At 43.2% G+C, this 57671-nt stretch carries 54 protein-coding genes and 1 riboswitch (2 of these 55 running past the window's edge); of the genes, 29 read left to right on the forward strand and 25 right to left on the reverse strand.

The genetic code is table 11. The features are described 5' to 3' along the window. A protein-coding gene (gene hemA, locus A391_RS0101645) for a glutamyl-tRNA reductase (protein WP_019896890.1) crosses the window boundary here: on the reverse strand, positions 1 to 608 show its 5' portion. The gene continues 637 nt to the left of window position 1, outside the view; the window shows 608 of its 1245 coding nt (coding positions 1-608); the start codon lies at positions 606 to 608; its stop codon lies off the left edge, out of view. Between the two features lie 117 nt (positions 609 to 725). Between hemA and rpe the strand changes: the two genes are divergently transcribed. The 4 genes from rpe to A391_RS0101665 all read left to right on the forward strand — a co-directional run bounded on the left by rpe (position 726) and on the right by A391_RS0101665 (position 6494). Beyond that, a complete protein-coding gene (rpe, locus tag A391_RS0101650; RefSeq protein ID WP_019896891.1) occupies positions 726 to 1436 on the forward strand; it encodes a ribulose-phosphate 3-epimerase in 711 nt (236 codons plus the stop codon). Between the two features lie 109 nt (positions 1437 to 1545). Next, positions 1546 to 2211: a phosphoglycolate phosphatase gene (locus A391_RS0101655; RefSeq protein ID WP_019896892.1), complete on the forward strand. Its 666-nt coding sequence runs from the start codon at positions 1546 to 1548 to the stop codon at positions 2209 to 2211. Between the two features lie 194 nt (positions 2212 to 2405). Next, the gene (gene trpE / locus A391_RS0101660) at positions 2406 to 3887 is read left to right on the forward strand and encodes an anthranilate synthase component I (protein WP_019896893.1); all 1482 of its coding nucleotides are present in this window, start codon (positions 2406 to 2408) and stop codon (positions 3885 to 3887) included. A gap of 9 nt (positions 3888 to 3896) precedes the next feature. Next, positions 3897 to 6494: a bifunctional diguanylate cyclase/phosphodiesterase gene (locus A391_RS0101665; protein WP_019896894.1), complete on the forward strand. Its 2598-nt coding sequence runs from the start codon at positions 3897 to 3899 to the stop codon at positions 6492 to 6494. Positions 6495 to 6566: 72 nt separating this feature from the next. Here the strand turns inward: A391_RS0101665 and moaC are convergent, their stop codons facing one another. Beyond that, entirely contained in the window at positions 6567 to 7049 is a 483-nt protein-coding gene (gene moaC, locus A391_RS0101670; protein WP_019896895.1) for a cyclic pyranopterin monophosphate synthase MoaC, read from the reverse strand. A 110-nt stretch (positions 7050 to 7159) separates the two neighbouring features. On the opposite strand from moaC, the gene A391_RS0101675 reads away from it, so the two are divergent. The 5 genes from A391_RS0101675 to ahpF all read left to right on the forward strand — a co-directional run bounded on the left by A391_RS0101675 (position 7160) and on the right by ahpF (position 12014). Continuing rightward, positions 7160 to 8662: a M48 family metalloprotease gene (locus tag A391_RS0101675; RefSeq protein ID WP_157261317.1), complete on the forward strand. Its 1503-nt coding sequence runs from the start codon at positions 7160 to 7162 to the stop codon at positions 8660 to 8662. Between the two features lie 8 nt (positions 8663 to 8670). Further along, positions 8671 to 9105 (forward strand): thiosulfate oxidation carrier protein SoxY, encoded by a 435-nt coding sequence (locus A391_RS0101680; RefSeq protein ID WP_019896897.1) that lies wholly within the window; start codon positions 8671 to 8673, stop codon positions 9103 to 9105. 86 nt (positions 9106 to 9191) lie between these two features. Further along, positions 9192 to 9509 (forward strand): thiosulfate oxidation carrier complex protein SoxZ, encoded by a 318-nt coding sequence (soxZ, locus tag A391_RS0101685; protein ID WP_019896898.1) that lies wholly within the window; start codon positions 9192 to 9194, stop codon positions 9507 to 9509. A 200-nt stretch (positions 9510 to 9709) separates the two neighbouring features. Then, on the forward strand, positions 9710 to 10273 hold the full coding sequence (gene ahpC / locus A391_RS0101690; protein WP_019896899.1) for an alkyl hydroperoxide reductase subunit C: 564 nt from the start codon (positions 9710 to 9712) through the stop codon (positions 10271 to 10273). Between the two features lie 157 nt (positions 10274 to 10430). Continuing rightward, positions 10431 to 12014: an alkyl hydroperoxide reductase subunit F gene (gene ahpF, locus A391_RS0101695; protein WP_019896900.1), complete on the forward strand. Its 1584-nt coding sequence runs from the start codon at positions 10431 to 10433 to the stop codon at positions 12012 to 12014. A 43-nt stretch (positions 12015 to 12057) separates the two neighbouring features. On the opposite strand, the gene A391_RS0101700 is transcribed toward ahpF, so the two are convergent. From A391_RS0101700 to A391_RS0101715, 4 genes are all read right to left on the reverse strand, one after another. Next, a complete protein-coding gene (locus A391_RS0101700; RefSeq protein ID WP_371133432.1) occupies positions 12058 to 12252 on the reverse strand; it encodes a YgaP family membrane protein in 195 nt (64 codons plus the stop codon). 134 nt (positions 12253 to 12386) lie between these two features. Further along, positions 12387 to 14027, reverse strand: coding sequence for an NAD(P)/FAD-dependent oxidoreductase (locus A391_RS0101705; protein WP_019896902.1), 1641 nt, complete (start codon positions 14025 to 14027; stop codon positions 12387 to 12389). A gap of 112 nt (positions 14028 to 14139) precedes the next feature. Further along, positions 14140 to 14796 carry an HdaA/DnaA family protein gene (locus A391_RS0101710; RefSeq protein ID WP_019896903.1) on the reverse strand — a complete coding sequence of 219 codons (657 nt, stop codon included), beginning with the start codon at positions 14794 to 14796 and terminating at the stop codon, positions 14140 to 14142. 4 nt (positions 14797 to 14800) lie between these two features. Beyond that, positions 14801 to 15883: an AI-2E family transporter gene (locus A391_RS0101715; protein WP_019896904.1), complete on the reverse strand. Its 1083-nt coding sequence runs from the start codon at positions 15881 to 15883 to the stop codon at positions 14801 to 14803. 137 nt (positions 15884 to 16020) lie between these two features. On the opposite strand from A391_RS0101715, the gene purM reads away from it, so the two are divergent. From purM to A391_RS0101735, 4 genes are all read left to right on the forward strand, one after another. Continuing rightward, positions 16021 to 17070: a phosphoribosylformylglycinamidine cyclo-ligase gene (purM, locus tag A391_RS0101720; protein WP_019896905.1), complete on the forward strand. Its 1050-nt coding sequence runs from the start codon at positions 16021 to 16023 to the stop codon at positions 17068 to 17070. A 120-nt stretch (positions 17071 to 17190) separates the two neighbouring features. After that, positions 17191 to 17946, forward strand: a complete 756-nt coding sequence (locus A391_RS0101725; RefSeq protein ID WP_019896906.1) for a DUF3108 domain-containing protein — start codon at positions 17191 to 17193, stop codon at positions 17944 to 17946. Between the two features lie 186 nt (positions 17947 to 18132). After that, a complete protein-coding gene (locus tag A391_RS13590; RefSeq protein WP_019896907.1) occupies positions 18133 to 19674 on the forward strand; it encodes an RsmB/NOP family class I SAM-dependent RNA methyltransferase in 1542 nt (513 codons plus the stop codon). Between the two features lie 339 nt (positions 19675 to 20013). Next, the gene (locus A391_RS0101735; protein ID WP_019896908.1) at positions 20014 to 21273 is read left to right on the forward strand and encodes a dicarboxylate/amino acid:cation symporter; all 1260 of its coding nucleotides are present in this window, start codon (positions 20014 to 20016) and stop codon (positions 21271 to 21273) included. Between the two features lie 101 nt (positions 21274 to 21374). Here the strand turns inward: A391_RS0101735 and A391_RS0101740 are convergent, their stop codons facing one another. The 3 genes from A391_RS0101740 to ampD are packed head-to-tail and all read right to left on the reverse strand — an operon-like array spanning position 21375 to position 26191. Further along, entirely contained in the window at positions 21375 to 24518 is a 3144-nt protein-coding gene (locus A391_RS0101740) for an efflux RND transporter permease subunit (RefSeq protein WP_019896909.1), read from the reverse strand. A gap of 19 nt (positions 24519 to 24537) precedes the next feature. Continuing rightward, positions 24538 to 25635, reverse strand: a complete 1098-nt coding sequence (locus tag A391_RS0101745) for an efflux RND transporter periplasmic adaptor subunit (RefSeq protein WP_019896910.1) — start codon at positions 25633 to 25635, stop codon at positions 24538 to 24540. Between the two features lie 13 nt (positions 25636 to 25648). After that, positions 25649 to 26191 (reverse strand): 1,6-anhydro-N-acetylmuramyl-L-alanine amidase AmpD, encoded by a 543-nt coding sequence (gene ampD / locus A391_RS0101750; protein WP_019896911.1) that lies wholly within the window; start codon positions 26189 to 26191, stop codon positions 25649 to 25651. A gap of 77 nt (positions 26192 to 26268) precedes the next feature. Here ampD and A391_RS0101755 point away from each other — a divergent pair, with 77 nt between their 5' ends. Continuing rightward, a complete protein-coding gene (locus tag A391_RS0101755) occupies positions 26269 to 27270 on the forward strand; it encodes a sodium:calcium antiporter (RefSeq protein WP_019896912.1) in 1002 nt (333 codons plus the stop codon). 68 nt (positions 27271 to 27338) lie between these two features. On the opposite strand, the gene A391_RS0101760 is transcribed toward A391_RS0101755, so the two are convergent. From A391_RS0101760 to A391_RS0101770, 3 genes are read right to left on the reverse strand one after another with little or no spacing between them, the layout of a single operon-like run. Then, positions 27339 to 28736, reverse strand: a complete 1398-nt coding sequence (locus A391_RS0101760) for a sigma-54-dependent transcriptional regulator (protein WP_019896913.1) — start codon at positions 28734 to 28736, stop codon at positions 27339 to 27341. Between the two features lie 32 nt (positions 28737 to 28768). Then, positions 28769 to 30373, reverse strand: a complete 1605-nt coding sequence (locus A391_RS0101765) for a two-component system sensor histidine kinase NtrB (RefSeq protein ID WP_019896914.1) — start codon at positions 30371 to 30373, stop codon at positions 28769 to 28771. A 49-nt stretch (positions 30374 to 30422) separates the two neighbouring features. Further along, positions 30423 to 30656 (reverse strand): PP0621 family protein, encoded by a 234-nt coding sequence (locus tag A391_RS0101770; RefSeq protein WP_019896915.1) that lies wholly within the window; start codon positions 30654 to 30656, stop codon positions 30423 to 30425. A gap of 312 nt (positions 30657 to 30968) precedes the next feature. Here A391_RS0101770 and A391_RS0101775 point away from each other — a divergent pair, with 312 nt between their 5' ends. The 4 genes from A391_RS0101775 to A391_RS0101790 all read left to right on the forward strand — a co-directional run bounded on the left by A391_RS0101775 (position 30969) and on the right by A391_RS0101790 (position 32972). After that, positions 30969 to 31565 carry an RNA polymerase sigma factor gene (locus tag A391_RS0101775; RefSeq protein WP_019896916.1) on the forward strand — a complete coding sequence of 199 codons (597 nt, stop codon included), beginning with the start codon at positions 30969 to 30971 and terminating at the stop codon, positions 31563 to 31565. 24 nt (positions 31566 to 31589) lie between these two features. Next, positions 31590 to 32036 carry a DUF3619 family protein gene (locus A391_RS0101780; protein WP_019896917.1) on the forward strand — a complete coding sequence of 149 codons (447 nt, stop codon included), beginning with the start codon at positions 31590 to 31592 and terminating at the stop codon, positions 32034 to 32036. Beyond that, the gene (locus tag A391_RS0101785) at positions 32018 to 32461 is read left to right on the forward strand and encodes a DUF3106 domain-containing protein (RefSeq protein ID WP_019896918.1); all 444 of its coding nucleotides are present in this window, start codon (positions 32018 to 32020) and stop codon (positions 32459 to 32461) included. Before A391_RS0101780 ends, A391_RS0101785 begins: the two co-directional genes overlap by 19 nt. Before the next feature lie 70 nt (positions 32462 to 32531). Then, the gene (locus tag A391_RS0101790; protein WP_019896919.1) at positions 32532 to 32972 is read left to right on the forward strand and encodes an RDD family protein; all 441 of its coding nucleotides are present in this window, start codon (positions 32532 to 32534) and stop codon (positions 32970 to 32972) included. A 52-nt stretch (positions 32973 to 33024) separates the two neighbouring features. Here A391_RS0101790 and lptG read toward each other — a convergent pair whose 3' ends face one another. Next, positions 33025 to 34095, reverse strand: a complete 1071-nt coding sequence (gene lptG, locus A391_RS0101795; protein WP_019896920.1) for an LPS export ABC transporter permease LptG — start codon at positions 34093 to 34095, stop codon at positions 33025 to 33027. Positions 34096 to 34117: 22 nt separating this feature from the next. Beyond that, positions 34118 to 35242, reverse strand: a complete 1125-nt coding sequence (lptF, locus tag A391_RS0101800) for an LPS export ABC transporter permease LptF (protein ID WP_019896921.1) — start codon at positions 35240 to 35242, stop codon at positions 34118 to 34120. A 243-nt stretch (positions 35243 to 35485) separates the two neighbouring features. Here lptF and A391_RS0101805 point away from each other — a divergent pair, with 243 nt between their 5' ends. Genes A391_RS0101805 through A391_RS0101815 form a run of 3 tightly spaced genes read left to right on the forward strand, consistent with a single transcriptional unit; the run spans position 35486 to position 38572 of the window. After that, the gene (locus A391_RS0101805) at positions 35486 to 36997 is read left to right on the forward strand and encodes a leucyl aminopeptidase (protein ID WP_019896922.1); all 1512 of its coding nucleotides are present in this window, start codon (positions 35486 to 35488) and stop codon (positions 36995 to 36997) included. A 40-nt stretch (positions 36998 to 37037) separates the two neighbouring features. After that, positions 37038 to 37460, forward strand: coding sequence for a DNA polymerase III subunit chi (locus tag A391_RS0101810; protein WP_019896923.1), 423 nt, complete (start codon positions 37038 to 37040; stop codon positions 37458 to 37460). A 41-nt stretch (positions 37461 to 37501) separates the two neighbouring features. Further along, on the forward strand, positions 37502 to 38572 hold the full coding sequence (locus tag A391_RS0101815; RefSeq protein ID WP_019896924.1) for a hypothetical protein: 1071 nt from the start codon (positions 37502 to 37504) through the stop codon (positions 38570 to 38572). A 97-nt stretch (positions 38573 to 38669) separates the two neighbouring features. On the opposite strand, the gene gcvH is transcribed toward A391_RS0101815, so the two are convergent. After that, positions 38670 to 39050, reverse strand: coding sequence for a glycine cleavage system protein GcvH (gcvH, locus tag A391_RS0101820; protein WP_029143924.1), 381 nt, complete (start codon positions 39048 to 39050; stop codon positions 38670 to 38672). Between the two features lie 176 nt (positions 39051 to 39226). On the opposite strand from gcvH, the gene pbpG reads away from it, so the two are divergent. Next, positions 39227 to 40231: a D-alanyl-D-alanine endopeptidase gene (pbpG, locus tag A391_RS0101825; RefSeq protein WP_019896926.1), complete on the forward strand. Its 1005-nt coding sequence runs from the start codon at positions 39227 to 39229 to the stop codon at positions 40229 to 40231. A 125-nt stretch (positions 40232 to 40356) separates the two neighbouring features. On the opposite strand, the gene A391_RS0101830 is transcribed toward pbpG, so the two are convergent. Further along, positions 40357 to 40629 (reverse strand): oxidative damage protection protein, encoded by a 273-nt coding sequence (locus A391_RS0101830; RefSeq protein WP_019896927.1) that lies wholly within the window; start codon positions 40627 to 40629, stop codon positions 40357 to 40359. Positions 40630 to 40751: 122 nt separating this feature from the next. Here A391_RS0101830 and A391_RS0101835 point away from each other — a divergent pair, with 122 nt between their 5' ends. Next, a complete protein-coding gene (locus A391_RS0101835; protein WP_081621941.1) occupies positions 40752 to 41174 on the forward strand; it encodes a diacylglycerol kinase in 423 nt (140 codons plus the stop codon). A gap of 82 nt (positions 41175 to 41256) precedes the next feature. Here the strand turns inward: A391_RS0101835 and A391_RS0101840 are convergent, their stop codons facing one another. Together A391_RS0101840 and A391_RS0101845 are read right to left on the reverse strand one after the other, a co-directional pair. Beyond that, positions 41257 to 43290 (reverse strand): TonB-dependent receptor, encoded by a 2034-nt coding sequence (locus tag A391_RS0101840; protein ID WP_019896929.1) that lies wholly within the window; start codon positions 43288 to 43290, stop codon positions 41257 to 41259. A 65-nt stretch (positions 43291 to 43355) separates the two neighbouring features. Then, positions 43356 to 43685, reverse strand: coding sequence for a hypothetical protein (locus tag A391_RS0101845; protein WP_019896930.1), 330 nt, complete (start codon positions 43683 to 43685; stop codon positions 43356 to 43358). Between the two features lie 259 nt (positions 43686 to 43944). Between A391_RS0101845 and pepN the strand changes: the two genes are divergently transcribed. Then, positions 43945 to 46551: an aminopeptidase N gene (gene pepN, locus A391_RS0101850; RefSeq protein ID WP_019896931.1), complete on the forward strand. Its 2607-nt coding sequence runs from the start codon at positions 43945 to 43947 to the stop codon at positions 46549 to 46551. A 275-nt stretch (positions 46552 to 46826) separates the two neighbouring features. Here the strand turns inward: pepN and A391_RS0101855 are convergent, their stop codons facing one another. The 4 genes from A391_RS0101855 to dapF form a co-directional block, all read right to left on the reverse strand. Further along, positions 46827 to 47408 carry a superoxide dismutase gene (locus A391_RS0101855; protein ID WP_019896932.1) on the reverse strand — a complete coding sequence of 194 codons (582 nt, stop codon included), beginning with the start codon at positions 47406 to 47408 and terminating at the stop codon, positions 46827 to 46829. 83 nt (positions 47409 to 47491) lie between these two features. Then, on the reverse strand, positions 47492 to 48373 hold the full coding sequence (gene xerC, locus A391_RS0101860) for a tyrosine recombinase XerC (protein WP_019896933.1): 882 nt from the start codon (positions 48371 to 48373) through the stop codon (positions 47492 to 47494). A gap of 19 nt (positions 48374 to 48392) precedes the next feature. After that, positions 48393 to 49088 carry a DUF484 family protein gene (locus tag A391_RS0101865; RefSeq protein WP_232416125.1) on the reverse strand — a complete coding sequence of 232 codons (696 nt, stop codon included), beginning with the start codon at positions 49086 to 49088 and terminating at the stop codon, positions 48393 to 48395. A gap of 24 nt (positions 49089 to 49112) precedes the next feature. Then, positions 49113 to 49952, reverse strand: a complete 840-nt coding sequence (dapF, locus tag A391_RS0101870) for a diaminopimelate epimerase (RefSeq protein WP_019896935.1) — start codon at positions 49950 to 49952, stop codon at positions 49113 to 49115. 320 nt (positions 49953 to 50272) lie between these two features. Between dapF and metK the strand changes: the two genes are divergently transcribed. From metK to metF, 5 genes are all read left to right on the forward strand, one after another. Then, complete coding sequence (metK, locus tag A391_RS0101875; RefSeq protein ID WP_019896936.1) at positions 50273 to 51436, forward strand: methionine adenosyltransferase; 1164 nt, start codon at positions 50273 to 50275, stop codon at positions 51434 to 51436. Between the two features lie 181 nt (positions 51437 to 51617). Continuing rightward, positions 51618 to 52841 carry an HD-GYP domain-containing protein gene (locus A391_RS0101880; protein ID WP_019896937.1) on the forward strand — a complete coding sequence of 408 codons (1224 nt, stop codon included), beginning with the start codon at positions 51618 to 51620 and terminating at the stop codon, positions 52839 to 52841. A gap of 95 nt (positions 52842 to 52936) precedes the next feature. Then, a riboswitch (S-adenosyl-L-homocysteine riboswitch) is annotated at positions 52937 to 53017 on the forward strand. A gap of 87 nt (positions 53018 to 53104) precedes the next feature. After that, entirely contained in the window at positions 53105 to 54514 is a 1410-nt protein-coding gene (ahcY, locus tag A391_RS0101885) for an adenosylhomocysteinase (protein ID WP_019896938.1), read from the forward strand. A 43-nt stretch (positions 54515 to 54557) separates the two neighbouring features. Next, positions 54558 to 54902: a phage holin family protein gene (locus tag A391_RS0101890; RefSeq protein ID WP_019896939.1), complete on the forward strand. Its 345-nt coding sequence runs from the start codon at positions 54558 to 54560 to the stop codon at positions 54900 to 54902. 19 nt (positions 54903 to 54921) lie between these two features. Continuing rightward, complete coding sequence (gene metF / locus A391_RS0101895) at positions 54922 to 55764, forward strand: methylenetetrahydrofolate reductase [NAD(P)H] (RefSeq protein ID WP_019896940.1); 843 nt, start codon at positions 54922 to 54924, stop codon at positions 55762 to 55764. Between the two features lie 139 nt (positions 55765 to 55903). On the opposite strand, the gene A391_RS0101900 is transcribed toward metF, so the two are convergent. From A391_RS0101900 to A391_RS0101910, 3 genes are all read right to left on the reverse strand, one after another. Beyond that, complete coding sequence (locus tag A391_RS0101900; protein ID WP_019896941.1) at positions 55904 to 56377, reverse strand: DUF494 domain-containing protein; 474 nt, start codon at positions 56375 to 56377, stop codon at positions 55904 to 55906. Positions 56378 to 56442: 65 nt separating this feature from the next. Further along, positions 56443 to 57579: a DNA-processing protein DprA gene (gene dprA / locus A391_RS0101905; protein ID WP_019896942.1), complete on the reverse strand. Its 1137-nt coding sequence runs from the start codon at positions 57577 to 57579 to the stop codon at positions 56443 to 56445. A 6-nt stretch (positions 57580 to 57585) separates the two neighbouring features. After that, positions 57586 to 57671 carry the final stretch of a LysM peptidoglycan-binding domain-containing protein gene (locus A391_RS0101910; RefSeq protein ID WP_019896943.1) on the reverse strand. Its footprint extends 1084 nt past the window's final position, so 86 of the gene's 1170 nt are visible here — the last part of the coding sequence; the start codon falls outside the window, past its right edge; its stop codon occupies positions 57586 to 57588.

Genomic DNA, 57671 nt, shown 5'->3' on the forward strand with positions numbered 1-57671 from the left:
CTCTTCGGCTTTTGCGCAGCGAAATGGTCAGCACAAAGCTCAATCATTTCACCCGCGCCGATAAATAGTACTTTCTGTTCGCTGATGTCACCAAAAATCCGCTGAGAGAGTTTTACAGCGGCGGCTGCCATAGAGATAGAGTTGGCCCCAATGTCTGTGTTGGTGCGTACTTCTTTCGCCACTTCAAACGTGCGCTGAAATAGCTTATGCAATAGTGTGCCTAATGTACCGGCATCTTGTGCAATTTTAACCGATTGTTTAAATTGACCAAGAATTTGTGGTTCACCTAACACCATGCTATCTAAGCCGGATGCTACTCTAAACGCATGTTTAACAGCTTCATCATCTGGCAGAGTGTAAATGTAGGGGGCAATTTCATTTGCTTCAATTTTGTGATATTGCGATAACCAAGCCAGTGCTTTTTGCGGATCATCGGTGCTGCAATAGAGTTCTGTGCGGTTGCAGGTAGACAAAATCGCAGCTTCGGAAGCGTCATGCATGGTGAGGTCGCGCAGGGCGCTACCAAGATGATCGCTGTTAAAAGCAACATGCTCGCGGATTTGGATGGGGGCGGTTGTGTGGTTCACGCCTATAACATATAACTGCATAAGTGTAATTTTGAGGGATTGGCCTATCTTAAGCAAGAAGCATCATCTTATTAGTGTGAAATAAGGTTAAAATAACGCTTTAAACTGATTAATAAATTTAATTTGACGGATATTGCCATGGATAAAACTTTTAGAATTGCCCCAAGTATTCTTTCTGCGAACTTTGCCAAACTTGGTCAAGAGATTGAAGATGTGATTACTTCAGGCACAGACATCGTGCATTTTGATGTTATGGACAACCACTATGTGCCTAACTTAACTATTGGCCCATTGGTTTGTGATGCCATTCGCGAAACTGCAAAAAAAGTAGGCGCGTTGATTGATGTGCATTTAATGGTTAAACCTGTTGACCGTATTATTCCTGACTTTGCAAAAGCTGGTGCAAACATCATTACTTTTCACCCAGAGGCTTCAGAGCACATTGACCGTAGCTTGGCGATGGTACGTGATTTAGGCTGCAAATCAGGCCTGGTGTTTAACCCTGCTACTTCATTAAGCTACTTAGATCACGTGATGGACAAAGTAGATATGATTTTATTGATGTCAGTGAACCCTGGTTTTGGTGGTCAGAAATTTATTCCTGAAACATTAGAAAAACTAAAATTAGCACGCGCTAGAATCGACGCATACTACGAAAAAACAGGCCGTCAAATCTGGCTTGAAGTAGATGGTGGCGTAAACGCACAAAACATTGCAGAAATTGCACGTGCTGGCGCAGATACATTTGTTGCTGGCTCAGCAATTTTTGGCTCACCTAAAGACACGGATGCAAATCGTTACAACACTGTTGTATCTGAAATGCGCGCATCTTTGGCGACTGTAAAATAAATACAGCCCATTGAATCGCCTAGCGAGAGTGCTAGTCACATGATATTGGGCTAGGCGATTTGATGACTGTGTTTTAATCCAGCGTAAAGATGAAGTAAAGTAAATCACCATGGGGTTTAATGTCAAAGCCGTCATGTTTGATCTTGATGGCACATTAGTGAATACTGCGCCCGAAATCGCGTTTGCGGCGAATCAAATGCTTAGCTCGTTAGATTTGCCAAGTAAATCACCAATACAAATAGAGCGTTATATTGGTGAAGGTGCGCAAATGCTGATTAAGCGATGTGTGATGAGTGAATCAGGTGTTGAACCTGATGATGATTTGCTTAACGATGCACAAGCTTTATTTTTTGAGCATTATGCCAATAACGTCACGCGCAGCCAGCCCTATGAAGGCGTGCTGGAAACCTTAAGGCATCTAAAAGATAAGGGCTTTAAGCTAGCATGTGTGACGAATAAACCAGAAAGATTCACGCATCCCTTGCTTGATGCGACAGGGTTGGCGGAGTTTTTTGAGGTGGTTGTTTCTGGTGATACTCTGCCAAAAAAGAAACCCAGCCCGATGCAATTGCATCATATCTGCAAAAAATTTAACGTGCTGGAAGCTGAGACTATGCTGGTTGGCGATTCAGAGACGGATGTTGTAGCAGCACACGCCGCGGGGTGTTATATTGTCACTGTGCCGTATGGATATAATCAAGGTAGGGCAATTGACGAGCGTTTGGTAGATGCAACCATTGCGGATTTACCGGATTTACTTAATTTATTAACCTAGTATCTCTTATTAATACATAACTTCAAATATGATGAACGTAACCGACGATCATTTTTACAATCAGATTCTTAGTGGCTTTTTCTGTTGGCGATGCTCTTGGCAAAGCTAATTTTATAGTTATACAGCAGCGTCAATCATAAGTGATTAAGCTGCTCCACTTTAAAAGAACATGATGATAAAGTCTTAGGAAGTTTATGTTAAACACGATTAATCAAGATGAATTTAATGCCTTGGCAGCACAAGGCTACAATCGAATCCCTTTAGTACTCGAGACCTTTGCCGATCTCGATACACCGCTATCCCTTTATTTAAAACTGGCAAATCAGCCGTTTTCATACTTGCTTGAGTCTGTGCAAGGCGGTGAACGTTTTGGCCGCTATTCAATCATTGGCTTGCCTGCAAAAACACGCATTGTTGCCTATGGCAGAAAAGTACAAGTGCTTGAGGGCAACGCGGTGGTGGAGTCGGTAGAGGATGCAAATCCGTTAGACTTTGTAAAAAGTTACCAATCACGCTTTAAAACGCCACCTTATGAAGGGTTGCCCCGATTCACTGGCGGTTTGGCTGGTTATTTTGGCTACGAAACCGTACGCTATATTGAGAAGCGCTTAGCCGATAAGGTAAAGCCAGATGCGATCAATGTCCCTGATGTTTTATTGATGGTCTCTGAGCAGTTGGCGGTGGTAGATAATTTAAGCGGTAAACTTTACTTTATTGTTTATGCTGATTCAGCGGAACCTAGCGCTTACGAGCAAGCTAAGCAGCGCTTGAGTGAGTTAGTGCAAAAATTAAGAAATACTGTCACGATTCCAAAATCAATTGCTACAGATAAAACTGAGGCGACTTCAGAATTTGGTGAAGATAATTTTAAAACAGCGGTTAAGCGTGCTCAGCAGTACATTCTAGATGGCGATATTATGCAGGTGGTGTTATCGCAGCGTATGTCACAGCAGTTTTCTGCCCCGCCATTGTCACTTTACCGCGCACTACGTAGTTTAAATCCATCACCATATATGTTCTATTACGATATGGGGGATCACCATGTAGTGGGTGCGTCACCTGAGATTCTAGTGCGCCTTGAAAACGGCACGGTGACAGCTCGTCCAATTGCTGGCACAAGACCACGTGGCAAAACTCGTGAACAGGATATTGCTCTGGCTGAAGAGTTGTTGGCTGATCCTAAAGAACGTGCAGAACATGTACAGTTGATGGATTTAGGACGTAATGACGTTGGCCGAGTCGCCGTGACTGGCTCTGTGAAAGTGACTGACAATATGATGATTGAGCGTTATTCTCACGTCATGCATATTGTGAGTAATGTGGAAGGTAAATTGAAACCGGGAATGGACGCGATTGATGTGATTAAAGCAACGTTCCCTGCAGGTACGGTGAGTGGCGCGCCTAAAGTGCGTGCGATGGAAATCATTGATGAGTTAGAGCCAAGCAAGCGTGGTATTTATGCAGGTGCTGTAGGGTACTTGGGCTTTAATGGTGACATGGATGTGGCGATTGCTATCCGCACTGGCGTCATTAAAAATAATATGCTTTATGTGCAGGCGGGTGCCGGCATCGTGGCTGATTCTGTTCCAGAAAGCGAATGGATGGAAACCCAGAATAAAGCGCGTGCAGTGTTGCGTGCTGCAGAGTTGGTACAAGATGGACTTGATGTCAGCTAAGAACATGTGATGAAAAACGTTGCCACTCAATATCGGTCATCAACTTTTAATACAAAGTTGACGATCTTTATTTTAGTGGCAATTGCTTACTTTGTAACGGCTTGGTTTGGTTTGATGGTGCCTTACAAAGAGTCTGTGGCAACTTTGATTTGGCTTCCAACTGGCATCGCTGTCGGTGCTATCATGCGCTGGGGAAAAGTTAACATTCTCGCTGTTTTCATTGCTTCATTTCTGGTTGAATTAACGGTTTTACCACTCTCTACCAGCATTTTGGTTGCTATTACAAATACGCTCGGCCCCGTTCTCACAGCATACCTTCTACCCAAATTTCATTTTAATCATCACTTATATAAACAAAAAGATATTCTGCTGATGATTCTCGTGGCGCTGCTTGGCATGTCGATATGTGCCACAGGTGGTGTATTCAGCTTATATATCACTGGGCTAGCGACTGCTGATCATCTGTTAAATATTGGATTTATCTGGTGGCTAGGTGACAGTTTGGGCGTTTTATTGGCACTGCCCTTGGTGCTCAATATCGGTAGAAAAGGCACATTCTCTTGCGACAATAAATGCTACCAGTTGCTGGCTTGGATTATTCTGTTTGTCTGTGTTGAGCTCATTATCGTGAGTTCGGTTCCTGATTTAAATAAGCAATTTATTTTATCCATGTTCGTGATTTTGCCCATGCTGATCTGGGCATCGATGAGTTTTGGGATTGTCGGTGGCTCTTTCTTTGTGATTGTTTTATCGAGCATTGCTGTGTGGCTTACTTCACAAGGTGCAGGTAATTTTTATAGCCACAACATTAGTGAAGGCGTGTTTTCACTTTGGACATTTATGGTTGCCTTAGTGGTGACCATGTTGTTAATTTCTGCCTTACAGTCCGAACGTAATTTAGCACTTAAAACCATACAAAAGCATGACAAAAAACTACGTGCAGTGATTGATGGGGCGTTCGATGCTATTCTCACTATAGATACTGCTGGGTTATTAGTTGAGTTTAACCCAGCGGCTGAACGTATATTTGGATACAAAAAAGACGAGGTTATCGGTAAGTTGATGTCGGAATTAATTATTCCCGCAAGATACCGTACGGCACATCATGCCGGACATCAACAATATGTGATGTCCGGTGTGAAGCATATCTTTAATCAGCGTATAGAGTTGGTGGCGATGCGTGCGGATGGTAGTGAGTTCCCGATAGAGTTAACGCTCACTGCCTTAAAAGATGCCGACTTGTCTTTAGTGACAGGGTTTGTGCGCGACATTTCTGAGCAGAAAAAAGCTAGGCAGGAAATCGAGAATTTTGCTTATTATGATGCGCTGACAGCTCTGCCAAATAGGCGTTTGTTGATTGATAGGTACCAGCACGCAATACTAATTGCGCAACGAGCAAGCACTTACTGTGGCTTGTTATTTATTGATTTAGATAAGTTTAAAACACTTAATGATACAAAAGGTCATGATGTAGGCGACCAGTTGCTGATTGAAGTCGCAAAAAGAATACAAAATACCGTCAGGGCTGGCGACACTGTTGCGCGACTTAGCGGTGATGAGTTTGTGGTGATTATTGAGAATTTAGATGCTAGTGCTGCAGTGGCCTACCAGCAGGTGAGCGAAGTTGCACAAAAGCTATTGGCTGAACTTAATAAACCCTACTATCTAAGTTTTTTTGAATTTGTTACCAGTGCAAGTATTGGCATCACGCTGTTTAATGACAATCAACTAACCTTTGAAGATCATTTAAGGCATGCAGATACTGCGATGTATTTATCTAAAGATAGTGGTGGTAATACTTATCGTTTCTATGATCAGTTGACGCAAGAAAGCATAGAAAAAAGCTTTGCATTAGAGTCTGCCCTTTCATTAGCGCTTACAAATCAGGAGTTATATTTTAACTACCAGCCTATTGTGAACGTGGATAAGCAGGTGGTTGCGGCTGAGGTGTTATTAAGATGGACTCATCCAACGCTTGGTAATGTAAGTCCTGTCGAGTTTATACCGATTGCAGAAAAAACGAATCAAATCATTAAGATTGGGCACTGGGTTTTAGCTCAAGCATGCCAGCAATTAAAAATATGGGAGTCAGACCCAGTTTTAAGCCAAATCAAGTTGTCAGTAAATATCAGTGCTAAACAGTTTTTATATATTAATTTTGTGCAAGAGTTGCGCGAAATTTTAGCGAAAACCGACATCAACCCTGACCAGCTTAAGTTGGAGCTTACAGAGACGGCGGTGATAGATAATATTGATGATGTGATCAATAAGATGAAAGTATTGAAGCAGATGGGCGTCAGAATCTCTTTGGACGATTTTGGGATTGGGCATTCATCTTTGGTGTATCTCAAAAAACTGCCAGTCACACAAATTAAGATCGATCAATCATTTGTGCATGATGTGCTGACTGATTCTAATGATGCTGCGATTATTCAAATGGTATTGGCTGTTGGTAAAACCATCCATTGCGATATTGTGGCTGAGGGTGTTGAGCAGATTGAGCAGTACGACTTGTTAAGAAGTTTTGGCTGCGATTATTTCCAAGGCTATTACTTCAGCAGGCCTACTGACGTAGCTAGCTTCGAGAGGCTAGTGATTAACGGCTAAGTATTTTGATTGCATACCGGCGTGATCCCGATATGCAATCTTGTGTGTAGTCAATATTTGGCAATATTGCGGCTAGCGATTTGCTACCCAATCACCAGATTTCCCACCATGTTTTTCTAGTAACTTAATATCTGCAATCGTCATCCCCCGATCCACCGCTTTACACATATCGTAAATGGTGAGTAGGCAAGCGCTTACTGCGGTCAACGCCTCCATTTCTACGCCAGTTTTACCATAGGTTTCTGTGGTGACTTCGCAACGGATACTTGATAATGTTTCGTTGACATCAAAACTCACGGCAATGCGCGTGAGTGAAATAGGATGGCACAGCGGGATGAGGTCAGATGTTTTTTTGGCGGCCTGAATCGCGGCGATTCTGGCGATACCAAGTACATCCCCTTTTTTACTGTTTCCAGTTTGGATAAGTGCTAGCGTTGAAGGCAGCATGTTAATGTGACCTGTTGCAATCGCGATGCGATGAGTTTCGGCTTTTTCGCCAATATCAACCATATGGGCTTGGCCATTTTGATCAAAGTGGGTAAGTGGGTTTGTCATATTGTCAGTCTCGGCGAGTGAATATTTGGTGTAAGAAACAGGTTAGATTGATACGATATAATTTACGCAGCATTATGAAACATTCGACTACAAACGTTATCATAGTAATAATGAAATTAAATTTATCACCCATTATATTATTAGTTGCTTCAATTGTTCCGACTTCACTGGTTTCGGCTCCGGTAGTTACCGCTTCGTTAGCTGTTGCTTCACTCGCATATACACACCAAGTTCTTGCCAATGAGTTGCCAGATTTAGGTGATGTGTCAGCAACAGTGCTGTCGCCGTTACAGGAGCAGGAAATCGCTGAGCAGATTATGCGTCAGGTGGCCGTCAGTGATGATGTGCTCAGTGATATAGAAGTGTCAGATTATTTGCAAAGTTTAGGCGCACGTTTGGTGGCCAATGGACCAGATAAACGACAAAAATTTAATTTCTTTGTGGTACAGGATCCCTCCATTAATGCGTTCGCGATGCCTGGCGGTGTCGTAGGTGTGCATACTGGATTGATTCTGGCCTCTAACACGGAGTCTGAGCTTGCGAGTGTGCTTGGGCATGAAATTGGTCATGTAACGCAGCGACATTTGGCGCGGATGCTAGCCTCGCAAAAATATGACACCTTTAAAAACTTAGCAGGTATTGCATTGGCGCTATTGGTGGCAAGATCAAATCCACAGTTAGCCTCTGGTGCAATGACCACCGCATCTGCAATTGGTGTACAAAATCAGCTGGATTACACACGAGATTATGAACGTGAAGCTGATCGTATTGGTTTGCAAATTTTAGATTCAGGTGGTTTTGATGTCAGAGCAATGCCACAGTTTTTTAAAACTTTGCAACGTGGCTCTCGATTTGCTGAGGGTGGTGCACCTAGTTTTTTAAGAACACACCCACTGACCTCAGAGCGTATCGCTGATGTGGCGAATCGGGTTGAGCAAATGCCATATAGGCAAGTTGCAGATGGCCTTGAGTTTCAATATGTTAAAGCTAAGTTGCGCGCGATGCTGGGCACGACACAGACTGCTATTGATTTGTTTGAGCAAAATATTAGTGAGCAGCGTTATGCAAGTGCCGCTGCAGAGCATTATGGGTTGGCAGTTGCTTTGTTGCGCAAGAGTGCGTGGGCAGCGGTTGAAAAAGAGCTGGCTTGGCTTAAAAAAAATGCTACGCCACATCCGATGATAGAGAGTCTGGCGGCACGTCTTGAAGTGGCCAGAAACAAGCCTGCAGCGGCAGCTGAGAAATATGCATCTGGATTGCGTGCTTTTCCAGATAATCGCGCTTTAATTTATGGATATGCAGAACATTACCTTGCAACAAAGCAAGCCACACAAGCAATTCAGCTGGTTAAATCGAAACAGGATTTGTATGTGGATGATGCTTATCTATATGATTTACTAGCTAAAGCTTACAGCATGCAAAACAAGGTGCTACTTAGCCATCAAGCACAGAGTGAGGCTTATTATAGAAAATATGACCTTGTGCGCGCTATAGAGCAGATGGACTTAGCCGCGAAAGCCAATGATGGTGATTTTTATCAGCAATCTATAGTTGAGGCGCGTTTAAGACAGCTAAGACAAATGATGGGTGATGAGAAAAAGCCAAAACTTTAGGAGTCATGATGCAACGTAGAAGTTTCTTACTTGGTATGTTAACTATGATTGCATTGGCGCCTATTAAAGTGTGGGCAGCGCTATGGAATCGCCCTGCTTTTGAAGCTTTGAAAATTAAAGATGCAACTCAATACTTGAATGTTAGTGAGGAAATACCAAGTGGCGATATTGTAATTGTTGCGCCAGAACGTGCTGAGAATGGTGCGGTAGTGCAGATTGAGATCAGAAGCAATATTCAGAATACGGAGGCGATTGCTATTTTTGTTGAGAATAATCCAACACCGTTGATTGCTAACTTCATGTTTGGTGATGGTGCAGAGCCATTTGTGGTGACTCGTATCAAAATGGCAGAGACTTCTGATTTAAAAATAGTGGTTAAAGCAGGTAGTCAGTATTTTACAAACGCTAAAAACATTACGGTGCTAGAAAATGGTTGTGGCTAGCTTGCTGATGTCAGCAAGACGTCAACTTTTAATGCCTGTGTATAAAGTTCTGTGTGCAAAACTTGGTCAAGTGAAAAGGAGTTGGCATGGATAAAAGTATGAAGATGCGTGCTCAGCTTAAAGGAAACTTTACTGAAGTTAAGGTGCTAATGAGCCACCCGATGGAAACTGGACGACGAAGAAATGATGCTGATGAGCTAGTGCCTGCCCATTTTGTGCAATTATTAACGGCGACCCTGAACGGTAAGCCTGTATTACAAGCGCAATGGGGCACAGGGATTGCCAAAAACCCATACCTGACTTTTAGATTAAAAGGGGCAAAATTGGGTGATGTTGTTGAGGTGACGTGGCATGATAACTTAGGTGAAACCGCGACACATAGTATTGCTGTTACTCAAGCTTGAGCTAGTAAACTCGCTCATTTCAGTTTAGGATATTTGACATAAATCTCTGTATCAAGTTTTATGCTCTATTATTTTGATAAATAATACTTATCATTATCATTTGTATGATATATTGGATTTATTAAAATAACGCTCTATAATTCGAATCTTGAATTTATAGCTTTTTATAACCACTTTTAACTACTAGATAGGAAAAAACGATGTCATTAATTAATACACAAGTACAACCATTTAAAGCGCAGGCTTTTCATAACGGTAAATTCATTGAGGTAAGTGACGAAAGCATGAAAGGCAAATGGTCTGTTGTGATTTTCATGCCAGCAGCGTTTACTTTTAACTGCCCTACAGAAGTTGAAGATGCTGCGGACAACTACGCAGAGTTCCAAAAAGCGGGTGCAGAAGTTTATATCGTTACAACTGATACACAGTTCTCACACAAAGTATGGCACGAAACATCACCAGCAGTTGGTAAAGCTAAGTTTCCATTAGTAGGTGATCCAACACACCAATTGACACGCGCATTTGACGTGCATATCGATGAAGAAGGTCTAGCATTGCGCGGTACTTTCGTGATCAATCCAGAAGGTGTGATTAAAACTGTTGAAGTACATAGCAACGAGATTGCACGTGATGTAAAAGAAACACTACGTAAATTGAAAGCTGCACAATTCACAGCGGCTAACCCAGGCCAAGTTTGCCCAGCTAAATGGCAAGAAGGCGCTAAAACATTAACACCATCATTAGACCTAGTAGGTAAGATCTAATTATTGGCTTAAGCAAGGCAATGCTGCGCTAACGAGCAAACATCTCTTAGCGCAGTGAAATAACAAGGGCATTATTCAAAAGATAATGCCTTTATTTTAGGTAAAAGTTGGTTGTGCAGAATCATGACCAAATGAGAATTTAAAAAAGAGAGCAATCATGGCATTAGAAACTGGTATTAAAACCCAATTGCAAACCTACTTACAGATGTTGCGTGAGCCTATTGTATTGGCTGCATCATTAGATGAAACAGCAGGAGCGCAAGAGATGCGTGAACTGTTGGAAGAAATCGCGAGCATGTCGGATAAGATTACACTGACAATGGAAGATGACGCGCGTAAGCCTTCATTTGCTGTCAAGCGTGGTCCTACACATACCGAAGCGAGTAAAGCAGTAGGGGTGCGTTTTGCTGGTATACCAATGGGCCATGAGTTTACCTCTTTAGTGTTGGCGCTACTTCACACGGGTGGTCACCCGATGAAGCTAGAGGCTGAAAAGATTGCACAAATCGCGGCAATTGAAGGCAGCTTCCACTTTGAAACTTATATTTCACTGAGTTGCCATAACTGCCCAGATGTCGTGCAGGCAATGAATATGATGGCGGTGATTAATCCAAATATTACCCATGTAATGATTGATGGCGCGCTATATCAAGATGAAGTAAAAGCTAGGGACATTATGTCTGTACCAACCACTTACTTAAATGGTGAGGTGTTTGGTGCGGGTCGTATGGAGCTGGACGAGATTTTGCCAAAAATTGATGTTGGTGCAGTTGCGCGTGAGGCGAAAAAATTAGATGCCCAAGCCCCTTTTGATGTGTTGGTGGTAGGTGGTGGCCCAGCAGGTGCGTCAGCAGCCATTTACGCGGCACGTAAAGGCATACGCACAGGTATAGTGGCAGAGCGTTTTGGTGGTCAAGTAATGGATACGCTTGGTATTGAAAACTTTATTTCAGTGAAAGAAACCGAAGGGCCAAAACTAGTGATGGCATTGGAGGAGCATGTCAAAAGTTATGATGTGGATATCATGAATCTGCAGCGTGCTGTTTCGTTAACCGAGCCTGGTAAACACGGTAACAAAAACGAAGACTTAATCGAGTTGAAGTTGGAAAGTGGTGCAACCTTAAGAAGCAAATCGGTGATTCTTGCCACTGGTGCGCGTTGGCGTGAGCTAAACGTACCAGGTGAAAAAGAGTATCGGGGTAAAGGGGTCGCTTACTGTCCACATTGCGATGGTCCATTGTTTAAAGGCAAGCCTGTTGCGGTGGTCGGTGGTGGCAACTCAGGTGTAGAGGCTGCTATTGATTTAGCTAATTTCGTCGGCCATGTGACATTATTGCAATTTGATACTGAGTTAAAAGCAGATGCAGTGTTGCAGAAAAAACTACGTACATTGAGTAACGTCACCATTATTACAAGCGCGCAAACCACAGAAGTCACTGGTGATGGTAATAAAATGAATGGGTTGACCTATACAGACCGTGTCACTGGTGAGTCTAAACATTTAGCGCTAGATGGTGTGTTTGTGCAAATTGGTTTAGTGCCTAATAGTGATTGGTTAAAAGGTACTTTGAACTTGAGTAAATATGGTGAAATTGAAGTGAATCATCACAATGCAACATCGCTACCAGGTGTGTTCGCAGCTGGCGATGTGACGACTACACCATACAAACAAATCATTATTGCAATGGGTGAAGGTGCAAAAGCTTCACTTGGCGCATTTGATTATTTGATTAGGCAATAAAGTTAAACATTAGTAAAAAGGCGGCTCTAAGCCGCCTTTTTTATTAGTTTTTGGTTTTGCAGGTACTAATGCCAAGTAAGCCATAAGCAGGGCAAAAGTTAAAGAGAGCAGTGGCTAGCGGTACTATACCAATCCAAGCCCAGACAGGCCCATTTGCGAATAATACCCATGCGATTAATGCTAGCCCTGCAATAATTCGTACTATACGATCGACTCCACCAATGTTTGCTTTCATCATTCAGCTCCTATAAAGGGACCTTAACTGAAAAGTCAGGAAATCCAGTGTACGCTCAAATTGTTGTGTATGAAAGTGGCTAGGTTAATATGAAAATGTACTCCAATATTCATTGGTGAGTAGGTCTGGAGTTTGGATTAGCTAGAACTATCAGAGATGCTAAGCGCTACTGCTTCAGCTACTTTAATACCATCAACCCCCGCTGACAAAATCCCGCCTGCATAGCCAGCACCTTCGCCACAAGGGTATAAACCCTTGGTGTTAATGCTTTGCAGTGAGTCATCGTCACGCTTAATGCGGATAGGGCTAGAGGTGCGTGTTTCTACCCCTGTCAGCACGCCATCAGCTAGGTCAAAGCCTTTTACTTGCTTAGCAAACTCAGGAATGGCCTCACGGATAGCGGTAATTGCAAACTCTGGCAGTACAGATGCCAAATTGGTGAGATGTACACCTGGTTTGTATGAAGGTGTCACTTCACCAAGCTGGGTAGAGGGTTGGTTCAATAAAAAGTCACCAATTAACTGCCCAGGCGCATTGTAATTACTACCACCTGCGATAAAGGCCTGACTTTCTAATTGACGCTGTAGCTCCATGCCAGCCAGCGGATGGTCTGGATAGTCTTGCTCAGGCGTAATGCCAACCACAATCCCTGCATTGGCATTACGCTCATTGCGGCTGTACTGGCTCATACCATTGGTCACTACGCGGTTAGGCTCAGATGCTGCGGCAACTACCGTGCCGCCGGGGCACATGCAGAAACTGTAAACGGAGCGGCCATTTTTTGCATGATGCACGAGTTTGTAATCGGCTGCGCCAAGCTTAGTGAGTAAGTCCTCACTGTAGCTCTTACCGTATCGTGCCTTGTCGATGAGTGACTGTGGATGTTCGATACGAAAGCCAATTGAAAATGGTTTGGCTTCAATATAAATGCCACGTTTATATACCATTTCAAACGTGTCACGCGCGCTATGGCCTACCGCTAACACCAAGTGATTCGTTGCAAGACGTTCACCAGTTTGCAATACGACTGCTTTCACTTCGTTATTTTCAATTTCAATGTCGTCAACACGACTCTCGAATCGAATTTCACCGCCTAATTCAGTAATCGTTTTGCGCATTTCTTCAACCATCCCCACTAAACGGAATGTGCCGATATGCGGGTGGCTTACATACATAATTTCTTCTGGTGCGCCTGCTTTTACAAACTCCTGAATCACTTTGCGGCCATAATGTTTAGGGTCTTTGATTTGGCTATAAAGCTTACCGTCTGAGAAAGTGCCCGCACCACCCTCACCAAATTGCACGTTGGATTCTGGGTTAAGTGTACTTTTACGCCATAGGCCCCATGTGTCCTGCGTGCGTTTACGCACTTCTTTTCCACGCTCTAATACAATCGGTTTAAATCCAGATTGCGCTAAAATTAGTGCTGCAAAAATACCTGCGGGGCCAAACCCCACAATCACTGGCCTTAATTCAGGTGGAGATGAGGTCGTTGCAACATATTGATAACTGGTGTCAGGCGCAGTTTTAATGTGCGCATCTTTGCGAAACTTCGCTAATATTTTTTCTTCATTTTTGACTTCTACATCAAGACTGTACACATATAAAATAGCATGCGATTTGCGTGCGTCTACGCCGCGCTTAAATATATCAAAGTGAATCAAATCATTTTCTGGAATTTCTAAACGCTTAAGCAATGCTGCTTTAATTTCATCGGCTTGATGGATGAGCGATTGTGCGTTTTCAATCGGGAGTTTTACTTCAGTAATGCGTAACATAGGTGGTCACTTTAATAAGGGGAGTGTTTATCTGCCAATAGTGAGATTTTACAGGAGATTGAATCAAGCGATAAAGCGCTGATAATCGCCTGCTATATCATGTCCATGAGACTTAAGTTTCAAGATTCAATTGTAATAATTTTTTTAGCATAGGTACGGTCACAGGCTTCTTTTCAGTCAGCGACCAAACATCCAGCGCATCCAATACAGCCATCAGTGTTGGTAAATCACGACGCAGATAGCGCAGGCAGTAATCAACCACCTCATCTGGCAATTTTATGCCACGCTCTTTTGCATGTGTTTTAAGCGCTTGGGCTTTTTCTTCATCGGTCAGCGGATGCAGCTGGTAAACCAACCCCCATGCTAGTCTAGTGGCTAAGTCATCACGTAGATTCATTTGTGTGGGCGCTGCAATACCGCTGGAAATAAGAATGCCGCCTGACGCGCGTAGTTGATTGAATTGATCAAATAGTGCGATTTGCGCATCCTCATTTAATAAATGGGTATCGTCTGCAATAAAAAGCGGTAATTCGGACTGTGCCGCAATGCGTTGGCAGGCTTGCAAAAGGTGAGACTTCCCACTGCCTTGTGCACCCCATAAGTAAATAAAACGCGCTTCTTCTGCGTAAGTAAGTGCTCGCTTCAAGCTGTGAAGTGCTTCAGCATTTTGACCCACAATAAAGTTATCCAACGTTGGCGGTGCCAAAGGCTGAATATCGAGCAATAATTGCTTGGTCGGAGATTGGTAATGATGATCCGTACTGTTCATGCGGCTAACCTAAGTAAAAGCGACTGCTAAGATATTGTTGTTTTGCGTGTCTGAAGCCAACGGCAATCGCGGCTGATACAGGTAGTGCTAGTAGCACGCCTGCAAAACCAAATAGCTGGCCACCTGCCATGAGTGCAAAAATGACAACAAGCGGGTGAAGGCCGATACGATCCCCTACTAGCCATGGCGTAAGTGCCATGCTCTCAACGAGTTGGCCCAAACCAAATACCACTAACATTGGAATAAGGTCGGCGAAATTGCCAAATTGTAATACACCGGAAATCAGCGCTAATGTTAAGCCTAACCCAAAGCCCAAATAGGGAATAAAACCCAGTAAGCCAGATAATATGCCGATAGGCAGTGCAAACTCGAGTCCTGCCATCCATAAACCAGTGGCGTAAAATATACTCATCAATACCATGACGGTGAGTTGTCCACGTAAAAACTCAGCCAGCACAGCGTCAATTTCAGAGGCAATTTCTTGTGTTTTGGCAATCAGTTGGCGTGGCAGTAATGCACTAATTTTCTGCATGAAGATATTCCAATCCAGTAGCAAATAAAACAGTACCAGTGGAATGAGTATCAAGTTGCCGAGCCAGCCAATTACTGCCATGCCATGATTGCTTAAGCTAAGCGCTATGTTTTTGGCAAAGTTACCTGTTGTTTTCCAGTTTTCAGTAAGAATAGCTTGAATCTGTGCAGGGTCAATTTCCGTACTGACGCCAAAATTCTTTTGTAACCAAGGTTCAAGATTGGCTTTTGCTGCATTTAAATACACGGGAATTTTTTGAGAAATTTGTACAAACTCATGCTGCAATAACGGAATCATGATTAATACAATCATGGTTAAAACAGCTAGCAACAACAAAAGCACCAGTAATGTGGCAATGCTGCGGCTTGGTTTAAACGAAAATTTTCTTTGATGCCCCCCTAATTGAAGGGCTTCAATTTTGTTAACTAAAGGGTTAGCAATGTACGCCAATATTGCCGCAATTAAAAAAGGCGTAAGTATTGGACCTAGCAAATAAATAAGGCCGAAAACCGATAAAACAGCCACCAGCCAAACGGTATTTGTGTGTTTGTTCATTCTGCGCTTTCAGTAAAGTGTGGCTGATTTGGAAAAGCCTGCGTTTTCAGGCTTTCAACATTTCAGATAACTAAGCATTTCGGTTAAAATAACATTATAACGATAGAACATACTTTTTGTAGAAAGCGAGAACCCCCTTGAGCGCCAATAATTCAGATAAAACTTCAATTAGCTACCGCGATGCTGGTGTTGATATTGAAGCGGGCGATGCGTTAGTTGAACAGATTAAACCGTTTGCCAAACGTACGATGCGCCCAGAAGTGTTGGGCGGTATTGGTGGTTTTGGCTCATTGTTTGCCGTGCCGAAAAAATTTAACGAGCCAATTTTAGTATCAGGCACTGATGGCGTAGGCACAAAGCTTAAGTTAGCGTTTGAGCTAAACAAGCACGATACCGTAGGTATCGATTTGGTGGCCATGAGCGTGAATGATATTTTGGTACAAGGCGCTGAGCCACTTTTCTTCTTGGATTATTTCGCATGCGGTAAATTAGAAGTTGGTGTTGCGGCACAAGTGATTAAAGGTATTGCTGAAGGCTGTGAGCAATCTGGTTGCGCATTGGTTGGCGGTGAAACCGCAGAAATGCCAGGCATGTACCCAGCAGGTGAATATGATTTGGCAGGTTTTGCAGTAGGCTGTGTAGATAAAGCTAATTTGATTAATGGTACGACCATTGCCGCAGGCGATGTAGTGTTAGGCTTGGCTTCAAGTGGTGCACATTCAAACGGTTACTCACTGATTCGCAAATTGATTGAAAAATCAGGCATTGATTTTGAGTCTGATTTTCACGGTAGAAAATTCAAAGATGTGGTCATGGCACCAACACGTATTTATGTGAAATCTTTGTTGAAGCTGATTGAAGCAATGCCAGTAAAGGGCATGGCGCACATTACAGGTGGCGGCATTACTGAGAATATCCCACGTGTATTGCCAGAAGGTTTAACCGCTGAAATCAAAGCATCTGGTTGGGAATTACCACCGTTGTTCCAATGGTTGCAAGCACAGGGCAATATCGTCCCGAGCGAAATGTATAAAACGTTCAACTGCGGTATTGGCATGGCGATTATCATGGCGAAAGAAGACGCGGCTGCGGCTAAAGCATTGCTAGAAGCGGCGGGTGAGACAGTGTTTGAAATTGGTCACATTCGTACACAAAATGCAGGTGAAGCGCCAACCATTGTAGTTTAGTCTATATGTTGATTTAAACCATTTTAGAAAAAGCGGCTTGTTGTATAACAAAAACTTGTATAGCAAAATTAGGTCTGATGCGTTGAGCGTGATGTGTCTTAAAATTAAGGAATTTTAGTGATGAATCGAATCAAAGCATGGAACTTGTTATTTTGTTTGTTAATTGGTGTAGTAGCACTAGCGCCACAAGTTGCTTTATCTAAAACGAAGGCTGCTAAAGAAAATATTTCAAGCAGCCCTTTGCCTAAACGTATTCAGGCCACTTATGAAGTGACTAAAAATGGTGAGCCGTTTGCAAATGTGCACGAGCTATTTGTGGTTACTAAAAATGCTTATACGGTAGAAAGTACAACCAAAGGGTTGGGTGTTTATGCCTTACTTGGTGAGCGTAAGTTAAGTAGCGTTGGTGTGATCACTGCAAAAGGTTTGCAACCAACGCATTTCGAATTACACCAAGGCAACCATAAAAAGAAATCATTATTCACAGACTTTGATTGGGCAAAGCGCAGTCTGGTGATGACAATTAAGGGTAAGCAGGAAACGGCCGAACTTAAAGCTGGTACTCAAGATTTAGCGAGCTACGCATACCAGTTTATGTTTATGCGGGCATCGTTAAAAAATACGATTACCGTGCCACTGACCACCGGCAAGAAACTCAAGCAGTATCAGTATAAAGTGAACCCCGAGCAGAAAATCATTGATGGTGCGGGTGTGCAGTATAAAACCCTGCATTTGACACCAGCAGAGAAGGACGCATCAGAAACCAAAGAGCTTTGGTTGGCAACAGAACATTATTACGTGCCAGCGCGCATACTGATGATTGATGATGACGGCCATAAGTTAGAGCAAACCTTAACTGAATTGCGTATCGAATAGTGAGCCTAATGGCTGGGCTGTTTAACTAGTGACTAAACGATAAGACACTAATCTAATTAACCAAGCAACTAAATCTAATCGTAATTAAGCCTTTAGTCACTACCATTAGTCACTAGAGTTTAAGTAACAACAATTTAAGTAACAACAATTTAAGTAACAACAGAAAACAATACAAAGAGAATCAATATGACGCCTAATTTAATTCGGCAAGCTGCAATCGTTTTATCTAATCTACTAACCTTTAGTAGCCCTGCTGATGCGAAGTTAAGTGAATTTTTCCGTAACAATCGTGATTTAGGTACCAAAGAGCGTGCATTTGTGGCGGAAAGCGTTTATGGGGTTTTACGTCGCTTGCGTTTTCTAAGCACAGTCACGGCTAACGATGAAAATGACCCTGATGATGCGCGTAAATTGATTTTAGCTTGGCTATTGCGCGTACAAGGCATGAGCATTCGTGAGCTAGAGCCAATGTTGAGCGAGCAGCAAAAAGAATGGGCACATCTCATCAAAGCCAAGTCTACAGATAATTTACCATTAGCTGTGCAAGCTGACGTGCGTGACTGGCTGTGGGACAAGCTAGTTGCACAATATGGTGAGGCTGAGGCGTTAACCATTGCGCGTAGCATGCATGAGCAAGCAACGCTGGATTTGCGTGTGAATACGATTAAAGGCACGCGTGACGAAGTGATGGCAAAATTTATTGCTGAAAATACCTCAGGCGAAATGAACGTGACTAAAACCCCTTACTCACCGATTGGCCTTCGTATGCCCAATCGCTTGAATATTGGCCGTCACGTTTTGTTTACTGAAGGCAAGATTGAAGTGCAAGATGAAGGTAGCCAGTTATTGGCACATTTGGTTGCTGCTAAGCGCGGCATGATGGTGGCTGATTTCTGTGCTGGTGCTGGCGGCAAGACTTTGGCCATTGGCGCGTTAATGCGGAATACAGGCCGTTTGTACGCATTTGATGTATCAGAAAAGCGCCTACATAATTTAGGGCAGCGTTTAAAACGTTCAGGATTAAGCAACTTGAACGCACAAGTCATTAGCAGTGAAACTGATCCTAAACTAAAACGCTTAAATGGAAAATTTGACCGCGTGCTGGTGGATGCACCTTGCAGTGGTCTAGGCACTTTGCGTCGGAATCCTGATCTTAAATGGCGCCAAACGCCACAAGATGTTGCCGAGCTTAATGTTAAACAAACCAATATTTTAGCGCGTGCCGCTAAGTTAACTAAAGTGGGCGGGCGTTTGATTTACGCAACTTGTAGTTTGTTGCGCGACGAGAATGAGCAAATTGCGGAGCAGTTCTTAGCAACACACCCTGACTTTAAGCTGATGAATGCGGCAGAGATTTTAGCGCAACATCAGATTCAGCTTGATACTGGCGATTACTTGAAGTTATTACCGCACTTACATAATACGGATGGTTTTTTTGCAGCGGTTTTTGAGAAGCTAGATGCCGCAAGTGTTGCAAACACTGATATCCCAGCTGAGAAAAGTACATCAGAAGAAGCACCTGATTTGGCGGTAGCGCCAGAAAGTGTGGAGGATGTAAGCGCAACAGAGGGTGAGCCAGTGAAAGCTAAGGTAAAAAAAACTGCCGTTAAAAAGACTACAGATAAAGACGCAGCAGTTAAAAAGTCAGCAGTGAAGAAAGAGCCGAAAGAGGTTAAGCCAAAATCTGTAAAGGCCAGTGCGGCAAAAACAAAAGCGGTAAAAGCGTAAGTCATCAAGGGTAAGATTTAATCTTACCCTTTTTTATTTTGTAAAAAATTATTGGTGGGCTGTACCCCATCGCACTAATCCTCATACCGACGAGACCGTGAAGGTCTTCACCGTGGAATATACCAGCTTCAGCTGGTTATTCACACGCGAAAGCACGGAATGGCTAGGCGGTAGGATTATTTAGTGGAATAGCTATACATCGTACGTAGCTATTGAAGTAGTTATCAGCGTCAGTGAGACATCACTAAGTAAGAGATTAGAGTTGTCAGCCTGTTTTCACTTATTTTTGAATACGATGTAGCTGAATTTCTCACAATTATTGATAAAGGCTTTTGTTGTATGAAATTACCCAGCCTCAACCTCCAGATATTACTTGCGGCAATCATAGGTGTTTTAGTGGGGATGTATTTCCACACATTAGGTACTGAACATCAACTGGTAAAAGTTGGCCTCTATACTGCTGGATTAGCCGGTACGCTCTTTATTGATTTACTCAAGATGATTCTGATACCACTCGTGTTTTGCTCAATCTCAGTGGGAATCGCTAATTTGCGCGCGCATCAGCAAATGCATCGTGTTTGGGTCACAACGCTTATTTACTTTACAGCAACCATGATGATTGCGATTAGCTTAGGATTATTGGCAGCCAATTACTTTAAGCCAGGTAGTGGTTTACATATCACGATGTTTGCAGACGCCATGCAGGGATTTGAAGCAAAGCAATTGCCTCTGCCTGAGTTCTTTGCACAGTTCTTACATGGCTTGTTTATGAATCCATTTGAGGCCTTAGCGAAAGGTAATGTGCTCGCTGTAGTGATGTTTGCACTTATTTTGGGAGTAGCTCTGGTAGTAGGTGGTGACCGCTTCAAACACTTACATCGACTATTACAAGAAGCGCTAGACATTACAATGCTGATTGTGCGATGGGTCATGTATCTAGCACCTCTCGGTATTATGGCACTTCTGATTCGGTTAATCGCAGTGCAGGATGTGATGATGCTGAGCATGTTAGGTAAGTTTGTTGCGGTCGTTGTCGGCGTTACCTTATTGCATGGTGTGGTGGTGTTACCTCTTGTGCTATATGTAGTCACACGAAAGTCACCATGGTGGTTATTTCACGGCTCACGTGAGGCTTTGTTGACAGCATTTGCGACGAGTTCAAGCTCTGCCACTTTACCTGTGACGATGCGTTGCGTCACACAACGCTTACATGTAAAGCCAGAAATTGCTGGCTTTGTGGTGCCTTTGGGAGCGACCATTAATATGGATGGCACTGCGTTGTATGAAGCGATTGCCGCGCTGTTTATTGCTAATCTGGTTGGTGTGGAGCTAAGCTTTGTGCAACAGTTAATCGTATTTCTTACTGCAATGATTGCTGCAATGGGTGCGCCAGGGATTCCTAGTGCAGGGATGGTGACCATGGTGATGGTATTGCAATCAGTAGGTTTGCCAGCTGAAGCCATCGCGATTTTACTTCCTATTGACCGCTTATTAGATACTTTGCGTACTACAGTGAATGTGCAGGGTGATATTGTGGGTAGTTTAGTTGTGCAAAAACTTACCCTGGATGCGCCGAGTAAAGTGGTTGTTGCTAGCTAATAAAGTCACCAAACGTTTCTCCATACATTGCGTGTGAGTCATAGCTCAATTAAGTGATTAGGCGATAGGATGGGATGCGCGCGCTGATATAGTTAAATACTTTACGAGGAATGGTGGCTCGTATTGCGTTGACTAATCCAGCCGATGAGCAAGGAGTAAGCCGCAGGGACCACCACTAAAGTAAGTAGCGTGGATGAAATCATGCCACCTATGATAGCAACTGATAGCGGCTTGTTTGTTTCAGAGCCTGCGCCTAAACCCATTGCCGCTGGTAGTAGCGCTAAAATGATGGTGAGCGAGGTCATTAGTACGGGACGCAGGCGCACTGGGCAAGCCTCGCTCAACGCTGCATTAATATGCACTTTGTTAATTATTTCACCAGTATCCCTTACCTTATCTAATAGTTGATTGGTTAAATCTACCAATAAAATAGAATTTTTAGCCACTAAACCTATTAATAAGACAAGACCAATCATTGAGTACATGTTGAGACTGTCACCTGAAATAAGCAACGCAATCAAGCCGCCGATAATTGCTAGCGGTTGCGCTAGCATCACCAGTAAAGGCTGAACAAACGAATTGAACTGGCTAGCTAACACCATATAGAGTAAAACAAAGGCAAGAATAAATACAAATTGGATATTTTTAAACGTCTTGCCGAACTCTTCAGCTTGGCCTGTGAGTTTCAAGGTGTATTCTGGCGGGACGATGGTGGCGGCAGTCTCTTTAACTAAATCTACCGCTTCACCCAACGGCATGTTTGGGTTTGCATAAAAATTTACAGCGTATTGTAGATCATAGCGACCAATGACAGCTGGGCCGAGTTCTTGATTGAACTTAGCGACAGCATCAAGACGTACCAGCTCTCCACTCTCACTTCTCAGGTAAATTTTACTTAAGTCTGTGACGTTGGTTAAATCTCCTTCAGTGGCTTTGATGCGAACATCATAACGTTGCCCATCACCTGCAGCTTCATTAAACTTGGCCACATTAATACCACCAGCATAAAGGCTGACTGCAGTCGCAATCTCCTGGGCATTAAGTCCTAATGTGGCCGCACGTGCTCGGTCTATTTGTACGTCTAATTGTGGTAAATCTAGCTGCACATCTAAATCCACTCGTCCAATTTCTGCGTTGTTGCTTAACGATTGCTGTAATAGTTTAGAAATTCGACCAAGTTCTTGTAGGTTGTTACCTGTTAAATTGAATTGGAGTTTTTCAGAACGTTGCCCACGCACCACTGATGCAGGTGCTGCTAGTGCGCGTGCGCCTGGCACTTGTTCCAGTTCCACTTTAAGTTCTTTGATTAAGGTTTGCTGACTTTTTTCCCTTAACTCTTTAGGCTTAAGGCGCACGTTGATTCGCCCTTCATTAACTTGCCCACGAGAGCCAGTGCCTATTGATGAAAAGTAGCTATCCACCTCATCGGGATAATTCTTTAATATAGTTTCAACGATCTTGAGTCTGGAGTCAGTGTAGTCAAGGCTGGAGCCTAAGGGTGTTTTAATGCTGATACCAAAACTGCTTTCGTCAGACTCTGGCACAAAGTCTTTTTCTACATATTTAAGCGTTAGATAGCCAGATGCTGCCACAAAAATTGCGGTGAATATCAGCACAAATCCTCGATGTCTGAGCGTCACGTTTAGTAGCTTTTTATATTGGGCATCTAAATAATCTAAGCCACGTCCTGTTAGGCGGTATGCAGCATTTTCCTTATGCGTAACGCTTAAATAACGAGAGCAGAGCATCGGTGTCAGGGTGAGTGAGACAAATAGAGACACGAGCACACCGAATGTGACGACGACGGCGAAAGATTTAAAAAACATCCCAATGACGCCATTCATGAATATCACGGGCGCGAATATACAAACCAGCGATAGAGACGAAGCCAATACGGCAAACACCACTTCATTACTACCGTTTTTAGTGGCTTGTGAGCGGAATAAAGCCACTTTGCCAGGGTTTTTCATATCTTCAGGGCTGAGCGCCTCACCTACTTCCCCAGACATGTGTCGAAGAATACTTTCACGCACGACAATTGCATCGTCCACCACTACACCAATAAGCAGCAGTAGTGCCAGTAGTGTCATGCTATTGAAGGTATAGCCGGCAAAGTACATCACCGCGATTGCACCCAATAGTGAAACTGGAATTTCTAGGCAAATCATCACGGTGGAGCTAAACGAACGCATAAAAATCAGCACGATTAATGCGGCAAATAAAGTGCCTTCCACTAAGTGCTCTTTGAGTGATGCCACCATTTGATTAATGAAGATGGAGTCATTAGTTGAGATTTCCAGGCTGAGACCAGGCGGTAGGTTTGGTCGAATATCTTGCTCAAGTCTACGCTCAACTTCTTTAATAATTTCTACCGTATTGGCATTGGCAACTTTCACCATACCTAGGCCTACCGTTGGCTTCCCATTGTATCGGGCAATTTGGCGATTATCGGTGAGGCCATCTTCAACATCGGCTACATCTTTTAGCCGAATTGGGACGCCATCTTTAGTGGTAATAATTAAATTGGATAAGTCGTTGATATCATGAAACTCAAGGTCGAGTTTTAGTAGCTGCTCAGCTTGTGAGCTGACCAAAAATCCACCCGGCAATTGAATATGCTCACGGTTAAATGCACTGATGAGGTCAGTCGCAGCAAGCTTATAAGCAGCCATGCGCTCAGGATTTACATTGACGCGAATCACGCGGTCGCGGCGCCCACCAATAGAGACTTCACCCACGCCGTTAATGGTTTCAAACTTCTTCTTTAATACATTGTTGGCATAAAGATTGAGTTGCTGGATTGTACGGTCACCACTTAAAGCTAACCAAATGACAGCAGATGCATTGGTATCTACCTTCTGCACAGATGGTGGATCGGTATCATTAGGCAGGCGGCGCAGTACTTGGTTTACTTTAGACTGTACCTCGTTATAGGCAACATCGATATCTTTATCCAGAGAAAAAGTAATACTGATGCTGGAAACCCCAGGTGACGATGATGATTGAATATGCTCAATACCTGGTGTAGTGTTGATAGCAGATTCAATGATGCTGGTGATGCTGGTGTCAACTACATCGGGATTAGCACCACGCAGTGTAGTTGTGACCATGATGATTGGGAAATCAATCGCTGGTAGGCGATCTACACCGATACGGTTATACGAAATGATGCCGAACAGCACGATGACGCCAGATAGCATCCAAGCAAGCACATGGCGTTTAATAGAAAGTTCAGGTAGCGTCATGGGGTATAAGTATCAATGATTATGATGTTGCTGCGGTTTTATTGGCAATTTTGACCTGTGCCTTGTCTGTTAAAAAGCCGGCACCATCTACGGCAACGACATCATTCACATTCACCCCGTCTGTAATTTCAATCAAGCCGCTTTTACGTAAACCGGTTGTGACGATAGCTTGATGAGCGATGTTGTCTTTAATGATGTAGACGACCTGTCCAGCTGGACGCAACACTACGCTTTGTTCTGGCACCATCATCGCAGAAGCGCGCTCACCTAAAATTACACTTGCATTTACGCTGGCACCAGCTTGCCATCCTGCCACATTTTTCACATCGGCAATCACCATAATCGTACGATTACTTGCCGTAATGAGGGGTTTAAGTTCACGGATGACTGTTTCAACAGGCGTGTCGCTTGTAGGTGTGGTAAGTCTTAACTTTAAACCGGCTTTAAGTTGCGTTCCCACGCGTTCTGGAAAGGGAATGTAAGCACGTAATAATTTATTTGAAATGATTTGTACGATAGGGTCACCTACGTTGACATACTCACCAGTGTCTACAATCTTATTTTCTACCACACCGTCTGTGGGGGCAAATATTCTCGTTTTTCCAGTGCTGTTGCGTATGGTATTGATACGCGCTTTGGCTGCCACTAATTGCTCTTTAAGTACCCGTTGGTCAGCTACACTTGTATCAACAGCATTTTGTGAAATAAATTTTTTATCAACTAAAGCTTGATTTCTTGCGACTGTTTTTGACTGATTATTTAGCAGTGCTTCAATGCGTGCTACCTCCGCCTGCGCTTCTCGTTCTTGTAGATTAAATGCTGTTGGGTCTAGTGTGGCAATAAGCTGCCCTTGCTTAACGCTATCACCTGGGCTGACAAATACCTTGATGATACGCGCAGGAACCTCGGCCTTAAGCGTTGGGTCAACCAAGCCTTCAAGCGAGCCGATGCCCTCTTCCGTTATTTCCACAGGCGCATCCTGCACAGCCGAAACGGTCACCAAAGTAGGTTTAGGACCATTTTTATTAGCTTCTTTTGCTTTGTCTTCACTTGCGCCACATGCAATGAGCATGCTGGCAAAAAAAGTGACTAAAGTCAGGCTAAAAATTCTTTGCATAAGTTGATTGTTTTTAATGATGATGGTGTGTTAATTTTTGCCAGTCAAAAAATGGACCAGGGTCAGTTTTTCTGTCTGGTGCAATATCTGAATGACCTACTATAGCTTGAATTGGATAGCTGTTGTTGAGGCAATCCACTAATTTATTGAGCGTTTGGTACTGAATGTCCTCAAACGCTTCGAAATCAGACCCTTCAAGCTCTATTCCGACCGAGAAATCGTTACAACGTTCACGTGATTGCCAATTGGATTTGCCTGCATGCCATGCTCGGTTCAGGCATGAGACGAACTGTATGAGTGCGCCATCACGTCTTATTAGAAAATGTGCTGATACCTGATGGGCATAAATACCTGCATAATAAGGATGCTCATCGGGATCTAGCCGGTTCGTAAAAAGCTCAATAATGCCATTGCCGCCATATTGGCTTGGTGGGAGGCTGATGTTATGAATCACAATCAAACTGATTTCTGCATTAGGGCGTGCATCAAAATTAGGTGATGCGATTTGTTGCGCATGCGCCACGAAACCATCATTATTTATAGCGTAATTTTCCATGATTGCTAATTTTATGCTGACTTCAGTTTAAAATGCCAACATTAATGAAGCGATGCTTCAAATAAAAGGAAATTTAAATGGTATTTTTAGAACTGTTAGTGATGCTTATTGTGATTTTGATTGCCGCTGAGGTGTTTACCAATGCACTTGAGCATTTAGGTGAGAAATTGGGCATCTCAGAAGGCGTAACAGGATCTCTATTCGCGGCGGTGGGCACTGCGTTACCAGAGACCTCAGTACCTTTACTTGCGCTGTTAGCGGGCACACAAAATGCTGCGACTAACGAAGAAATTGGTGTGGGTGCTATCTTGGGTGCGCCTTTGATGTTAGCAACGCTTTCTATTTGCCTCATGGCAGTTTCAGTATGGCGCCGGAGAGGTACACAAGGGCATCTAAGACCAGAGCGTACTGGGTTAGCACGTGATCTTAACTTTTTTATTATCGCATTTAGCTTTGCTGCAGTTGCTATGTTTGTGCCGCACAGTCTAAGTGTTGTGCGTTACGGTTTGGGCTTTTGCATGGTACTGATTTACTTTGTCTATGTCATGTTGACATTACGTGCATCAAAATCACTTGTTGAAGACGGGCACGCGACTGAAGCTGGTGGTGAGATGTTCTTATGTAAGTTGGGTCTACCAAACAATATGGTAGTTATCTCTGTGCAGTTGTTCTTGGGTTTGGCGCTACTAGTGGCTGGTGCTAAGGGCTTTATCGGTGGTGTAGAAGAAGCTTCCCATTTGCTTGGTATTTCAGCATTGTTACTCTCTCTGTTGATTATTCCAATTGCAACTGAGCTCCCAGAAAAAGTGAATAGTATTTTATGGATACGCAAAGGTAAGGACACGCTAGCGTTTGGCAACATTACAGGTGCGATGGTGTTTCAGGGCACATTGCTACCAGCGATTGGTATTATGCTTACCCCTTGGGAGCCTCGTCGTGAAGTATTGTTAGGGATTGTCTTAACACTAGTTGCGGCGATATGGCTACGCTACTTGGTGCAAAAAGGTGGATTGCGTGTTTGGCACTTGTTAGTGAATGGCGCTATCTATGTCACTTATCTGTTCTTGGTGTTGGCATAGAACGTTGATTGTCTTGCTAATGCTGCGCCCATGTTGGGTGCAGCATTAGTTTGGTCAGTTTGATGAATTTAGTGATCTTCTGCATCGGACTCTAAGTCTAGGTCACTATCTTTGGTGAGACCAAGTTTCGCAAGCCGATAGCGTAATGTGCGGAATGTCACGCCTAGCAGTTTGGCAGCAGCCGTTTTGTTGTTATTCGTTTTATCTAGGGCCTGAATAATGGCCTTTTTTTCTACCTCTTCAAGGTAGTCAGTCAGATTGATTTCATTGGAGTGATGACTGTCAAACATAACATTAGGAATGTTAGTCGGTGCATCTAGACTTCCCTCCGTCAGTACGTCCTCAACGTTAATCGTCTCTCCATCACATAGTGCAAGCGCACGTTCTAGCATGTTTTCTAATTCGCGCACATTGCCTGGAAATGCTAGGCTAGAAATATAAGTGTGTGCTTTAGCGTCAATCTTAGGTGTTGCGATATCTTGAGCTTGGCACAGCTTATTGAGTAACATTTCGGTGAGTAGCGGAATGTCAGTAGGCCGGCAGCGTAGGGCTGGCATCTTAAGTTGAATCACGTTAAGCCGGTAATACAAATCTTTTCTAAATTGGCCTGTATCCATCATTTCGGTTAAGTTTTTATGCGTCGCACTAATAATACGTACATCGACGGCGTCTTCATTTGTACCACCTACCATCCGGACTTTTTTCTCTTGAATCGCTCTTAGCAACTTTACTTGCATTGCAAGCGGCAAGTCAGCAACCTCATCTAAAAATAATGTTCCACCGTTAGCGGCTTGAAATAAACCTTCTTTATCTTGATTTGCTCCCGTGAATGCCCCTTTTTTATATCCGAAGAACTCACTCTCCATTAAATTTTCAGGAATAGCACCACAGTTAACAGCAATAAAGGCACCATCGGCACGCGAGCTGTTTTGGTGGATAAGTTTAGCCGCCAGTTCCTTTCCGCTACCAGATTCGCCGCTGATGTAAACCGGCGCTTGGCTACGAGATACTTTTGCAATCATGTTACGCACGTATTGAATTTGCTCAGAATTGCCAATCATTTCTAAGGTGTTAGGTGTGTTTTGAGCAGTCCTTGCACTCAGCTTGAGCGCAGACTCAATCACGGGGCGTAGTTGTTTCAGTGAGATTGGTTTGGCGAGATAGTCAAAAGCACCAGCTTTGAGTGCAGAAACAGCATTGTCCGCACTGGCATGAGCGGTAATCACTGCTACTGGTAAGCCTAGGTGAAATTCATTAATATAGTTAACAAGGTCAAGACCAGTGCCATTCGGCATTTGCATGTCAGTTAAACATAGCGCGTAGGAGCGTTGCTTGAGCATGGCCTTAGCCTCCTCTAAACTACTTGCGCTATATGTTTCAACATCCATACGCTCTAGCGTCATCGCAAGCAGTTCGCGAATGTCGGTTTCATCATCTACAATTAAGCAGCTAGGTCTTTGTTGCATACTAAAATATTGCCCTTTGACGGATTGCGGTATTAGTTGATTGTTTGTAATTGAAGAATAAAGGCACTGCCTGAATCTAGTTTTTGGTAACTTAGGCGCGAACCATTTGCTTCTGCAAGTTCACGTGAAATGTAGAGGCCTAAGCCATTTCCTGTCGTTTTTGTTGTGTAAAAAGGTTCAAATAGCTTGTTACGATTCTCTTCTGCAACACCCTCACCATCATCAATGATTTCTAAGTTTAAACCAGCTCTTCCATTTTTTGCACAGTTTAACTTTAAGCTACCCACCTGTTTCTGGCTATGCTCCCAGCCATTTTTACACAAATTCCACAAAATTTGCATCAAATGGCGCTGGTCATAAGCAATGAATAAGTTGTCTTTAAATGATGGTATTTGAAAATGTGAAGCAGGTATCTTTTCTACAGCACAGAATTGGGTATAAAAATCGAGAATGAATTGGTTAAGCGATAACCTTTCTTGGTTGGTGCGGTCACGGCGATTGAGCTCAAGCACATCTTTGATGATTTGATCAATGCGTTGGATATTGTCCGCAATAATTTGCAACATCCGTTTGTTCTGTACGTTAAAGTCTTCTTCTTGTAGCAACTGATTGGCATGGCTAATCGCGCTGAGTGGGTTGCGTATCTCGTGTGCGATGTTGGCTGTCAGTCGTCCAAGTGCTGCCAATTTTGATTGTTGTGCGGCGGACTGTATTTGACTCCAGTCTTGAATAAAAATAACGGCACCGTACAGACGACTGTCATGGTTAATTGGCTCTAATCTTAGTTTTAACTCTTTATTGTTAATTGAAATGATGAGGTTTTCACTGATGTTCTCTGCATGCATCCATCGTGTAAATACATGCGCGATTTCTATCGCACTATCACTGAGTTTTATGGTTTCTTCATCATCCACTTTCTTACGCGTAAGTAGTGGCATTGCTTGTGAGTTGTGATGGTGAATATTCAGAAACTGGTCAATGACAATCACCCCATCCTGCATTTCTTCGGTGATAAGCGCATTTACCTGTGCCAAGTTTTCAAGATCAATCCCACGCGCAGAAGCCAGCGCTTCACTTTGCGTCATGCGTTTAGCAAAGCTATATCCCAACCAGGCGGTCGCAAAGCAACTCAAGCTCAGCATGGCGGGTTGGCTGTACCCTGAAATAGGCAACATCCACTTGGCTATTTGATAACTTTGTTCTAGTAGTAAGCCGATGGTAGCAATCGCTGCATAAAACAGCGCTAAGCGTCCATTGCTAATTAGGCTGGCTGTAACGATGGTGATGATTAATAGTAGCCCTAAACCACTTTGTATGCCGCCTGCAGCATGCATAATGAAAATGATAAAGAATATATCAATAATAATTTGTACTGGGTTGAAAAAGACCAGAGCCGATGATCTGACAGGAGCGACAAGCAGTAAGGTGAAACTGAACAGGGAGTAAGCTAAGGATAAGCTAAAGAATAAAGAGGCATCTTGGGTTTCTCCCCAGTTCTCTTGCCCAACATATAAGGAAAATAATACAAAAATTAAGCTTAATATGAGCCGAAAGACATTGATAATACGAATCGTACGCGCTTGCAGTGATAACTCACTCTGTGCGGTAATATTTTGATAGAGGATATTATCATTCATCGTTATTTCTTGCGCTTGATGTATGGCTTAAATTTAATCGGCATCGGTGCTATGAAGCATCTGATTTGATATGCGCTTTGGTACAGTAAAATTTACCATCAACTAAAAATGCCTCAGAGCGCGGTAAGTGCACATGGCATTGATCACACTCCACCATATTCTCAATATTGGTTTCTTCCTGATTTTTCTGTGCTGGGGATTTATTTTGATTGGTACTTAAGCCACGTTTAATCAGTTGAATGACTAACCAAATGACGATACCCCAAAAAATTAGCTTCCACATAATATAAAGTTGCTCTTGTCTTGATCATTAAATTTAGATTGTAACTAAAAGCGCCAGTTTCGTTTGATTTTTCATGAATATACGTTTACTAGCTCTAGCTGCCTCAATTAAACAGTTGGAATAAGTGTATTGTGTTTCAGCTGTCATATCTACACTCAACATCTAAATCTAAGCCATCAGAGGGCTCAGTAGTAAATCCAGTAGAAAATACAAACCTGATATACTTAAGCCTAAACATGCAATTCAGTTTGAGCATGACATTCGCTTCACAGTATAAAATACCAATCTAAAATATGGCGTTTAATTTTTAACATGGCAACACCCAAGGAACTCTCTGACTTTCTCGCAGCGACAGAGCGGCGTGCATTTAAACAGACGGCTTATGCGGTCAGAGATGATCATGCTGCGCTTGATATCGTGCAGGATGCTATGATGAAACTGGCCGATAAATACGGCGCTCAACCTGTTTCAGAGTTCCCCATGCTGTTTCAGCGTATTTTACAAAATACGATGCGTGATTACTGGCGTAGGCAAAAAGTGCGTAACCTGTGGACCACCCTCTTGTCATCATTCGGCGGCAGTGCTGATGACAATGAAGACCGTGATCCACTTGATACGATAGACGTGGGCGATGATGGTGACGAGCCTTCAGTCCAAATTGCACGTAGTCAAACAATTGCATTGATAGAGCGGGCATTAGAAAAACTACCAGCACGTCAACGTGAAGCGTTTGTGCTGCGTTACTGGGAGGAGATGGACGTGGCAGAGACAGCGGAAATTATGGGATGCTCCGATGGTAGCGTTAAAACACATTGCTCACGAGCGGTGCATGCTTTGGCTGTGGAGTTACGTAAGCAAGGGTTAGATAAGCTGGGCTTGTCGAATGTTACCTTAAATGGACCTAGATAATGGCTCGAAAAATAGGAGCGAGCAATGAAAATTGATGACAACAAACATATAGATCAACAAGCATCTTTGGACGCAAACGTAGAAGATCAAATAGCTCGCAATATTGTTGAGTTGCTAGATAGTCGCGCGCAGAAATTACGCGATGAGCATTCGTTGCGTTTGGCAGAAGCACGTAGCCTAGCGATAGGTAGATTAGTCAGTCAGGAAGCGCAATTGGCCGCTAGCCATAGCATCCACCGGAGTGGGCACACCTTGCAATGGTTTGGTGGGCGTTTCGGACATTATTTTGAGCAGCATCGCATTTTTTCCACCTTGTTGGTGGTGTGCGTGATGTTGTTAACTTTTTTCGCTGTACAACAGTTTAGTGTTAATCATCAAATAGAAAATAGCGATGCATTCTTGTTGGCCTCTGACTTGCCACCAGAAGCATACGCAGACAAAGGATTTACTGCATGGCTGGATACCAATTGAGGCTTAAAAGTTTAGTTTTTGCGTTCGCGCTGTTTGTCTCTGGCGTTTCAGTCGTTAAGGCAGCTGACGTATCTTGGGCTGAGCTTAATGATGCACAGCGACAAGTGCTAAATCCACTGGCTTCTGAGTGGGATACGTTGCGCCCATGGCAACGTGAAAAAATGCTCGATATCGCCAGTGACTACCCGAAAATGAATGCTGACAAACAAGCTTTGGTTAAAAAGCGCCTGACTAACTGGAGCCGGATGACGCCTTATGAGCGTGAGAATGCTAGAAAAAGGCATCAGCAATTCAACGCCTTGTCTGCTGATAAAAAAAGTGAGCTACGTAAGAAATGGCTAGAGTACCAACAGCTACCTGAGTCTGAGCGAGCTAAATTACGAGCAGAATCGCCAGATACCTATACTGATGCAGATTTGAACTAAACATTCGGCGCTGTTTTTTTAATCACAGTTTATACTGTATTTAAAAAAACAGCGCCGAAGTATCTATTGTATGAACCCTCAACAACACGCCACTATTTTGTCGAAAAACCAAGCCCCAAGTTTAATTAAGTTATGCGCATGCATGGTCTATGAACTGCTTACTATCATTGCACTGTGCATTGTATTTGCAGGGATATTTTATGGCATATTCGGTGACGCAACTGAAGGTGTTAGACGACTATTTCAGCAGGTCTTTTTGTGGGCGATTTTAGGAATCTACTACCTCTGGTGTTGGACTAAAAGCGGCCAGACAGTAGCTATGCAAGCTTGGCATATCAAAGTAGTGACTCAAGATAATGCACCACTTTCTATGCAGATGGCGTTGAGGCGCTATGTGCTAGCTAGCTTAAGCTTAATGTTATGTGGTCTAGGCTTTTTGTGGGTAATAGTCGATAAGGATCGGTTGTTTTTGCATGATCGTTTGCTTAAATGCAAGATCATCATTGCCTAATACCATATCAATCCCCCCCCTTAAGATTTGCTAATGTGTGATTGGCTTTAGTTTACCTACGGTCGATTTGTCTTAACATAGCAAGCCCAGCTAACAGGAATAGTGCTGTTGGTGTAATAGCACTGAATGCAGGCGCCCAGTCGTTTAGCAAACCCAGATGAACAAAGGTTCGGTTAAGAATCTGGTATAAAACACCAAGCATGATCCCGATAAATATTTTAGTGCTGGCGCCTGTTGCACGTTGCTGTATAAATGCAAACGGTAGTGCCAATATCACCATGACTAGGCTGGCAAGCGGATACACTAACTTGGCCCACAGTGCCATTTCATAGCGTGTCGTTTTTTGCTTATTAATTGATAAATGATCAATATATGCATATAAGTCCCATGCAGACATTTTCTCGGGGAGCACTAATAAAACATTCAATAGTTCTGGGCGTATCAGTGACCGCCATGTTGCCTTGTCTAGATGCTTGACGTAGTTGTTGTCTTTTTCAAAATGGGTTTGTGATACAGATTTCAAATGCCATTGATTATCTTCAAAAAGTCCTTTTTCTGCATGGCTCACAGTGCGCAGGTTGAACTGATTGTCGAACTCATAAATATGAATGTTCAACAACGTTGTATCGGCCAATACTTCTTCTACATTTACAAAGCTGCGCCCATCTTTGACCCATAGTCCTGACATGAAGTCTTGCACAATCACAGAGTCTGTAGCCCTGATGCGCAGGCGCTGTGCCATTTTTTCACTAAGTGGCGTAATGAGTTCGCCGATAAGAAAAGTGATGAGTGTAAATATTAAACCCACTTTTAGTAGCGTAGTGGCAAGGCTATAAAGCGAAATGCCGCTCACCCTCAGCACAACTAACTCAGAATGTCGCGCAAGCTGGCCTAGACTGTACATACAGCCAACAAGCACCGCTACCGGCATCACATCATAGATATGGCCAGGCGCGCTAAGCATGACAAATAGTATCACTTTACCTAGGCCATAATTGCCCTGACCTAGACTCTCAAGCTCTTGTATCAGATCAAAGAATGAAAACATGGCAATGAGTGCCAATGTAATGAGCAGCACATTGACTGTAATTTCTTTGAGTAAATAGCGTGTAATGATTTTCATAAAAAGATCGCTGGCTAACTAGTTAGCTTGATAAGGCGGATGAAGGACGTTTTTTTAGCCAGCGCATTGAGAATATACTCGGGAGTATCGGTAGTTGGCGTCCGCGTCGATAGAACATGTAAATGGTGAGTAGTAAAAAGAATAAATGCACGGGCCATAAGCCAACCAGTGTGTTGAGTTTTCCTTGAGCAACCCAAGCCTGAAAGATGCTCAGTAGGTTGTTATAAATGATGTAAATAATTAAGGCGAGTACAAAGTTAGCTGAGCGCCCAGCACGAGGGTCCAAGGCGCTTAATGGTATAGCAAGCAGGCATAAAATCAATGCGGAGATTGGAATTGCGATGCGCCATTGTAACTCTGCATTATTGGTGCTATTGATTGAGTCGACTAGCTCACTCGTGGGTTTTGATTGGGTGCTAGGAGGCCTTTCTTTAGCCTCATTCGCTTCAATACGAATCGCATACTTCTCAAATGCTGTCGTTGAGAACTCTGCACTCCCCCTCGAGCCCTCATAGCGTTTACCGTTTTCCATTAGCACAAAATTATCACCGTTTTTTTCGGTGTAGCGACTACCTTCAGCAGCAACAATCACGCCTAATTTCTGATGTTGTAAGGTTTGTACAAAAATGTTTTTGACAACATTACCTAGCTCATCAAAGCTTTCCATAAAAAATACACGCTCTCCATTGGCTGATTCTTTAAATACACCCGGACTAATGGTGGCTAGGTCATCACGCGATTCTAGTTGAGTTCTGTAGAGCTCACCTTTACTTGTGGCCCATGGCATGACAAAAAGGCTAAGAATCAGAATAAACAATATCACAGGAAAAATGAAAGTCAGTACTGGGCGAACCCAGTGGTTGAGACTAAGCCCACCACTAAACCAAATGACCATTTCTGAATCACGATACCAGCGGGATAATGTCATTAATACCGCTAAGAACAGTGCAAGCGAGAGTACCATAGGTAGAAATTTCACCATGTTAAAGCCTAACATGGTGGTGATTGCATCGTTAGGCAGAATGCCTTTAGCTGCAAGGCGAACTAAGTTGCCAGCACGCTGTGCGATAACAATTCCAATTAAAATAAGGAAAGCACCTGCTGCGGTTGAAATTAATTCTTTTATTAATGAGTGCCTAAAAAGCATATGATGGACTGAAAACCAATTTATTTACGACTATGAATTACGTGTAAAACACGCGATAATTTAATCAAACTTAACATGATGAGTGATTTACTAACATTTGATTGAATTTATGCTGATTGCTAAAGCTCTATTGTAGAGTAGTTAACTTTAATGCAGCGATGAATCTGTTTTAAATCTGCACTTTAAATCTGCATTTAGGCAAAAAATTCAATGCAATAACAACAATATCAAGGATGTAATACTATGGAATTTAGCATAAAAACGAGCGTAGCGGAAAAACAGCATCATCATTGTGTGGTTGTTGGTGTGTATGAGGGGCGTGAATTGTCGGATGATGCACAAAAAATTGATGCATTGTCGGGTGGGTATGTGAGTAAGGTGCTTCAGCATGGAGATTTAGAGGGTAAGCTAGAGTCGACCTTGATGTTGCATCAAGTGCCGGGAGTGCAAGCAGATCGTATTTTGTTAGTTGGTTTAGGCAAAAAAACTGAGTTTAAAGAAAAGCAGTACTGCAAAGCGGTGCGTGCTTCAGTGAAGGCTTTGAGCACAATTAGTGCAGATGAGGTGCTGATAATGTTGGCTGAGTTGTCGGTCGGTGAGATGACAACACGTAAGAAAGTGTCGCATCTTGTAGAAACGGCATTAGATGCTACTTATCGCTTTGAGGCAATTAAACGCAAAAAAGAGGCTTCAGAAGAAAAAGAGTCAAAAAAAGGCATTAAAGTATTAAATATACAAATAGCCGATGCGACTGACCTTGCTGAGGCTAAATCTGGTTTAGTGGATGGTAAGGCAATTGGTGATGGTGTCAGTCTAACTAAAGACTTAGGTAACTTACCGCCAAATGTCTGTACACCTACCTATCTTGCAGAGCAAGCACAGGCGTTAGCTAAGACTTACGGATTAACTGTTGAAGTGCTGGAGCGTGAAGCTATGCAAAAATTAGGCATGGGTTCGTTTCTAGGGGTTGCGCAAGGTAGTGAAGAGCCACCTAAATTAATTGTATTGCAACACTTAAAAGGTCATCAAGATCAGAAGCCTGTGGTGTTGGTTGGTAAGGGTATCACTTTTGATACGGGAGGTATTTCATTGAAGCCTGGTGCTGAAATGGATGAGATGAAATACGATATGTGCGGCGCAGCGACGGTACTCGGGTTGTTCAAAACAATCGCAGAAATGGACTTGCCGCTGAATGTCATCGGGGTGATTCCAACCTGCGAGAATATGCCTGATGGTCGTGCAACAAGGCCAGGAGATGTGCTCACTAGTATGTCAGGTCTAACCATTGAGGTGTTAAACACTGATGCAGAGGGGCGTTTGATTTTATGTGATGCATTAACATATGCAGAACGCTTTGAGCCAAGCGCCGTAGTCGACATTGCAACACTCACAGGTGCATGTGTGATTGCATTGGGACATCATGCAACTGGTTTGTTCAGTAATAACGATAGCCTTGCTAAAGAGCTATTGCAGGCAGGTGAGCAAGCGCTAGATCGTGCATGGCATATGCCAATGTGGGACGATTATCAGCCACTATTGGATAGTAATTTCGCTGATATTGCCAATATTGGCGGCCGTGCGGCTGGTAGTATCACCGCTGCTTGTTTCTTGTCTCGCTTTACTAAAAAGTATGATTGGGCACATTTGGATATCGCTGGTACCGCTTGGAAGTCAGGTAAAGAAAAGGGCGGTACTGGTCGGCCAGTGCCTATGCTGACCGAGTTTTTAGTTAGCCGTGCGCGTAAGAGTAGCTAGTTGTCGTTACAAAGCGAAGTATTAACAATGGCTACGAAGCATGACTAAAATCGAATTCTTTTTTAACGTTCCAGACAAATTAGCTAAGGTTGCAGACCTTTGTAGTAGAGCAGTTGTTAAGGGACGTAAACTCACTGTTTTTACGCCAGATGACGCGATCTCCATGCGCATTCAGGAAATGCTTTGGCAACACTCGCCAACAAGTTTTTTGCCGAGTGCTTGTCCGAAAGCGCCTGATGAGAATGATGCTCCAATTTTGCTAGATAAGGATGGAGAGCATCTTCTACAGGATGATATTTTGATTAATTTAAAAGTGGGGCATCCACCATTTTTTAGTCGATTTAAATATTTGGTTGAGCTGGTTGGTGTGGATGAAGAGGATAAGGCCTCCGCACGAGCAAGGTATAAGTTTTATCGAGATCGCGGCTATCAGATCAAATCGACTGATGAGTCTGCTACTTAGATTGTTTGCAAATAGGTGTGGTTGAGAGGATGTTAATTTAAATGCAAGAACATGATGATATTCCACTGTTAACAGAGGTGCATGCTTTGCCGGCGCAGGCTTTGGCTACTACATTTAATGTCACCCCCGACTTAATTGCAGCGATTGCAGCCGAAATCAGGCCACAAATCGTGAGTGAAGTTGAGGCGTCAATCGCACAAAAGATTAAAGAAGATGTGCGACAAGCATTGTTAGAGCACCTGCCAAATCAATCAGCTAACATAGAAGCAAATCAGACAGATGCCTTGAGTGAATTGACACAACAGAACAATCAATTTGTTCAGCAAGTACTACAGTCGCAACAAGACGCAGAGAATACATTAAGGAACCAAATCGGTGCGGAGTTGATGAGTGCGAAGCAAGCCATCATGGAGCAAACGTCTGTGTTTGTGGATAGAACACGTGCTGACTTTGCAACAGAGATACCAAAGATGGTGCATGCTAATGTAGATATCATTAAGGCAGATTTGGCGCAAAGCTTAACGCAAATGCAATCGCAAGTCGTGATTGATGTACAGCAAAACTTAACTGCAACACTGCCTAAATTAGAGCAAACCTTAACCGATGAGTTGCAGGCATCATTGCAAAGTTTAGAAAGAACGACAGTAGAAAACGCTGCACATGAGTTGCAGGATAAAATTTCAAGGCTACATGAAGATATACTCGCTCAGCATAAAGCTAATTTGGCGCAAGATTTGGCAAGTATTTATAAGGAGCTAACGCAGCATACGCAGTCCGAGTTAAGTATTTATTTGGATGCAATTCAATTGCAATCGCAGCAAGCACTTCAGCAGAAGCTAGGGGATACTTTCCCTGCGCTTTATGAGGAACTCTCTAATCAATTAACCGCAACGCTAAAAACAGATTTTCTGGCACTGGCTGAGCGTGCTAAAAATGATTTTATACAAGGCCTGAATGCAGAGTTGCCTAGTACAGAGCAAGCTTTGGCTAATAAAGTGCTAGAGGTGTTGACGGCTGAAATGCCAAGATTAGAGCGTGAGTTGGCTACAAATATTAAGACTGAAATTGTAAAGACTGTTGAATCTGTACGCTTGGTGTTTTCCGCCTCTTAATGGATGCAAGGCTTGAAGTCATGATGCTTCAGCCTTATTTAAAACATCCCATTAACTGCGCACGCGATTGTTCTTGTCGGCTTCTTTCTAGTCAAAGTTAAGAGTTAATCAGGGTTTCGTAAGCTTCAGCAGAAAGCAATTGTTCAGCGTCTTTGTCATTGTCTGCTTTGAACTTGAATATCCAAGTGTTATAAGGCTTGTCGTTGATTTGTTCTGGTGAATCAATCGCAGATTGATTCACTTCAACCACTTCTCCGTTAATCAGTGCGTGTAGGTCTGAACCTGTTTTGACGGACTCTACCAAGCCGCATGGCTGCTCTGCTGTTAATCGAGTACCTATCGTGGGTGCTTCAACAAATACAATGTCCCCAAGTAGGTTTTGCGCATAATCTGTGATGCCTGCTTCCCATAGACCATCTGCTGTAGATTTTACCCACAAATGTTGAGGACTGAATAACAAAGATTGTGGCGTTTGCATGCTAGTTGCTCTGTGTTTTTTAATTAATATTGACTTAAATTTTAACGTAAATTGGGCCAAAATTGATTTATTTTTAATCACGACGATGGTTAACTGAATTATCCTTAAAAATAATGATGACAAAGCTAAAGTTTTTATATAGTATTGTGCTGTAACTCCATGAGATATAAGCCATTATGAAAAGTACGTTGCGAAAGTTTATTCTAGTCTACATCAGCTTAGCGCTTAGCTTAGCGCCTGTGGCCGCGGATGCCGCAACTGACAAAAAGCATAGGCAGGCTTCAAAGCAGTCCAAATCTTCAAGTAAATACAAAGCGGTCAAATATAAATCTAGTTCTATCCGTGTCAAAACTCGCTTGCCTGCTCGCAAGGCGATTGCTTCCGTTGATCATTACGATGGTACTACTCCCCTGAAATTAGCATCTGCCAAAGCGTTGGTGATTAATCAACTGACGGGTGAAGTCTTGTTTGCTAAAAATACTAATTTACCTACACCAATTGCATCTGTGACCAAGTTAATGACTGCAATGGTGATGTTAGACGCGCATTTGCCGATGGATGATTTGCTTTATATCTCGGATGAAGATGTGGATTATCTTAAACATACCACTTCAAGATTAAGTGTCGGCACAATGTTAACGCGTGGTGAGTTGCTACAATTAGCGTTGATGGCCTCAGAAAATCGAGCAGCGTCTGCGCTAGGGCGTAATTATCCAGGTGGTCCCAATGCATTTGTAAAAGCAATGAACCAAAAAGCAAGATTGTTGGGAATGAATGCGACAAGATTTGTCGATGCAACAGGTTTGGATAGCAATAATGTATCAACCGCAGAAGATTTGGTAAAAATGGTGGATGCTGCATATCACTATCCTGAGATTCGTCAGGTAAGTACGTTGCCATCGCAGGAAATTACGTTGTATGGACGCCAGAATCCGCTTAATTTTGTGAATACAAATGCTTTAGTGCGTGGCGGTAAGTGGGATATCGGCTTATCAAAAACTGGATTTATTAACGAAGCTGGTCGCTGTTTAGTGATGCAAGCACATATTTCAGGTCAACCAGTGATTATTGTATTGTTAGACTCGGTAGGAAAACTTACCAGAATTGGTGATGCTAACCGTATTCGTAAGTGGGTGGAAAATAACGAGGCCGGCTCTCTAGGGGCCTTTGTGAGTGGTTAATCCATATCGCGTAATAAGGTTTAGATGATAGAGTACTTTGAAGTACTCAGATATAAAAAATGCCAGTCAGTGACTGGCATTTTTTGTGGTTAAGCGACAGTAGCGTTATACGAATCTTATTGTGATTACGCTTTCGGTGGCACGTATCCGCTTGCCGTGTCTGCACCGTCGCCGAAGAAGTACTTTTCAGTTTGCTCTGCCAAATACTTACGTGCTGAAGGGTCAGCCAAACTTAGACGATTTTCATTCACAAGCATAGTTTGCTGCTTTAGCCATACCGCCCAAGCTTCTTTTGATACGCTCATGTAAATACGTTTTCCCAACTCGCCTGGGTATGGAGGGAAATCCAAGCCATCTGCCTCTTTACCCAATTTAATACAATTAACAGTACGTGCCATGATTGTCCTTTTGTTTAATCTAATCGTGATTGCTTAAACCGTTATGATAGCGCATGTTAAAATCTATTCATTAAACTATTAACAATTTAACGTGACGTAATCAATTTTTTAGAAAGTCTATGATGTTAACACCTTCCAATAAGCCTGTAGAACAGTCGCAAAATTCTAAACATTTAGCAACCAGCCCATTTAAAGGAAAAACTGGTATTCGCCGTTTGATTAATGCATTTGGCTATTCCCTTGAAGGATTTAAAGCAGCGTTTGTTCACGAGGATGCTTTTCGCCAAGAGGTATTTCTCGCGATTGTTTTGGTGCCCCTTGCTGTTTATTTAGGTGAAAGTCCCGTTGAGCAAGCTTTGTTGATTGCGAGTGTGTTGTTGGTATTAATCGTTGAGTTGCTTAATTCTGCGATTGAGGCGGCGGTGGACCATACCTCTACTGAGCATCATGCGCTTGCAAAGCAAGCTAAAGATATTGGTAGTGCTGCGGTATTTATTGCGTTGCTGATTGTCGCGGTGGTTTGGGGTTTGGTGTTATTTGCTTAAAAAAATCAAATGAGCACAAACCTAGCCTGAGTTTTACTAGACTATGTTTGTGCTTTGTCATATCACTAGGTTTAATTGGTAGCTAGAAGTCGCCACGTAGCCCAAATAATATTGATCGTTGACCTTGCATAGAGATGTCTTTTAGAAAGGACGCATGGTCGCGAATTTCTTGGTTAAGTAGGTTGTTGGCTTTTGCAAATAGCTCTAAATTCAATTTGGTTGGTAGTTTGTAAGAAACAAGTGCGCTGACATTGGTGTAGCCATCAGTTTTTAACTCGTTCTCAGCGGTGCGATCTTGCCCAAATGCCTTCAGAACATCCAATCTCGCACCAATGCTATTGTGCTGATAGTGTAGACCAGCACCTAAGCGTAATGGCGCAATTCTAGGCAGGTACTTGTCATTACGCTCATCTTTGGCGTGAACGTAGTCGCCAAGTAGGTTCAAGTTGAGATGGTCGGCAATGTTGAGTTTTGCTTCAGCTTCTAAACCTTTAAATATGGCGGGGACTGCCATAAATTTCGCTTCTGGTAAGAGCTCACCGTCAACATCAATCTCATTCCCTGTACCAAATAGCCCGATGAAGTTGCTAAATCTGGTGTAATAAGTGCCGACACTAAATGAGTTTTTTGCATCTTTCCAGCGTAGTTGGGCATCAATGCCATTTGAGCGCTCTTTCTTAAAGTCTGCATTGCCTACTTCAAACTGTCCAGTGGCAACATGAGCACCATTAGCATATAGTTCGAAATAGCTAGGTGCACGCTCGTTGTGAGATAGGTTGCCTGTGAGTGACCAGTGGCTATCAATACTATATAAGCCACCGAGTGCGAAACTATTTGGGTTGAAGCTGTTTTGCTGCGCCGCACCAAAATTGGCATGAGTTTTAGCGTCTACCGCAGTGTGGCCCAGTCGACCGCCGAAGGTGACTTTGTGTTGATCGATGGCCAGTTCTTCATAGACGTAGAGTGCTTGGTTTTGTGTATTGACGCTAGGCACAAAGGCTTCATCGCCTAATGCTTCGAAATTTGTGTTATTGAACTGATAGCCGACTACACCGTTTAATTGTCCAATCGGGAGATGACCTAATTCAACACTGCTTTCAATGCCTCTGTTTGTGAACGTGGTGCCTACTTCGCCGTCTTCCAGTTCGCGATGCGCATAGTCAGTATGAGCGATACGAAATTTAACGCGATTAATGATGCCGCTTAGGTCTGTAAACTCGCTCGCCACATCCCATCGGTCGCTCTGCATGTCGATGCGGACATTCTCTTCAGCCACTACGCCATAATTATTGTTCAGCGTTGAAAATGAGGCGCCGATATAGCCATTATCAAAGGTTAAAGCTGCACCTAATGCGCCACCATCACCTTTTGCGCTGCTGTTGACTAATTGCCCACGATTCTCACGGGCAGGGCCGCCAGGCTGCTCACTTTTACGACGAGATACGGCATAGCCTGGAATGTCCAAATCGCTGGTTTCGCGGGTATATGCATCGGCATGAATCGCAAATTGGCCGTTGCCGATGTCAATCACTGCCGCACCATTCCGTGTGTTGTCTGGGCCACCAAACCTTGCTTCTGCGCGTCCAGTAATGCCATCTAATTGTTCTTTAGGGATGCGGTGGTCAATCGCATTGACCACGCCACCCATTGCACTGCCGCCATATAGTAAAGCTGCGGGGCCACGTACTACATCAATTTGCTCAATGATCAGTGGGTCGATGCCTACGGCATGGTCAAAGCTTAAGCTCGACGCATCTAAAATGCCAATGCCATTCTGCATGATACGCACACGCTCGCCATCTAATCCGCGAATAATTGGACGTGAGGAATTAGGGCCAAATTGAGTTGCGCTGACGCCCGGAATGCCACTAAGCGTGTCGCCTAATGTGCTTTCTCGTTTCAGCGATAGCTCTCGTCCACTGAGTACGGATACCGGCACAACTAGTGAGTCGGAGCTAACACCTAAAGGGTTGCCTGTCACGGGGACTGTAGGTAAATCTATCGTCGTATTGGTGTCTGCTGCAATGGATGGTGATGCAAGTGTCATTGCTACAGCAATCAATATAGGTCTAAATACAAATGTGTTAAGCACTTGTACATTAGGAGCGTAATGCATATTAATAACCTCAAAAATAAAAACGAGTAATCAGCAGGCGGATAACGTCTGCAGTTATTTAAAAATTAAATACTCGCTATTTGAGGTGGCGCTCTTGCTGCGTAGGGGCTTGATGAGTAGTGCTGAAAAGGTGCCTGCTGGCTCAGTGTCGCATCTAAGGTAGTTTGGCAGGATGGCGTTGTTATAGAGGCAGGTAATACGCCGCTAGCGATTTTTGCATAACTAATACATTGAGCACATTGCTCGGCAACTGTATTTTTTTGCTGAGAGTTTTCATCACTCTGAGAATGTTTGGCACCATCAGTGATGTGACTAATTTCGTGCGTGGCAACGCCTATCTGCGTGAAAGCAAATACAAGGATAAGCGTTAAATTAATGAGCAGTCTTTGCAACATAGTTGCGTATTTTAGCAGGTTTTTAGTATTTGTTTAGTTAAAAAATTAGTGGGTGCTGCAAGATTCAGGCGTACTTCATATTCAAGTCGTTAAAATATCCAGATGTAAGCCTAATTGATGAAGTGATTAATTTGTCTGTTGCTTGCTAAGCCGTCGTTTTAATACTCCCCAATTTTAAACATGCGCTTATAAAACTATTCAACTTCAATACAATCTACTTATACTGTTAACAGAACAATCAATTAAAGAGATTTTGATAATGAGCCTAGAAACTAACGTGACGCCCAAGACTATTTACCTAAAAGACTATACACCAGCCCCCTATAAAGTAGCGCATGTAAACCTCTCATTTGAATTACTTGAAGACAAGACAATCGTGCAATCAGAGGTGCAATACATTAAAAACCCTGATTGTGAGTCAACAGTTCTCATCTTAAATGGGCAAGATCAAACGATTCTCTCTGTTGAGATTGATAACATTCCATTTCATCGCTACAAAGTTGCTGATAACAAAATGACAATTGCCGATGCGGGTGATCAGTTTACTTTGAGGATTCGTTCGGAAATTGATCCAGCTTCGAATACTGCGCTGGAGGGTTTGTATAAGTCTCAGGGAACCTATTGCACCCAATGTGAAGCTGAAGGTTTTCGCCGCATTACTTTCTTTCAAGACAGGCCTGACGTGCTAAGCACCTTTACCGTGCGCATTGAAGGAGATAAAAGTAAATATCCAGTACTGTTATCTAACGGTAATTTAATCGATTCAGGCGAGCTCGCGAACGGGCGCCACTTTACGGTTTGGAGTGATCCGTTTCCAAAACCTTGTTACCTTTTCGCTTTAGTTGCTGGTGACCTTATTCGCATTGAAGATTCGTTCAAGACCATGTCTGGACGTCGTGTTGATCTGCATATTTACGTTCGCACTGGTGATGAGAAACAGTGTGATCATGCAATGCAATCGCTTAAAAAATCCATGAAATGGGATGAGGAGAAATACGGCCGTGAGTATGAACTGGATTTGTTCAATATCGTAGCCGTGAGTGACTTCAATATGGGTGCGATGGAAAACACCTCGCTCAACATCTTTAATACAGCATTGGTACTTGCGCATCAGGAAACCGCGACTGACTCTGACTTTATGAGTGTTGAGGGTGTAGTTGCGCATGAGTATTTTCATAATTGGACAGGAAACCGCGTCACTTGCCGTGATTGGTTTCAGCTCTCACTCAAAGAAGGATTTACGGTATTCAGAGACCAAGAGTTCAGTGCAGACATGAACTCGCGTGCGGTGCAGCGTATTGATGATGTTAATTCCTTACGCCGTCTGCAATTTTCAGAGGATGCTAGCCCGTTAGCCCATTCTGTTCAGCCTGATCAATTTATTGAAATTAGCAATTTTTACACTAAAACAGTGTATGAAAAAGGGGCGGAAATTATCCGCATGCAGCATACGTTGCTGGGAGAAGAAAAATTCCGCAAAGCGACTGACCTTTATTTTGAACGCTATGATGGACACGCTGTTACCTGTGATGACTTTGTGCAGTGCATGGCAGACGCTTCTGGACGCGATATGTCTCAGTTCTTTTTATGGTACAAGCAAGCAGGCACGCCGACTTTAAATATTACTAGCCAATACAATGCCGCACAGCAGACATTCACACTCACATTGAAACAATCTCAGCCTGATACATCAGGACAGACCGATAAAAAGCCATTGCATATCCCTGTTGCGGTTGGGTTGTTGAGCCAAGAGGGGGCTGAAACGCAAGCAACAAAAATTCTTGAATTGACCGAACGTGAGCAAAGCTTCACTTTCAATCATGTAAAAACGCGCCCTGTTCCGTCTATTTTGCGTGGCTTTTCTGCGCCTGTGAAATTAATCACAGATTTAAGTGATGATGATCTTCGTCTATTGCAGTTAAAAGATTCGGATGGCTTCAATAAGTGGGAAGCAGGCCAAACGCTAGCGCTCCGCACCATTGAGCGTGTAATGGAAAACAGTGAAGCGAATATCTCACAATATGTAGATGATTTTGGCATGATGATTGACCAAGGTGTTAGCGGAAAGGGCGATAAAGCATTGCTCGCGCGTGCGCTGACATTACCTGCTATCGCATTCATTTCACAAACGCAGGAGGTGATTGACCCCGCAGCCATCGATCAAGCGCGCACGCATATACTTAAAGCAATTAAACGGGCACACAAAGATGCACTCGTGCGTTTGTACGAACAGAATAGAAACACAGGTGAGTTTGCGATATCACCAGAGGCAATGGGGCGCAGAGCGTTGCAAAATACCGTGCTTGAATTGTTGACCGTAAGCAATGGTACTGGATGTGCTGCGCGCGCCAAGGCACATTATGAACATGCAGATAATATGACAGATATTGTCGCGGCGCTATCTTGCCTTTCCGACAGCACGCAGCCAGAACGGGATGAGGTGTTTGCAGATTTTTACCGTCGATTTAATGGCTACCCGTTAGTTGTGGATAAATGGTTTTCACTACAGGCGATTGCGAACAGAAGTGAAATATTCGATGACTTTGCCAAGCTACGCCACCATCAAGACTTTAATATTAAAAATCCAAATCGCGTACGCTCGCTTTACTCGGCATTCGCCATCAATAATCCTGTGAAGTTTCATGATCCAAGCGGTCAAGGTTATGGGCTGTTGAGAGATGTGATTATCGAGCTAAATGAAATTAACCCACAAATTGCTGCGCGTCAGGTAGTGCCTCTGCGTGAATGGAGGCGTTACACCCCCACATTACAGTCGCATATGAAAGAGGCGCTGCAGTCGATTATCGATACCCCGAATCTTTCTAACGATGTATTTGAGGTGGTGAGCAAAAGCTTGAAGGGATGATTTTACTAATGTCCTTGTGCCTAATATCGTATCTATCAATACGATATTACGACGGGTATTGAAGATAATAAGTTTTTACATCCATATCCTAGCAACTCCATATCCGTGCGATTCATCATGTAGTGCATTTGTAGTGAGGTGTTGGGCTCATCTAGAGCTGGTGTTAAGCATGTAAATAAAAAGCCTTAGTGGTTACACTAAGGCTTTTTGTATGACTTAACTAACAAACTCAATGACTTACATCTTTTGTCATCTAGTTAAGGTTGATTTTCACATTAAGCAAAGTTTGCTGATGCGAAATCCCAGTTAGCTAAAGATGCTAAGAATACCTCTACAAATTTAGCACGTGCATTACGGTAGTCGATATAGTAGGCGTGTTCCCATACGTCAATCGTTAGTAATGCTTTATCGCCAGTTGTTAGTGGTGTACCTGCAGCACCCATGTTAACGATATCTACAGAGCCGTCAGCTTTTTTAACAAGCCATGTCCAGCCAGAGCCGAAGTTGCCAACAGCAGACGCTTGGAATGCTTTTTTGAACTCGTCGAATGAGCCCCATTTCGCATTGATAGCATCACCTAATGCGCCAGAAGGAGCACCACCGCCGTTTGGTTTCATGCCATTCCAGAAGAAGGTATGGTTCCAGATTTGAGCTGAGTTGTTATAAATGCCACCAGAAGATTTCTTAATGATTTCTTCTAGGCTTGAGTTTTCAAACTCGGTACCTTTAATCAGGTTGTTTAAGTTAGTCACGTAAGTTTGGTGATGTTTGCCATAGTGAAACTCGATGGTTTCTTCTGAAATGTGCGGTGCAAGTGCATTTTTCGCGTATGGTAAAGCTGGTAATTGATGTTCCATGATAGTCCTTTGTTCGTGAAAAAGTCTAAACCGTTATTTTGCCATAATAACACTGTAAATTAGTAGGGTATTATTGAATTTGGCTATTTTTTCTTGGCTCTAGGGTGAGCGCTGTCGTAAATTTTAGCGAGATGCTGAAAGTCTAAGTGAGTATATACCTGCGTTGTGCTGATGTTGGCATGTCCTAGCATTTCTTGCACTGCGCGCAAATCTTGGCTTGATTGTAAAACATGGCTGGCGAAGCTATGGCGGAGGAGATGCGGGTGCATATTAGAGTTAACACCTTGTTTAATCGCCCATGACTTGACTCTGTACTGTACCGCGCGCGGTGTTATTCTGCGACCCTGTTGGGTGATAAATACCGCTTGCGCATCCTCTCCATCAATCGCAATCAATGCACGTGATTGTAGCCACTTCTGCATGGATGCTGCCGCATGGCTCCCTAATGGAATGATGCGTGTTTTATTACCTTTACCGGTAACCTCTATCGTCCCCTCGCTAAAGTCTAAGCTGTTGATGTTGAGGTTAACTAGTTCGGCAAGGCGTAATCCTGACGAGTAAAACAATTCCAGAATAGCGTGATCTCGAATATCTAAAACACTGTCGCCTTGAATGTCGACAAATTTAACAGCTTGGTCTACAGATAGCGCTTGCGGTAAAGTTTTGGCGGCTTTGGGTGCGCGCAGCCCAACAACTGGGTTTTGTGTATGTCCGTGGTGATGGATTAAATAGTCATAAAACCCCCTCCAAGCAGAGAGTGCGCGAGCAATACTTTTGCTACTTAAGTCTCGTGCATGCATCTTACCAATGAAGCGCCTGATTTGCGTATGATCTAGTTCGTTAAGGCTGGCGCCCTCAGCGAGAGACTCTAAAAGCAGAATGTCTCGTGTGTAATTTTTACAGGTGAGCTGACTAAGGCCGCGTTCGAAAGTGAGATGCTGAATATATTGGTCTAGATGAAGCACAGATTAATGAAGATAAGGCTTATAGGTTTAATGCAAATAAGTGGTTAAGCAAGCTAGCGGCGACAAGCTCACCAATGTGCTCTAAATAGAGGGTCCCCATGCCAGTTTTGAAGCGGTCTTTGTCTTCTGCACCCAAGATGAGTATGCCAAACGGGCGTTGATCTGCTGCCTTTGTGCCTAGTGGAATAATCGCAAAAGACTGCAATTTACTGTCAAGTAAGTCACCAAGAATTTCAGGTTTAGTGCCACAGTATGGCTGGGATAAGGACATGACCCATTCGTTAAATGCTTCGCTTACATGGGTGAATGTAGGGTCTTGCACAATTGCACTGTTACTTGGTTTAACCCAAATGCGTATCAGTGAGTCTGTGACGGCGAAATCAAGTTTTAAGGTTTCTGCTATCAGTTGTTGTAGTGCTGTATAGCTTTGTTGATTGAGTAATTTGACACTCAATTGGTGAACTTTTGCACTGGTAGCATCATTCTCTTCTGCATGCACAATCATTTGCGCCATCATCGCTTCAATGACACGAATTTTGTCACGCTGAGCTAGTTGCTGACGCTCAGTCAGTGATATGACGCCATTACCATGTGGGTTTGGCAGCGTAATCTCCGTGAGTAATGTGGCATTTTTCTCGAAAAAGTTTGGATGATTACGTAGGTAATCTTTTACTTGCTCTGCAGAAACCACCTCATGTTGATTGTTTGTCATCATCGAACCTTATTTAAATATTATTTATTATATCGTGTCTAAATCTACTTCACCTGTAAATACGGTGATTGCAGGGCCTGTCATCATGACAGGCGCATCGGCACCTTGCCATGCTATGCTTAATTCTCCACCGCGGGCAGATACCTTAACAGGGGAGCTTAATTCGCCTAACTGTATACCAGCGACCGCCGCGGCACAGGCGCCCGTGCCACAGGCAAGTGTTTCACCAGAGCCGCGCTCAAAAACCCTCAGTTTAATATGGTGCTCATCAACAATTTGCATAAAACCAACATTCACACGTTCAGGGAAGCGCGGGTGGTGTTCAATCGTGCTACCTAAAGGCAAAACGGGTGCTGCTTCTACATCATCAACAACCAGTACTGCATGCGGGTTGCCCATTGATATTGCAGAAATGTCTAGGCTCTGGTTGTTAACATCCAGTGAATAGCGTTTGGCTACAGACTCGGCAATAAACGGAATTGAGTCAGGTTTAAATCTTGGAGCACCCATGTTCACAGTGACCAAGCCATGCGCTTCTAATTTGGGGGTGATAATGCCACTGGCGGTTTCAACACTTATTTCAGATTTTGTGGTTAATCCTTGATCAACCACAAATCGGACAAAGCAGCGTGCTCCGTTGCCACATTGCGAGACTTCGCTACCGTCTGCATTAAAGATGCGATATTTAAAATCAGCGACCGTTGATGACTCAACCAATAATAGCTGATCAAAACCAATCCCGAATTGGCGGTGGGCGAGCTTGTTGATCGTGTCTGCAGAGAGTGAGATGGATTGAGTGATGCCATCAATCACCATGAAGTCATTGCCAGCGCCTTGCATTTTTGTAAATTTAATTATATTAGCCATGTAGATATTGTAATGAGAATATATATGTAGAGGTGAAAAAGTCACATTTTATATGTAAGCGCAATCAGCTTTTAACTAGAATCTTTGCATTTTTTAATTGATCAACTTAATTGCTGAACTTGTCGTTCTTTATTTTTGACTTTCATCGCTTATATGAATGAACCAATTCTACTATCAGCTATCACAGTGAGTTGGTAATGTATTGATAATAAGTAATTTTTTTCATATAAATATTAATTCAGGTACAATTCACCTCCCTCAATACTTGCTTCAGCCTTTAGTAAGTATTTTATAAACTTTTTTCTTTTCAAGGCAGATAAATGAACGAATATCTTTTTACTTCAGAGTCAGTATCTGAAGGACATCCTGACAAATTAGCAGACCAAGTATCAGACAGTATTTTGGATGCGATTCTGGCACAAGACCCAACCGCGCGCGTAGCTGCTGAAACTTTAGCCAATACCGGTTTGGTTGTGCTGGCGGGTGAAATTACCACAACAGCAAATGTTGATTATATTAAAGTGGCACGTGACACGATTAAACGCATTGGTTATGACAATACCGAGTATGGCATCGATTATAAAGGTTGTGCTGTATTGGTGGCTTATGACAAGCAGTCGCCAGACATTGCGCAGGGTGTAGACGGCGCGCAGGATGATCCGCTAGACCAAGGTGCTGGAGACCAAGGTTTAATGTTTGGTTATGCGGTAGATGAAACCCCGCAATTGATGCCTCTGCCAATCTGGTTAAGTCATCGTTTGATGGAACGCCAAGCGCAATTGCGTAAAGACGGTCGTTTGCCATGGTTGCGCCCAGACGCGAAGTCACAAGTGACTGTGCAGTATGTGGACGGCAAGCCATATAAAATTGATACCGTATTGGTTTCTACACAACACGCACCAGAGATGAGTTTGGAAGCTGTGCGTGAAGCGACGATTGAAGAAATCATCAAACCTATGTTACCTAAAGACTTAATAAAAGGTGACATCAAGTTTTTGGTCAACCCAACAGGTCGTTTCGTTGTAGGTGGCCCACAAGGGGATTGCGGACTCACTGGTCGCAAAATCATTGTAGATACATACGGTGGTGCAGCGCCTCACGGTGGTGGTGCTTTCTCAGGAAAAGACCCTTCTAAAGTAGACCGTAGCGCAGCTTATGCAGGACGCTATGTTGCTAAGAATATCGTGGCTGCTGGCTTGGCATCACGTTGCCTAGTGCAAGTAAGTTATGCAATCGGGGTAGCCAAACCAACTAGCGTGATGGTGGAGACTTACGGTACAGGTAAAGTATCTAACGAAGTGCTGACTCAATTAGTGTTAGAACATTTTGACTTACGACCAAAAGGTATCGTGCAAATGCTAGATTTGTTACGCCCTATTTATACGAAGACAGCTGCTTACGGACACTTTGGTCGTGATGAACCTGAATTCACATGGGAGCACACCAATAAAGCTGCTGCGTTACGCGCAGCCGCTGGTCTTTAGTCTTCTGTTTTTCTGCTAAAGCCATTGAACAAAAGCCCCGCCTTGCTTGCTACAAGGCGGTTTTTTTATTCAATAGCGGCTAGATTTAATTTAAAAAATAATCATGAAGTAATCGCGGCAATAGTTGAAAGTAATTCATCTATTCTAGTTATAATAGTGTTAATTAAATGATTGTCATCACATGTTAAAAGTCGTTTCTACAAAGCAGGTACGTTTAGGTATGTTTATTCATGAGCTGAAAGGCTCTTGGATAGATCATCCTTTCTGGAAGAAGGCTTTTAAACTAGAGGATTCGACAGATTTAAAGAAGTTACATGCTAGCGCAATTAAAGAGGTTGTGATTGACACTTCTAAAGGGCTAGATGTTCTGCAAGAGGTTGCATTAGATAAGCCTAATGAGCAGCAGTTGCCTATTTCTAAACCGATTGAAGAACCACAGGCTATTCATCAAACGGCACAGGTTAAGCGTGTGACGGCAGCTGAAGAGCGAGTGCGCGCTAAACAAGTCATTTCCGCTTCAAGAAAAGCGGTCACCTCCATGTTCAATGATGCCCGCATGGGTAAGGCCATCAAGGCTGAAGCTGCGATGCAATTCGTTGATGATATTGCTGACTCTGTATCTAGAAACGAAGGCGCGCTCATCAGTTTAGTTCGGCTGAAAACTAAAGATGACTACACTTACATGCACTCGGTAGCTGTTTGCGCATTAATGGTCGCTTTAGGCAAAGAGTTAGGCATGTCTGAGTCAGATGTTAAGCAGGCAGGATTAGCTGGGCTATTGCATGACATTGGTAAAGCCGCGGTCCCGATTGATGTCCTTAACAAGCCTGGCGCATTGACTGATGACGAGTTCTCTATGGTTAAGTTGCATCCAGAGCGCGGGCACGAGTTATTGATTCAAGCAAATATAACGGACCCTGTCACGCTAGATGTGTGTTTGCATCATCACGAGAAAGTAAACGGCACTGGATATCCACATCGTTTGCAAGGCGATGCGATTAGTTTGTTTGCCAGAATGGGTGCCGTCTGTGATGTATATGATGCAATTACATCAAACAGACCTTATAAAGAAGGCTGGGAACCAGGCGTGTCTCTGCAGCGCATGGCGCAATGGGCTGGGCATTTTGATGATGTCGTATTTAAAGCGTTCGTGAAAAGCGTAGGGATATATCCTATTGGCTCTATGGTGAAATTGAAGTCTGGGCGCTTAGCTGTTGTGATTGATCAGAGCCCCAAATCTTTATTAACACCGATCGTGAAAGTATTTTTTTCAACCAAGTCTAAAACAAGGTTGCCAGTAGAAGTCTTAGATTTATCTAAAGGTAGTGCGAATGATGCCATTGTAGGGCATGAGGATCCCGTATTTTGGGGAGTGCATGATGTTGATAAACTATGGGCCGAGTAACAGGCTGAATCCCGATATAAAACAGATGCTTGATGCAAATAAATTTGCAGAAAATCCGCATTTGCGCTAAAAACAATATCAAGTATAATAAGCTCTATTCTGAGGGGCGTTGCGAGACCTGTTAATCATACAGGCTCCCAGGCTCAGAAAACTGCAGTAAACGACGCTCACCAATATTAACCGTGCCGGGCACGGGATATGGGTGAGATAGATATCTTCCAATAAACACCCCTTCCCCCCGGTCACACATTCAAGGAAAACACATGAATACTGTGACTGATTTTAAAGATTACGTAATTGCGGACATCAATTTAGCGGCTTTTGGCCGTAAAGAAATTGCGATTGCCGAGACAGAAATGCCGGGCTTAATGGCAATTCGTGAAGAGTTTGCTAAAGCACAACCACTCAAAGGTGCTCGTATTACGGGTAGCTTACACATGACGATTCAAACAGCTGTGCTGATTGAAACCTTAAAAGACTTAGGTGCCGATGTGCGCTGGGCGTCTTGTAATATTTACTCTACTCAGGACCACGCAGCAGCAGCGATTGCTGCAGGCGGTACACCAGTGTTTGCAGTGAAAGGTGAAACACTGACAGAGTACTGGGATTACACACACCGTATTTTCGAATGGACTGATGGTGGCTACACCAACATGATTCTGGATGATGGTGGCGATGCAACTTTGCTGTTACATCTTGGTACCCGTGCAGAAAAAGACTTATCAGTGATTGCCAATCCAACTTCAGAAGAAGAAACCTGTTTGTTTGATGCAATTAAAGCGAAATTAAAAGTTGATCCAACATGGTACTCAACACGCTTAGCACAAATCAAAGGTGTTACCGAAGAAACCACGACAGGCGTACACCGTTTGTATCAAATGCATAAAGAAGGCAAGTTGGCTTTCCCTGCCATTAACGTGAACGACTCAGTGACTAAATCTAAATTTGATAACTTGTACGGCTGCCGCGAATCTTTAGTGGATGCAATCAAGCGGGCAACGGATGTAATGATTGCAGGTAAGATTGCTATCGTGGCTGGTTACGGCGATGTAGGTAAAGGTTCCGCACAAGCATTGCGCGCACTATCTGCTCAAGTTTGGGTCACTGAAATCGACCCAATTTGCGCCTTGCAAGCAGCGATGGAAGGCTATCGCGTGGTAACGATGGATTACGCAGCTGAACATGGCGATATTTTTGTGACAGCGACGGGTAACTACCATGTGATTACGCATGACCACATGGCTAAATTGAAAGACCAAGCAATTGTTTGCAACATTGGTCACTTTGATAATGAAATTGATGTTGCTTCACTTGAAAAATACACTTGGGATGAAATTAAGCCACAAGTTGACCATGTCATTTTCCCTGATGGCAAAAAAATCATTCTGTTGGCAAAAGGTCGTCTGGTTAATTTGGGTTGTGGTACCGGTCACCCAAGCTATGTCATGAGTTCTTCATTTGCTAATCAAACGATTGCGCAAATCGAATTGTTTACGCAAACAAGTAAATACCCAGTAGGTGTATATACTTTACCTAAACATCTGGATGAAAAAGTAGCTGTATTGCAATTGAAAAAATTGAATGCACAATTGTCAACACTTACTGATGAGCAAGCTGCTTATATTGGTGTGCAAAAACAAGGTCCATTTAAGCCTGACACTTATCGCTATTAATCAAAACTGCTTAGTAGTTTAAGCATACAAAAGGAGTTGCCACATGAAGTTGTTATTGGTTTGGATATTAAATGCGTTGGCCTTGTTAGCTGTCGCATATTTGTTGCCCAATATTCATGTGGCAAGTTTTTTGACTGCCTTGCTCGCGGCTTTCGTGATAGGGTTAGTCAATGTGTTGATTAGACCATTGCTTGTGATTTTAACCCTGCCGATTACCGTACTTACATTAGGTCTGTTTATTTTAGTGATCAATGGAGTCTTGTTCTATGCCGTAGGGCAATGGCTACAAGGTTTCCATGTTGACACCTTAATGGCTGGCATTCTGGGTGCAGTACTTTACAGTGTGCTTTCATGGCTACTAACTGCAACACTGATTGATGATAAATAATTACTAAAAAGAAATAGAAATGAAACCGATTGCTAAAAAGTTCGACCTTAGTTTTGAGTTTTTCCCACCTAAAACAACAGAAGGTATGGATAAGCTGCGCGAAGCACGTGCGAAGTTAGCCAAATTTAATCCAGAATTTTTTTCCGTTACATTTGGTGCGGGTGGATCTACCAGAGATAGAACCATGGATACCGTGCTGGAAATTCAGCGTGAAGGCTATCAAGCCGCACCGCATATCTCCTGCATTTCATCCAGTAAGTCAGAAATTCGCGAATTGCTACAAGCTTATCAAGCGCAAGGCATTAAGCGCCTAGTCACCTTAAGGGGCGACATACCATCGGGCGAAGTGAGTGCTGGCGATTTTAAATACGCTTCAGAGTTGGTTGCATTTATTCGTGAAGAAACAGGCAATCATTTTAGTATTGAAGTAGCTGCCTATCCAGAGTTTCATCCTGAAGCGCGTACGCCAGCGGCTGACTTGTTAAACTTGAAACGAAAAGTGGATGCAGGTGCTAACTCAGCGATTACTCAGTATTTTTATAATGCGGATGCATATTTCCGTTTTGTTGATCAATGTGACGCATTAGGCATCAATGTGCCTATCGTACCTGGCATAATGCCGATATATAACATTACACAGTTAGCGCGTTTCTCTAGTGTTTGCGGTGCTGAAATTCCACGCTGGTTGAAAATGCGTTTAGAAGAGTATGGAGATGATATGGTGTCTCTTCGTGCTTTTGGTATCGACGTTGTCAGCGAGTTGTGTGAAACATTGTTAGCTTGGGGTGTGCCAAGCTTGCACTTCTATACATTGAACCAATCAAATATCATTAGTAATATCATAGAGAATGTTCAAGACTAGAGCATCTTGGAAGACTAAAGCAGCTTCCTAGGTAGCTGAGTTTAGCTAAATATTGCGTTAAAGATTGCACTCATCTTGTCAGAGTCGACTGATGAGTGCTTAATCTTTGAGTATAAGTTGTCAGCTAAATGTATTCGCATTAATGTAATGTCGGCTTTTGTTCGTTGAGCAACACATCTTCAATAAATAAATACTCTTTTGTTTTATCTGGGCCAGATTTACTAGCGCCCCATGTCGTCATCAGCACAATCCAGCGCATTTCTTCAATGCCAATCGTCGCTTGCGGTAGATTCATGGCGAGTTCTAATACTAGTTCTCGTTGGGATGTATTCAGTATCTTTGCTTGTACTAGAAATAAAATAAAGCCAATACTTTCACCAGAAATCTTCTTCAGTTCTATTTCTGTGAACACTCGGCTATTGGCTGCATCTGCCATTTGAAATAACTCAGGCTTACCAGTCATGGACTCTAACTGATTAAACCAATCGCAAGCACCATTAATGTCTTCCTCGTCAAAGCCTGCAGCAAACAGCTCTCTTGTTAAGGTGTTGTTGTCCGGCCTAAATTGCGTGTCAATGTAGTTTTCGAACATGTAAACCAAGGCTTCAAACATAATTATTATCCTTTTTAAATGATTAACTTAAATGAAATGGTTTAACTGATATTTGGAATTAAAAACTACATAATCTTTTGATATTGTCCTCCTGATAGACTGGTCACTTTCCCTTCAAGTTCCAGTAACATTAGCATGGATGAAACTTCGGCGACCGTCAAGCCTGTTAGCGTCACTAAACGCTCCAAAGGTGCGGGGTCGAAGCCCATAGCGTCGAGCAACAGTCGTTCTGTAGGGCTTACAGAGGTGTTGTCGGTTTTCTGATGTTCGTGCGTATGACGTGCTGTTGCAGTTGAGGCAGTGGCGTCAACCCGAGATTGTATTTTCAACTCTTCAGTAATGTCTTGTAAGCAATCCACCAACTTGGCACCTTGTTTAATCAGTTGGTGGCATCCTTTAGACATCGGTGAGTGAATTGAGCCCGGAATCGCAAAGATCTCTCTGCCTTGCTCTGCTGCCATTCTTGCAGTGATTTGAGAGCCGCTTTGGATGTTTGCCTCTACCACCAGGCAGCCAAGACTTAGGCCACTGATAATGCGGTTTCTTTTCGGAAAGTTCTGCGGTTTAGATGGTGTGCCTAATGCAAATTCAGACACAATCAGACCATGCTCAACAATTTGGTGTGCGAGCTCACGGTGTTTTGCTGGATATACAATATCTAGCCCTGTGCCCACGACTGCAATTGTTGCGCCATTTGCTTTAAGTGCACCTCTGTGGGCTGCACCATCAATGCCTAAAGCTAACCCACTGACAATACAAAGGCCATGATGGCATAAGTCATAAGCAAATGCCTCTGCGTTTTTCTCGCCTTGTACAGATGCATTGCGGCTACCAACGATAGCGATACTTGGCTGATTCAGTAGCGCTAGATTTCCTTTGGCATATAAATAAGGCGGAGGGTCACTAATTTCGAGTAAAGATTGAGGATACTCACTGTCCGCAAGTGTGACGAGGTGATTGTTAGGAGATAGCAACCATTGTGCAAAGTCGTCGAAACTGTCTTGGTCAAAGCCCTTGTTAATCAGACTGGCAATGTTGGCAGAAACAACTTCTTTTAGTTGAGATAGGCTTGCGGAATAGACATTCACTGGACTCCCAAAAGCTTTGAGTAGGCTGCAGTAGGTTTGGGGGCCTATGCCAGAAATGCTACCCAGGCTTACCCATAGAGACTTTTCCGCAATCTCTTCGCGATTAATCGACATGCCTTACTATGGGTTATGTATAGAGTCTAAGGTGTTAATTGGCTCATTCGCTTGCATGACTAATCCGTAAGAGATTCGGTCAAATACGCGAA

It is taken from the genome of Methylotenera mobilis 13 (genome assembly GCF_000384255.1).
Taxonomy (GTDB): domain Bacteria; phylum Pseudomonadota; class Gammaproteobacteria; order Burkholderiales; family Methylophilaceae; genus Methylotenera; species Methylotenera mobilis_B.

Coding starts and splice junctions, on each gene's coding strand:
- A391_RS0101785 (WP_019896918.1), top strand. CDS start 32,018: ATGGCTGGATACCAATTGAGGCTTAAAAGTTTAGTTTTTGCGTTCGCG.
- metF (WP_019896940.1), top strand. CDS start 54,922: ATGAAACCGATTGCTAAAAAGTTCGACCTTAGTTTTGAGTTTTTCCCA.
- A391_RS0101790 (WP_019896919.1), top strand. CDS start 32,532: ATGAACCCTCAACAACACGCCACTATTTTGTCGAAAAACCAAGCCCCA.
- A391_RS0101745 (WP_019896910.1), bottom strand. CDS start 25,635: ATGCAAAGAATTTTTAGCCTGACTTTAGTCACTTTTTTTGCCAGCATG.
- A391_RS0101680 (WP_019896897.1), top strand. CDS start 8,671: ATGCAACGTAGAAGTTTCTTACTTGGTATGTTAACTATGATTGCATTG.
- A391_RS0101705 (WP_019896902.1), bottom strand. CDS start 14,027: ATGTTACGCATTACTGAAGTAAAACTCCCGATTGAAAACGCACAATCG.
- A391_RS0101805 (WP_019896922.1), top strand. CDS start 35,486: ATGGAATTTAGCATAAAAACGAGCGTAGCGGAAAAACAGCATCATCAT.
- A391_RS0101755 (WP_019896912.1), top strand. CDS start 26,269: ATGGTATTTTTAGAACTGTTAGTGATGCTTATTGTGATTTTGATTGCC.
- A391_RS0101725 (WP_019896906.1), top strand. CDS start 17,191: ATGAATCGAATCAAAGCATGGAACTTGTTATTTTGTTTGTTAATTGGT.
- pepN (WP_019896931.1), top strand. CDS start 43,945: ATGAGCCTAGAAACTAACGTGACGCCCAAGACTATTTACCTAAAAGAC.
- A391_RS0101835 (WP_081621941.1), top strand. CDS start 40,752: ATGTTAACACCTTCCAATAAGCCTGTAGAACAGTCGCAAAATTCTAAA.
- A391_RS0101900 (WP_019896941.1), bottom strand. CDS start 56,377: ATGTTTGAAGCCTTGGTTTACATGTTCGAAAACTACATTGACACGCAA.
- ahpF (WP_019896900.1), top strand. CDS start 10,431: ATGGCATTAGAAACTGGTATTAAAACCCAATTGCAAACCTACTTACAG.
- dprA (WP_019896942.1), bottom strand. CDS start 57,579: ATGTCGATTAATCGCGAAGAGATTGCGGAAAAGTCTCTATGGGTAAGC.
- A391_RS0101700 (WP_371133432.1), bottom strand. CDS start 12,252: ATGATGAAAGCAAACATTGGTGGAGTCGATCGTATAGTACGAATTATT.
- A391_RS0101855 (WP_019896932.1), bottom strand. CDS start 47,408: ATGGAACATCAATTACCAGCTTTACCATACGCGAAAAATGCACTTGCA.
- A391_RS13590 (WP_019896907.1), top strand. CDS start 18,133: ATGACGCCTAATTTAATTCGGCAAGCTGCAATCGTTTTATCTAATCTA.
- ampD (WP_019896911.1), bottom strand. CDS start 26,191: ATGGAAAATTACGCTATAAATAATGATGGTTTCGTGGCGCATGCGCAA.
- lptG (WP_019896920.1), bottom strand. CDS start 34,095: ATGAAAATCATTACACGCTATTTACTCAAAGAAATTACAGTCAATGTG.
- lptF (WP_019896921.1), bottom strand. CDS start 35,242: ATGCTTTTTAGGCACTCATTAATAAAAGAATTAATTTCAACCGCAGCA.
- A391_RS0101770 (WP_019896915.1), bottom strand. CDS start 30,656: ATGTGGAAGCTAATTTTTTGGGGTATCGTCATTTGGTTAGTCATTCAA.
- rpe (WP_019896891.1), top strand. CDS start 726: ATGGATAAAACTTTTAGAATTGCCCCAAGTATTCTTTCTGCGAACTTT.
- metK (WP_019896936.1), top strand. CDS start 50,273: ATGAACGAATATCTTTTTACTTCAGAGTCAGTATCTGAAGGACATCCT.
- A391_RS0101765 (WP_019896914.1), bottom strand. CDS start 30,373: ATGAATGATAATATCCTCTATCAAAATATTACCGCACAGAGTGAGTTA.
- A391_RS0101715 (WP_019896904.1), bottom strand. CDS start 15,883: ATGAACAAACACACAAATACCGTTTGGCTGGTGGCTGTTTTATCGGTT.
- ahpC (WP_019896899.1), top strand. CDS start 9,710: ATGTCATTAATTAATACACAAGTACAACCATTTAAAGCGCAGGCTTTT.
- A391_RS0101735 (WP_019896908.1), top strand. CDS start 20,014: ATGAAATTACCCAGCCTCAACCTCCAGATATTACTTGCGGCAATCATA.
- A391_RS0101880 (WP_019896937.1), top strand. CDS start 51,618: ATGTTAAAAGTCGTTTCTACAAAGCAGGTACGTTTAGGTATGTTTATT.
- pbpG (WP_019896926.1), top strand. CDS start 39,227: ATGAAAAGTACGTTGCGAAAGTTTATTCTAGTCTACATCAGCTTAGCG.
- A391_RS0101845 (WP_019896930.1), bottom strand. CDS start 43,685: ATGTTGCAAAGACTGCTCATTAATTTAACGCTTATCCTTGTATTTGCT.
- A391_RS0101775 (WP_019896916.1), top strand. CDS start 30,969: ATGGCAACACCCAAGGAACTCTCTGACTTTCTCGCAGCGACAGAGCGG.
- trpE (WP_019896893.1), top strand. CDS start 2,406: ATGTTAAACACGATTAATCAAGATGAATTTAATGCCTTGGCAGCACAA.
- A391_RS0101865 (WP_232416125.1), bottom strand. CDS start 49,088: ATGATGACAAACAATCAACATGAGGTGGTTTCTGCAGAGCAAGTAAAA.
- soxZ (WP_019896898.1), top strand. CDS start 9,192: ATGGATAAAAGTATGAAGATGCGTGCTCAGCTTAAAGGAAACTTTACT.
- A391_RS0101830 (WP_019896927.1), bottom strand. CDS start 40,629: ATGGCACGTACTGTTAATTGTATTAAATTGGGTAAAGAGGCAGATGGC.
- moaC (WP_019896895.1), bottom strand. CDS start 7,049: ATGACAAACCCACTTACCCACTTTGATCAAAATGGCCAAGCCCATATG.
- A391_RS0101815 (WP_019896924.1), top strand. CDS start 37,502: ATGCAAGAACATGATGATATTCCACTGTTAACAGAGGTGCATGCTTTG.
- A391_RS0101780 (WP_019896917.1), top strand. CDS start 31,590: ATGAAAATTGATGACAACAAACATATAGATCAACAAGCATCTTTGGAC.
- A391_RS0101840 (WP_019896929.1), bottom strand. CDS start 43,290: ATGCATTACGCTCCTAATGTACAAGTGCTTAACACATTTGTATTTAGA.
- A391_RS0101810 (WP_019896923.1), top strand. CDS start 37,038: ATGACTAAAATCGAATTCTTTTTTAACGTTCCAGACAAATTAGCTAAG.
- A391_RS0101665 (WP_019896894.1), top strand. CDS start 3,897: ATGAAAAACGTTGCCACTCAATATCGGTCATCAACTTTTAATACAAAG.
- A391_RS0101655 (WP_019896892.1), top strand. CDS start 1,546: ATGGGGTTTAATGTCAAAGCCGTCATGTTTGATCTTGATGGCACATTA.
- A391_RS0101890 (WP_019896939.1), top strand. CDS start 54,558: ATGAAGTTGTTATTGGTTTGGATATTAAATGCGTTGGCCTTGTTAGCT.
- dapF (WP_019896935.1), bottom strand. CDS start 49,952: ATGGCTAATATAATTAAATTTACAAAAATGCAAGGCGCTGGCAATGAC.
- A391_RS0101760 (WP_019896913.1), bottom strand. CDS start 28,736: ATGCAACAAAGACCTAGCTGCTTAATTGTAGATGATGAAACCGACATT.
- ahcY (WP_019896938.1), top strand. CDS start 53,105: ATGAATACTGTGACTGATTTTAAAGATTACGTAATTGCGGACATCAAT.
- gcvH (WP_029143924.1), bottom strand. CDS start 39,050: ATGCAAACGCCACAATCTTTGTTATTCAGTCCTCAACATTTGTGGGTA.
- A391_RS0101740 (WP_019896909.1), bottom strand. CDS start 24,518: ATGACGCTACCTGAACTTTCTATTAAACGCCATGTGCTTGCTTGGATG.
- A391_RS0101675 (WP_157261317.1), top strand. CDS start 7,160: ATGAAATTAAATTTATCACCCATTATATTATTAGTTGCTTCAATTGTT.
- A391_RS0101710 (WP_019896903.1), bottom strand. CDS start 14,796: ATGAACAGTACGGATCATCATTACCAATCTCCGACCAAGCAATTATTG.